This window comes from Methylobacterium sp. J-070, from assembly GCF_022829385.1.
Taxonomy (GTDB): Bacteria; Pseudomonadota; Alphaproteobacteria; order Rhizobiales; family Beijerinckiaceae; genus Methylobacterium.
Window position 1 is genome coordinate 1 of the sequence record NZ_JAKSXX010000066.1, and the last position, 54,055, is coordinate 54,055.

Genomic DNA, 54,055 nt, shown 5'->3' on the forward strand with positions numbered 1-54,055 from the left:
CCTTCATGCGTCTCGACGTCAATGGCTTGCGGGCCTTCTACGCCAGCCCCCTGGGCCGCACGACGCACCGCGTGGTCGGGCGCGCCCTGCACGAGTTCCTGGGCTCGGTGTCGGGCCTGCGCGTCCTCGGGATCGGCTACGGCCCGCGCGGAAGGCCTCGCCCCCGCCCGGGCCCAGACCGGCCGCGTCGCGACCGGGCCCTGCGGTTCCGGCCCCCGTCCCCGGCCCGACCCGGCGCCAGCAGCGCGCCGCCGCCTCCGCGACCCTCGCGTCGGGGGTGCAGACCCTGACGGTCGAGGCCGACGAGGCGGGCATGCGCATCGACCGGTTCCTGACCGCGCGCTTCCCGCTCCTGCCGTTCACCCGGGTGCAGAGCATCGTCCGGAAGGGCGAATTGCGGGTCGACGGGAAGAGGGCCAAGCCCAACGACCGTCTGGAGCCCGGCATGAGCGTGCGAGTGCCGCCGCTGCGCCTCGACCAGCCCACCGAGCGCCCGCGCAACGCCGCGCGCGAACTGGACGACGCGGAATTCCTGCGCTCGCTGATCCTCTACGAGGACGCCGAGATGATGGTTCTCAACAAGCCCTTCGGCCTCGCGGTCCAGGGCGGATCGGGGACGGTTCGCCACGTGGACGGGCTGCTCGCGGCCCTGACCGGCCCGGACGGCCAGAAGCCGCGCCTCGTGCATCGACTCGACAAGGACACGGCCGGGTGCCTGATCGTCGCCAAGACCCGGCTCGCCGCCGCGACGCTGGCGAAGAGTTTCCGCTCCCGAGCGGCGCGAAAGATCTACTGGGCGCTCTCCGCGGGCGTGCCCCGGGTCCGGCAGGGCCGGGTCTCGACCTATCTCGCCAAGGACGAACCCACCGATGCCGACGCGCGGATGCGCGTGGCCAAGCACGGCGACGAGGGCGCGAGCCACGCGCTGACGTATTATGCGATGGTCGATCAGGCCGCGCAGAAGTTGTCTTGGCTGTCGTTCAAGCCGGTGACGGGCCGCACCCACCAACTGCGCGCCCACGCGGCCCATATCGGGCACCCGATCGTCGGAGATCCAAAATACTTCTCCGTCGAGAACTGGGAGCTGCCCGGCGGCATCCAGAACCGCCTGCACCTGCTCGCCCGCCGGATCGTGATCCCGCATCCGCGGACCGGCAAGCCCGTAGATGTAAGCGCGCCGCTCCCGCCGCACATGGCGCAGAGCTGGAACCTCCTGGGCTTCGATGCCGGCCGCTACGACCCGATCGTCGAGGCGCCGGAGGCCTGATCCAGGAGCCACGGCACGACCGCGTCGACCAGACGCTCCGGCGCTTCCAGGGGCAGCATGTGGCCCGATCCCTCGATGACGGTCAGGGTGGCGCCGGCGATACCGTCCCGCAGCTCGCAGGCCTCGTCGAGGCCGCGCAGGGCATCCTGGGCCGCGGCCACCACCAGGGTCGGGCATGCGATGGCGCCGAGCCGGTCGCGGTCGCCCTGGCGCGCCTGCCCGGCCTGATGCAGGAAGACCGGGCCGCCGAGCCGGTCGCCCATCCGCCGGATGCGCGCCAGCAGCGCGTCGTCGCCGGTGCGCGCCGGATGCACGGATTGCAGGATCGCGGCCCGGCTCAGTCCGCTGAAGCCGTGGCGTCCGACATGGGCGGCGGCGGCGGCCTTGCGGGCCGCCTGGTCGGGCGTATCGGCCCGCGCCGAGGTGGCGATCAGCACGAGCGCCCGGACCCGATCCGGCACGAGCCGGGCGACCTCGCGGGCGACGTACCCGCCCATCGAGAATCCGATCAGGGCAAACCGGTCGGGGGCCTCCGCGGCCACCCGGCGGGCCATGTCGGAGATCGCGGCATCGCGGGTGAGATCGCCGTGCGCGACCGGCCCGACCTGCGCGAGGCGCGCGGCCACGTCCGTCCAGAGGTCGGCGTCGGTCATGAAACCGGGCAGGAGCAGGAGGTTCATCGTCGGATCACCCTACCGGCTGCGCGATAACCTTCGCGCGAGCGACGCGCCGGGCCGCCGCGTCCGCAGGCGGCGGCAGCCCGAGGTCCGAGAGTCTCGCGCCGCGCACGCCTTGGCAATCGGCCGCCCCGCCTCATATGCTGCACCGCGCCCTGCCGATCCGCTGCGGGGCCGGTTCCCGACGGTTTTCGAGACCCTGACGCATGAAGCTCGCGATGCTCGCCTGCCTCGCTGCCCTGTGCCTCACCGGGCCGATCGCGCATGCGGCGCCGGGCGATGCCGCGAAGCCCACCGCGCCGCCGAACGGCGCATCGCCGGTCGAGTCGGCGGCGCCGCGCCCGGCGCCCGGTGACGCTGCGGCCCCCGCGCAGGCGGCGCCGCGGCCGGCCGCGAGCGCCCGGGCCGAACGCCGCCGCCGGTCCTACGCGGCCTGCAACCGCGCCTCGCACCAGCGCGGGCTGCGCGGCGGCAAGCGCCGCCGCTTCCTGATCCGCTGCCGTCTCGGCTACGAGCGGACCCGCGGCCAGGCGGTGCAGGCCCCGGCGGCGCCCCCGCCGGCTCAGCCGGGGCGGAAGCCGTGACGGGCCCGCATCTGCGCGGGGCCCGCGGCCGTCCGCCGGCTCGCGGCGGACGATGAGGCTCGTCGTCTTCGACGTCGACGGAACCCTCGTCGACAGCCAGCACCTGATCGTCGCGGCCCAGGAGGTTGCATTCGCCGAGAACGGGCTGCCCGCGCGGAACCGGCGCGAGGCGCTGTCGGTCGTCGGCCTGTCGCTGCCGCAGGCCTTTCGCCGCCTCGTCGGCGAGGACGGCCCGATCGCGGAGCTCTCGGAGAGCTACAAGCTGGCCTACAACCGCCTGCGCCTCGATCCGGCGCACGACGAGCCGCTCTTTCCCGGCATGGCCGACCTCCTGGCGAAGCTGCGGGCCCGCGAGGACCTGCTGATCGGCCTCGCCACGGGCAAGTCGCGGCGCGGGATCGAGAGGCTGATCGCGCAGCACGGCTGGACCGACTGGTTCGCCACCACCCAGAGTGCCGACGACGCGCCCTCCAAGCCCGATCCGACCATGCTGCAGCAGGCCATGGCCGAGGCCGGCTGCGCGCCCGACGCCACCGTGATGGTCGGCGACACCACCTTCGACATCGCCATGGGGGTGGCGGCCGGCGCAACGGCGGTCGGGGTGGCCTGGGGCTACCATCCGCCGGAGGCGCTCTACGGAGCCGGGGCGGTCACTGTGGTCCCGAGCGTGGCCGCGCTGGAGGCGCAGCTTCTCGACGGGACGGAGGCGCACCGCTGAGCCGGAAGGCTCGCCTGCGGGCCCGGGAGCGCCTATCTCGCGGTGATGAGCGATGAGACGAATGACTGGCTCGGGCAACCGGGCGACGGCGAGCGGCCAGACCCGGTGCGGGCGGCCCGCGGCCACGCCAAGCCCGCTCTGCCCCGGCGCTTCTACGCGGAAGCGGGCTTCGCCGAGGACGCGGACGGGTTCCGTCTGACGCTGGACGGGCGGCCGGCCAATACGCCGGCCCGCAACCCGCTGCGCCTGCCCAGCCGGGCCTTGGCCGAGAAGGTCGCGGCCGAATGGGGCGCGCAGGACACCTCGATCGATCCGGCGCGGATGCCCCTGACCCGCCTCGCCAACACCGCCATCGACGGGGTTGCACCCCGGCGGGCGGCGGTCGTGGCCGACCTCAGTGCCTATGCGGGCACGGACCTCGTCGCCTACCGGGCGGGGGATCCGGAACGCCTTGTGGCGGCGCAGGCCGCGGCCTGGGATCCGATCCTCGCCTGGGCGCGGGACGAATTCGGCGCCCGGGTCATCCTGAGCGAAGGCGTGATGCACGTGGAGCAGCCGCCCGACACGGTGCGGGCCCTCTCCGACGCCGTCGCGGCGGTGACGGATCCGTTCGCCCTGGCGGCCCTGCACACGCTGACGACGCTCACCGGATCGCTGCTGATTGCGCTTGCCGTGCTGAGGGGGCGCCTCACCCCGGCGGAGGCCTGGGCGGCGGCGCATGTCGACGAGACCTACCAGGCGGACGTCTGGGGCCGGGACGCCGAAGCCGAGGCGCGCCTGGCGGCCCGCCGGGCCGAATTCGACGCGGCCGCCGAGATCGTGGGATCGCGGCGCTGACGGGCGCGCGCGGTCCGCGGCCGGTCAGGCAGATGCAATCGCGCAACGTTCCCACGCGGCGAACGAAATCCGCGCCGCGGCGGATGACTCCCCGCGAGGACTGACTTAAGAAACCTCTGTCCCGTGTTCGGGTGAACCATGCGTACCGATCAGTTCGTCACATGCAAATTCGAAGACGAGCTGACGGCTCTGATCGCGCGTAAACAGTCTCCGAAAGGAGAAATCGGCGACCAAGCTCTCTTCGAGGCGCTGCTGGGCCTCGAAAACCGGGCGCAGACCGGGAATGCACCGGCGTCGACCGTACGAAAGATTTCGGAGACTCGCTTCCTCGTCGGCATCCTGCGCGGAGCCGTGCGACCCGTCCCGATGGCGCCTCTTCGCGCCCTGTTGCGGATGCGCGAGCCCCTCCGCGGACGGGCCGGCACACGCCCCCTCGCGGATCTGGACCTCGGCGCCTGAGGACGCCACCGCGCGTTCGACGCGCGTCAGCCTGTCGCCGACAGCGCGGCCTCGAGCTTCGCCTCCAGGGCGGCGGGCTTGGTGGCGGGGGCGAACCGCTCGATGACCCGTCCGTCGCGGCCGACCAGGAACTTGGTGAAGTTCCACTTCACCGCGCGGATGCCGAGCAGCCCGGGCCGGGCCCGGGTGAGGTGGTCGTACAGAGGGTCCGCGTCCGGTCCGTTGACCGCGATCTTGCCGAGCACCGGGAAGCTCACCGCATAGCGCAGCGTGCAGAAGCGCGCGATCTCGGCGGCGTCGCCGGGCTCCTGCGCGCCGAACTGATTGCAGGGGAAGCCCAGGATCGTCAGGCCGGCATCCCGGTGACGGCGCCAGAGCGCCTCCAGCCCCTCGTATTGTGGAGTGAAGCCGCAGCGCGAGGCCGTATTGACCACGAGCAGCACGCGACCGCGATGCTGCGCCAGCGGGTGGGGAGTGCCGTCGGCGGCGGCGACCGTGAAATCGTGGACGCTGGTCATGCCGGATCCCTCGGCCAATCCGGCCGGATCCGCAAGATCCCTCGCCCGGACCCGGCCGGTCCCGCGCTCAGACGACGGGACGCAACGCGATCCAGGCGATCGCCCAGCCCGAACCGGCCGCCGATCCGGGCCGGTCTCTCAGGCGGGGACCTTCCGCACATCGAAGCTCATGCCCTGCGGGGTCATGCGTTCGTCCGAGACGATACGCTCGTCGGCCGAGACGATGCCGAGGCTGACGTCCCGGTCCGGCAGGACCACGGTGGTCGCCTTGTTGACGTGCACCAGCACGTGCCGCCGCAACGGCACCGAGGCGGCGGCCCAGCGCTTGAGCTGTCCGTAATAGGGCTCCCGCCGCCAGGCATTCGCCTGTCCGGGATCGACCTGCACGTTCATGTTGCGGGTGAGCGGATCCAGGCTGAGGACCATCTTGGCCCGGTCGGGCTTCCATTCAGGTCCGAGCCAGTTCTCGGTCATCCAGAGGCAATGGAACGCCCGGCAATGATCGGGGCGTGTCGCGTGGATGGCGCAGCCCTGCCCGGCCTTGGTGTGGCGGCACCATTGGCCCGCGACGCTCTCGACTGCCGGCACGTCGTAGACCTTGCAGCAGAGCGTGCAGGCGCCGCAGGCGCGGCCGGGGGCGGGGTGTGCGACGAAGGCTTCGGGATCGAGCATCGGTCGGGCATGGCAAGGGGCGGCATGCGTCCGGCAACGGCCGGCCGCGGCTCCACCGGTCTATCTGGTCGGGCATCGGGTCGGTAGTGTGGCGGCGGATCCCCTCGATGAGAGGACTTTGCGACCGATGCTCTCGAATCTCGCGACCCGCGACGTCGAAACCCTGCTTCACCCCTACACCAACCTCTCGACGCATCGGCACGTCGGTCCGCTGGTGCTGGAGCGCGGCGACGGCGTCCACGTCTACGACACGGAGGGGCGCCCCTACATCGAGGGCATGTCCGGCCTCTGGTGCACGGCGCTCGGCTACTCCAACGCCGAACTCGTGGAGGCGGCCCGGGCGCAGATGGCGCGCCTGCCGTTCACCCATCTGTTTTCCGGCCGCAGCCACGATCCGGGGATCGAGCTCGCCGAGACGCTCAAGGAGCTGATGCCGGTCCCGACCTCGAAGATCTTCTTCACCTCCTCCGGCTCGGAGGCGAACGACACCCAGGTCAAGCTGACGTGGTACTACAACAACGCGCTGGGCCGGCCGCAGAAGAAGAAGATCATCGCGCGGCAGAAGGGCTACCACGGCGTCACCGTGGCGAGCGCGTCGATGACCGGCCTCGCGGCGAACCACGCCGACTGGGACCTGCCGCTTCCGGGTTTCCTGCACGTCTCCTGCGCGCACCATTACCGGGGCGCCGAACCGGGTGAGAGCGAGGAGGCCTACGCGGCCCGCCTGGCGGAGGAACTCGAGGCGACGATCCTGCGCGAAGGGCCCGAGACGGTCGCGGCCTTCATCGCCGAGCCGGTGATGGGCGCCGGCGGGGCGATCGTGCCGCCGCGCGGCTATTTTCCCGCGATCCAGGCGGTGCTGGCGAAGTACGACGTGCGGATGATCGCGGACGAGGTGATCTGCGGCTTCGGCCGGCTCGGCACGTGGTTCGGCAGCGAGGCCCTGGGGATCCGGCCCGATTCGATCTCCTTCGCCAAGGCCCTGACCTCCGCCTACATGCCGCTCGGCGGCGTGAGCATCGACGAGCCGCTCTACCAGGCGCTGATCGGCCAGAGCGAGAAGATCGGCACCTTCGGCCACGGCACCACCTATTCCGGGCACCCGGTGGCCGCCGCGGTGGCGCTGAAGGCGATCGAGATCTACCGGCGCGACCGGGTGATCGAGGGCGTCGCCGACAAGGCACCGCATTTCCAGAGCCGGCTCTCCGCGCTCGCCGGGCACGCCATCGTCGGCGAGGCCGGGGGGATCGGCCTGATCGGCGGCCTGGAGATCGTGGCCGACAAGGCGACCAAGCGGCAATACGACCCGAAGGCCGGAGTCGCCGGCCGCTGCGTGGCCTTCGCGCAGGGCGAAGGCCTGATCGTGCGGGCGCTGGCCGGCGACCGGGTCGCCGTCTGCCCGCCGCTGATCATCACCCCCGACGAGATCGACGCGCTGTTCGGCCGGCTCGGCCGGGCCTTGGACCGAACCCGCGACTGGATCCGCGCCGAGGGGCTGGAGGCGATGCCGGGTTGACCGGTCCGCGCCGGCGCGGCGCGGTCAGACCCCGTCGCGCGAGTCCTCCGCCTGCGCGGTCGCCTGGGTCCCGGTCGGGGTCAGCGGCGTGATCCGCAAGGTGGTGATCCGGTTCTTGGCCTTCCGGATCACCTGGAAGCGGAAGCCGTGGAAGTTGAAGGCGGTGCCCTGGTCGGGGATCGTCCGGGCCTCGTGGATGACCAGGCCGGCGATGGTGGTGGCCTCGTCGTCGGGCAGGTTCCAGTCCATGGCCCGGTTGAGGTCGCGGATCGGCACACCGCCATCGACGTTGACCGAGCCGTCGCCCTGCGGCCGAACCCCCGAGACCGCAACGTCGTGCTCGTCGGCGATCTCGCCGACGATCTCCTCCAGGATGTCCTCCAGGGTGACGAGGCCCATCACCTCGCCGTACTCGTCGACCACCAGGGCGAAGTGGGTCTTCTTGGTCAGGAAGGCCTTGAGCTGCGCGCGCAGCGACGTGGTCCCCGGCACGAACCACGTCTCCAGCGCCAGGGCCTCGACCTTGAGCCCCGACGCGTCGCCGCCGGCGGCATCGAGGGCCCGGAGCAGGTCCTTGGCGTGGAGCACGCCGACGATGTTCTCCGGCGTGCCGCGCCAGAGGGGCATCCGGGTGTAGGGCGAGGACAGCACCGCCCGGACGATGTCCTCGGAGGGCTGGTCGGCGTCGATCGCCCGCATCTTGGTGCGGTGGACCATGACGTCGGAGACCGAGAGGTCGGAGAGGTCGAGCAGGCCGCCCAGCATGTCGCGCTCGGCCTTGGCGACGCCGCCCTCCCGGTGCATCAGCGCCACCTGCCCGCGCAGCTCCTCGGAGGCGGTGAGGATCGACTGGTGCTCGCCGATCGTGACCCCGAACGGTTTCAGCATCAGCCGCACGAGGTGCTCGATGGCGATGGCCGCGGGCCCCATCAGCGCCACCGCGAACGCCACCGGCCGGGCGGTGAGCAGCGCGGCCTTGTCGGGCTTGGAGATCGCCAGCGTCTTCGGCAGCACCTCGGCGAAGACGATCACCAGCACCGACATGCCGACCGTCGCGTAGATCACGCCGCTCTTGCCGAACAGGGCGGTGAGCACGCTCGTGGTGAAGGCCGAGGCGCCGATCGCCACGATGTTGTAGCCGATCAGCATCGCGCCGATGAACCGCTCGCGGATCGCCAGGATGCGGTTGACGATCGCGGCGCGCGGGTCGCCCGCCTGCTCCAGGGCGTGCATCCGGGCCCGGGAGGCCGCCGTGAAGGCGGTCTCCGCTCCGGCGAAGAAGGCGGAGAGCAGCAGCGAGATCACCACGATGCTCGCGGCGAACCACAGGTCGATATGGGTGTCCATCGGTTCCAAGAGGCACGACTCGTGCGGCGGCTGGGACGCCCATATAGCGTCCCGCGCGGCTTATTGCGCGCCGATCCGACGCACCGTCCACGTCGCCCAGTAGACCGGCCGGCCGTAGAGGCTCGACGCGTCCCGTCCGGAGGCGGTGGGGGCCAGGCGGTCGAGCCAGGTCAGGAACCCGGCCTTCCCGGGATAGATCAAGGGCGTGTCGAGGTTGCCCTGCGCATCCGTCATCCAGAAATGCGCGCTGCGGTCGTAGCGTCCGCTGCCGTCGCCGCCCGAGCGCAGGCCGAGATAGGCCGGAGAGCGCCCCGCCTCCACCGGGTCGGCGTAGAGCTTGAGGGCGCCGATGCCGTCGAGGTTCAGGTCGGGCGTGTACTGCAGGCAGATATCGGCCACCGGGCCGCCGGGCGCGTTGGCCGGCCTTTGGCAGGTGTAGGACACCGCCCAGCGGGGCATGCCCTTGGCCTTCGCCGCGCGGACGAGGCTTCCGGGCGGCAGCGGCCCGGCGAGCTTGCGCGCCGCGGACCAGACCTTCGGGCCGGACAGGTCCGTGGCCGTGCGCAGGTAGAGCGCGGTGCGGCGTTTCTCGGGGGCGAGGCCGCAATCCTCGGGCAGCACGTCCGTGTAGACGTAGTGGTAGGTGCGATCGACGATGTTGATCGACCCGGCGAGGCCGTGGGTCTCGAAGGCCGGCGCCGTGCAGGCGGAGGCCACCGGCTTGCCGGTCTCGTCGAGCACCGCGGCCGGCGTCGGCGGCTCGCTCCGCCCGCGGCCTGCGCCGGCCTCGAATGGCGTCCAGGCGAGCCCATACCCGTCGGCGGTCCGGGTGCGGATCTCGAAGGTCTGGAAGTCGAGGGTCCGAGCCTCGATCTGGACTCGTCGCCGGACATCGGCCGGTCCGTCCGCCGGCGCGTCTGGCCCCGGCCCGCGACGGCGGCGCCGGTTGCCGCGCCCGGTATCCGCATCCTCCGCGCCGGCGACGCCCACGCGCTCCTGCCCGAGCAGGAACACGTAGCTGTAGGCTTCGCCGGCCCAGTCCCGGCCCGAGACTGCGATTGGGTCGCGGGGGCCGATCCCTTCGGCGGAGGGCGTCGGCTCCGACCAGCCCCGGGTCCGCGCGGCTTCTTCCGGCAGCTCGACCCAGAACCGGTCGGCCGATGGCGGGAGCGTCGTGGCCAGGGCCTCGAAGGTCCGGCCGGTGCGCAGGGCGCCGCCGTCCCGGCTGTCCGTGGCGCGCCGCTCCGGACAGGCCTCGCCGCCACGGCGGGTCGCCACCGGCGTCTGCCCCTGGAACAGCGCCTGCAGGGGGCCCGGCGCCTCGGCGCGGGCGAGTCGCAGGATCTGCACACCGCGCACGAAGGCGCAGGGCGCCGGCGAGATCAGCACGCCCTCCGCCTCGGAGCCCTCGCGGCAGATCTCCAGGTCGCCGCCGGTGACGTAGCAGCTCGGCGCGCTGCCCTCGAAACCGGCCGGACGGGCTTCGACCGCCGCCGGCGCGGTCAGCGCAGCCGCGATCAGGGCGGCGAGCCCGGCCGCGCGGGTGGGCGCTGGCGCAGCGGCGCGCCGTGGCGACACGTTACGGCCTTTGGGATCGACGGTATCGGCAGGCGATGTCCCGGTAGTCTTCGAACAAACCACGTCTATCGCCAGTTTCGATCCGGTCGTCGGTGAAGTCGCGCAGGCTCTAACCCAGGGTCGACGGGCCGGGAAGGGGCGTCAACCACGCATGCCGCCTTCGCTGGGGATCGGGCGAACCCGGCGGCCGCTCGCCCGTTGTCGCGGCTTGAGGCCCAGCGGGCCCGACCCCATCGGAAACCGGAGATCAGCGCATGGACATCGCCGTCGAAACCGTCACCGACATCGTCATGCGACTGCGCGCGATCGAGGTGAAGGAGGGCAACACCGATCCAGATTCGGGCTCGAACCCGATCGACGACGGCGCGACCGACGTCCTGATCTCCGGGACCGACGACGCCACGGAGTCCGAGGTCCGCGGCGTGATCGCCGGGCTCGATGACGATGCCCGCGCGGAGCTGCTCGCCCTGTTCTACGTCGGCCGCGGCGACATGGAGCCGGAGGAATGGGGTGAGGCGGTCCGCTTCGCCCGGGAGCGCGAGGCCGCGGGAGAGGGCGTCGTGCCGACCCTGTTGGGCTCGCCGATCGCCGGCGATCTCCTGGAGGAAGGCCTCGATGCCCTGGGGCTCAGCCCCGACTTGCCGCCGGCCTGAGCGCCGGAACGGCCCGCTCTCATGTCCAGGCGCTTGCGCAAGGGCGCCCTCAAGGCGCTGCGGGTCCTCACCCGGCCGGTCCGTCGCGCGCAGGGGCACGGCGGCAAGGGCCGCGGCGGATTGGTGGTCGAGCCCTATCGCGGCTACGGGTCCCGAGACGAGGTCTTCCTGATCGGCCGGGTGTTCCGCCAATCGCCCGGGATCCCCGGCGAGGACCCCGAATCGCTGCGGGCGCAGTGGCGCGACCTGCGGCGGCGCATCGCCCGGCGGAAGGTGGCGGGGGCGGCCGTGACGGCCCGGTTCGGCGGCGACGCCATCCGGGTCGAGACCGATCGCGACGGCTACTTCCGCGTGCACCTGCATCCGCACACGTCCCCGACGGAGGGCGGCGACTGGCACCCCATCGAGTTGCGCCTCGAGGCGGACCCGCCGATCCCCGCCGAGGGCGCGGTGTTCATCCCGCCCGAACGCTCCCGATGCGTGGTGGTCAGCGACATCGACGACACGGTCATGCGCACCGGCGTCGCTAACAAGTTGAAGATGCTCTGGCGGCTGTTCGTGGAGGATGCCGAGAGCCGGGTCGCCTTCCCGGGCGTCGCCGCCCTGTACCGGGCGCTCCATGCCGGCGCCGGCGGTGCCGAGGGCAACCCGATGCTCTACGTCTCGCGCGCGCCCTGGGGACTCTATGAGATGCTCTCGGAGTTCTTCCAGCGGCACGGGATCCCGGCCGGGCCGGTGCTGTTCCTGCGGGAATGGGGGCTGTCCTGGACCCATCCCCTGCCGCGCCGGGCGACGCATCACAAGCAGGCCCTGATCCGGCACATGCTGTCCCTCTATCGCGACCGGCCCTTCGTGCTGATCGGCGACAGCGGCCAGCACGATCCCGAGGTCTACGCGCAGATCGTCGAGGAGAACCCGGGGCGGATCCTGGCGGTGTACATCCGCAACGTGTCGCGCAACGCCGCCCGGGTCGAGGAGATCGTGCGCCTCGCCGACGCCGTGGCCCGGGCCGGGTCCAGCCTCGTGCTCGCCGCCGACAGCGTCGCCATGGCCGAGCACGCAGCGGCGATCGGGCTGATACCCGCCGAGGCCGTGACAGGCGTCGCCGACGAGCACGCCGCTGCGGCGGAGACCGGGCCGCGGCGGGAGACCGCCCGGATCACCCCGGAACCCGCGGGGACCGACGGCACCGCGGCGGAGGCTCCGATCACCCCGGAGGCGATCGCGGAAGCGCTCGCCGGCGACGGCGCCGTGCCGGCGACCCTGGTGGTCGAGCCGGACAAGCCGGCGGCGCTGCCGAGACTGGAACCCTGAACGCTCGGCCCCGATCGTCGCCGGGGCCGCTTCAGCGGGCTGGTTTGTCACAAGGTTCGTGCGGCTATGCATTCGACGACCTTGCGACAAGCGGATCAGGGAAGGGATCCGGGTGGGCCCTCGCGCAGGCTACGCCCGCCGTCGAACGGTCGAGTTCCGGCTTCGCGCGGTTGGGGGCTAGATCGGGGGAGCAGCGCGGTGACGGGGCCTCCTTTTCGCCGACCCTGCGCGACCGGCGCGGCATAACCGGAGAGCCGGCGGTGATCGACGGCGTGAAGGCCGTTGTGATTCAGCCTCGGCAGATGCTCGACGCCCACAGCAACCGCGCGCTCCTGCACCGCCAGGGTGGCGACTACGTCTGCAATCCGTGCGCGGCCGGCTCCTCGGAAGCGATCCTGATGGTCGGCGGCGACGGCTGCACGGTCATCTCGGCGGATCATCGCATGCCGCCCGAGGCGCGCTGCCCGGCCGCCGAAGCTGAAAGCGAGGGCAACCCGCCGGGATGCCCCCTTGGTGTGATGCAATGCAGCATCCCGTGCGGCGCACTTCACATCACCGACGCGATGCATAGGTCTCGGCGTCCCCAAGCCGATCCAGGCACTTCCCGCTTTCCGGGAGCCAACACGTTGCAAACCTACACCCTTGCGATCTCCGACGGCGTACTGTTCGCCTGCCTGCCGGACGAGGCCGACATCTCGGCCGCGATCACCGATGCGACCGCCGTGAGCTACGGCTTCGGCCTCAACCTCGACATCGTCCGCGGGGCGACGTTGACCGACGCCGCCAGGCCGGAGGACGAGGTCCTCTGGCAGGAAGGGTCCGACAGCGAGCTGCTGGACGCTACGGGGCGCCGCTTCCGCTACGCCGTCCGCCGCCCGTCCTGACGGATCCGAGGGTTGGCTGACGCGGGACCGCCCGGGGATGCTAAGCTCCTCGGATGCGGAACCCGGCGATCAGGACTGAACGGCGGGGAGGCCTCGCCCGGTTCGTGGTCGTGTACGCCGCGCTCTACGGCGCCTACGGCAGCCTCTCGCCGATCCTGCCGGGCTTCCTGGCCGAACGGGGCCTGACGCCGGGCCAGATCGGTGCGCTCCTGGCCGCAGCCGGAGCCCTCCGGCTCCTCGTCGGACCCCTGGCGGGATCCTACGCCGACCGGCGCAGGGCAGGCCGCGGCGTCCTCGCCGCGAGCCTCGTGCTCGCCGGTTCGGCCACCCTGGCGCATCTCCCGGCCGCGGGGTTCCTGCAGCTCCTCGGCGCGGGACTCGCCTATGGCGTCGGGACCGCGGCGCCCGCGCCGCTCGCGGACGCGCTGACGCTGGCGGCCGCACGCGGCGGCGCCGTCTTCCAGTACGGATGGGTCCGCGCTGCCGGATCGGCGGCCTTCATCGCCGCGACCGTCGCGGCGGGCCGGGTCATCGAGGCGAACGGCCTCGCCATTCCGGTGGTCGCGAGCGGGGTCCTGTTCCTCGCGGCCGCCGCGGCGGTCCTGACCCTCCCGATCGCCCCGAAGGTCGCCGCCGAGACAGGATCGTCGCCCTGGCGCGGCCTCGCCAGCCTGATCAAACGGCCGCGCTTTCGCCGGACCGTGGCAGCCGCCGCGCTCGTGATCGGCGCGCACGCGATGCATGACGGGTTCGCGATGATCCTGTGGCGCGAATCCGGGATCGGGGCCGGCACCGCCGGTCTGCTCTGGTCGGAATCGGTGGCGGCCGAGGTGCTAATCTTCCTGCTCGTCGGCCCGCTGCTCCTGGGACGGATCGGCCTTCCCGCCGGTGTCGCTGTGGCGGCCTGTGCCGGCGCCCTGCGCTGGATCGTGCTGGGCTCGACCACCGCGATCCCCTGGATCGCCGCTGTCGAGGCGCTCCACGGCTTCAGCTTCGCGCTGCTGCACCTCGCCTGCCTGGGTCTGATCGAGGAGGCGACGCCTGCGGACCTGCGCGCCACCGCGCTCGCGCTCTACGGGACCCTGGGCCTCGGCCTGTCCGGGGTGCTCGCCACGCTGGCCTCCGGATCGCTCTACGGGGCGTTCGGGGCGAAGGCCTTCTGGGCCATGGCGGCGATCAGCCTGGCAGCCCTGCCGCTGGTGCCTGGACTGAGGCGACGCTGAGGCGGCGGGTTCTTTTCCTCCGGTGTATGGTACGGAGCCGGAACGGAGCCGCCCAAATGTCTGCATGCCCCTCGTCGCCGAGATCCTGATCCCGCTCGCCCTCGATACGCCCTACAGCTACGTGGTGCCGGCCGGTCTCGATCTCACCGCGGGCGACGTGGTGCAGGTCCCGCTGGGTCCCCGCGAGATCGTCGGGGTCGTCTGGGGGCTGACGCAGACCGGCGGCGGCTCCAACCTGCGGCCGGTGACCGGCCGCTTGCCCTATCCGCCGCTCTCGGAGCCGCTGCGCAGCCTCGTCGACTGGATCGCCCGGTACACCCTGGCGCCGAAGGGTTCGGCGCTGGCGATGGTGCTGCGCCTGCCCGACGAGGCCGCCGCCGTTGAGACCGTCCGGGTCGCCGTGCGCATCACCGACAAGCCGCCCGCCCGGCCCACGCCGGCCCGTACCAAGGTGCTGGCGGTCGCCGCCGACGGCGCGTTGCGCGGCAAGAGCGCGCTCGCCCGGGAAGCCGGCGTCTCGCTCTCGGTGATCGACGGGCTCGTCGACGACGGCGCCCTGGAGGCCATCGCGGTCGAGCCGGAACCGGTCGCCCCACGCCCCGATCCGGACTTCCCGCGCACGCCGCTCTCGCGCGCCCAGGCCGAGGCCGTCACGGCGCTGGTCGATGGGTTCCCGTGGCACCAATCCCCCGGTGCGAACCCGGAGGCCCGGCCGGCGGAGAACAGGCCGGTCCTGCTGGAGGGGGTCACCGGATCCGGCAAGACCGAGGTCTACTTCGAGGCGGTGGCGGCCTGCATCCGGGCGGGGAAGCAGGCGCTGATCCTGATGCCCGAGATCGCCCTGACGGCGCAGTTCCTCGATCGCTTCGCCGCCCGGTTCGGCGTCCGTCCGGCGGCATGGCATTCCGGGATCGGCGGCAAGCGGCGCGAACGCCTGCGCGCGGCCGTGGCGGAGGGCGAGGCACTGGTGGTGGTCGGCGCGCGCTCGGCCCTGTTCCTGCCCTTCGACCGCCTCGGCCTGATCGTGGTCGATGAGGAGCACGAGACCGCCTACAAGCAGGAGGACGGCGTCCACTACCATGCCCGCGACATGGCCGTGGTGCGCGGACGCCTCGAGGGCTGCCCGGTGGTGCTGACCTCGGCGACGCCCGCCATCGAGACGCGGGTGAACGCATCCCGTGGGCGCTACCGGCACGTGCTGCTCCCGGAGCGCTTCGGCGGACGGCGTCTGCCCGACATCGCGGCGATCGACATGCGCCTCGACCAGCCCGAGCGCGGCCGCTTCCTCAGCCCGCCGCTGGTCAGCGCGGTGAAGCACACCCTGGAGCGGGGCGAGCAAGCGCTCCTGTTCCTTAACCGGCGCGGCTACGCACCCCTCACCCTGTGCCGGGCCTGCGGCCACCGCTACCAGTGCAAGAACTGCTCGACCTGGCTGGTCGAACACCGCTTCCGCCGGGCCCTGGTCTGCCACCAGTGCGGCTACACCGAGCGCCGGCCCGAGGCCTGCAGCGCCTGCGGCACCTTCGACAATCTCACCGCCTGCGGGCCCGGCGTCGAGCGGATCGCCGAGGAGGCCGCCGCCCTGTTTCCGGACCGGCGCATCGTCGTCCTGTCGAGCGATTTTCCCGGCGGCGCCGAGCGCCTGCGGCAGGAGCTCGACGCGGTGGCGGCGGGGGAGTGCGACCTCGTCATCGGCACGCAGCTGGTGGCCAAGGGCCACAACTTCCCCGGGCTGACCCTGGTGGGGGTCCTCGACGCCGATATCGGGCTCACTTCCGGTGACCCCCGGGCCGCGGAGCGCACCTTCCAGCTGCTCCAGCAGGTGACCGGCCGAGCCGGGCGGGGCGAGAAGCCCGGGCGCGCGCTGGTCCAGACCTATCAGCCCGACCACCCGGTGATCGCGGCCCTCCTCTCGGGCGACGCCGAGCGCTTCTACGCCGAGGAGATCCAGGCCCGCGAGGCGGCCGGGCTGCCGCCGTTCGGTCGCCTCGCCGCGCTGATCGTCTCGGCGAGCGACCGCGCGGTGGCGGAGGCGCACGGGCAGGCTCTCGCCCGCGCCGCCGATCCGCCGGAGGGCGTGATGGTGCTGGGGCCGGCCGAGGCGCCGCTGGCGCTGGTGCGCGGCCGCTATCGCTTCCGCCTCCTCGTGAAGACCGAGCGCAACGTCGACCTGCAGGCGTACCTGCGCGGCTGGATCGCCCGCGGGCCGAAGGTGCGGGGCAACGTCCGCGTCGCGATCGATGTCGACCCGCAGAGCTTTTTATAGGACACTTCGCGCGCTTCCCGGCGAGGCGGGCGCCGTGTCGCTGTCAGGAAGCCCGATAGAGCGACGGTTTTGGGCCGTGTCGGATCGCGACGCGATCGGGTATGGCTCTGGCCGCGGGCGGCGGACCCGGAGCCGGAGACCGGCGACGGGACGCGGGCGGTTCCCGGAGGATCGATCAGTGCTGACCTACACCAAGACGCCGGATTCGAACGTCGCCGAGATCGTGGTCGACGGAAAGATCACCGACGACGAGATGAACGCGGCGATGACCGCCATGAAGGCCGATCTCGACAAGGGCGGCAAGATCAAGCTGCTCGAGGACATCCGCGCCTTCGAGGGCATGGAGCCGGCGGCGTTCTTCAAGGACCCGCGCTTCGGCATCTCGATGATGAAGAGCATCAGCCACGTCGCCCTGGTGACCGATGCGCCCTGGTTGAAGGCGCTCGCGGAGACCTTCAATTTCGTCTCGCCGACCCAGATCAAGGTGTTCGACCGGGCCCGGCTGAACGAGGCGCGCACCTGGCTCGCCGCAGCCGCCTGAGCCGGCCGAAGCCGAACGCACCCGGCCCGGGCAGCCCCGCTTAAGGGAGCGTCGTCTTGTCCCGGGAAGCGTTGCCCGCCGCTCGGGACGATGCCATCGGTCGTCTCACTCGGCCTGCGCGGTGTGGTTATCGCTCCGCCGCGCGGTCCAGCGGCCCGAGCACAGCGAGGTCACCTTCCAGGTGCCCGCGCCGTTGCCGGCTCTGAGCCGCCCCGTCCCGGTGCCGCTCGCCGTGCCGTTGCTGACGGTGAGCCCGACGCTGCCGTCCTCACCCACATGGCCACTCACGCGCGCCCCGGCGCTGCCCGAGATGAGCCGCACCTGGCCCTCGCGGATCGCCAACGCATAGGTGTACCGGGCGCTGCACAGGCCGCTCTCCGTCACCAGTTCCACCGACCAGGTCCCGTTATGCGGGCCCATTTCCGCGCGGGCCGGCAGGCTTGCGGGGATGAGCAAGCCTGCGGCGACGGTCACAGCGGTGGTGAAATTGGCCATAGCGTAGCAAACTTTCGGCAATGCGGTCGCCGCGCAAAGCGGCGTCAACCAGCGGAATAATCGATTGGGGATGAACCGACGCTAAACGACTGAAACTGCGACAATATGACCGTCTCCCGGCCCGGTCGATCCGGGCTTACGCCGCGTTCGTATCGCGGAACAGTCAAGTTCGATCATGCCGAAACAGGAGACGGCGCCGCGGAGACAGATCCAGATCTGTGCCTCATCCCAAACGGCCGCATGACGGCGCGCCGGTCCCGGGCCGGAGGCTGGCGCGGAGACGATCCGGACGCCGAGGCGAACTCAATCCATCAGCGGCCTGGCTTCTTCCGGCAGCATGATCGGGATTCCGTCCCGGATCGGATAGGCGAGCTTCGCCGAACGGCTGATCAGCTCCTGGCGGGCGGAATCGTACTCCAGGGTGCCCTTCGTCAGCGGGCAGACCAGGATCTCCAGGAGCTTCGGGTCGACACGGGTCGCCTCAACGGGGGCGGACTGGTCGTTGGTCATCGCGTACAAACCTATTGCATCGTCGATTCGGGGCCCGAGCCGCGAACCAGTTCCATCTGCGTGACCGCGATCAGGATCTCGGCCCGCGTCTTCAGGTCGGGCGCCTCGAGCATAGCCTGCTTCTCGCGCACGCCGAACGGGCTCATCATGCACAGGGCGTTGACCAGCGCCTCGTCGGGCGCCTCGTCGATCCCCGCCCAATCCACCTTGAGGTCGTTCGATTCCACGAAATCGCGCAGCGCCTTCAGCACGCCGTCGCGGTCGACGTGCTCCTCGCCCGCGCGCGGCTCGAAGTCCACCGCGAAGGTGTCGTACGAGACGTGGCAGCGCCGGTAGGTGCTCGCCGAGGCGAGCTCACTCTCGACCCGGAATCGGCTTATCCCGGTGAGCGAGATCAGATAGCGCCCGTCACCGGTCTCGGCGTACTGCGTCACGCGGCCGGCGCATCCGACGCGGTAGAGCTTCGGCGCCGCCGCCCCGGCCCCCTCCGGATCGGGCTGGATCATCCCGATGATCCGGTCCGTGCGCATGGCATCGTCGACCATCGCGAGGTAGCGCGGCTCGAAGATGTTGAGCGGCATCTGCCCGCGGGGCAGGAGCAGCGCGCCGGCCAACGGGAAGACGGGGATCACGGCGGGGCAATCCGCAGGACCCTTGTAGCTCGCATGCGTGCTCATGGCGCCTCCCTGCTGGGTCGGAGCGCGAGTCGGCACCTCACGAGAAGAGAAGCGCCGAGAGCTTGCGCCGCCCGCGGATCGTGTCCGGGTCCATCACGCCCCAGGCTTCGAAGAACTGAAGGAGCTGACGGCGGGCACCGTCGTCGTTCCAATCCCTGTCGCGCTTGCGCAATTCGATCAGGTGGTCGACCGCCTGCCCGCGCTCGTTGCGGGCGGCGAGCGCCAGGGCGAGGTCGAACCGCGCCTGATGGGCATCCGGATTGGCCTCGACCTCGCGCTGTAGGCCCGCGAGATCGCCCAGCGAGGCGGCCTGCTCGGCCAGGTCGAGGGCCGCACGGATGCCCGCCAGCGCCGGGTCGGAGAGCTTGGCCTCGGGGACCATGGCGAGGACGCGCTTGGCATTCTCGACTTCGCCGGCGTCGAGCTGCAGCTTCGCCAATCCGGCGAGCGCCGGGATATTGTCGGGCTGCTGCTCCAGCACCGCCGCGTAGATCTCCGAGGCCCCCGCGAGGTCGCCCTCCTCGATCAGGCTGGCGGCCTCGGCGATGGCCGCCTCGACGGGGTCCGCGACCGGGCCGGCGACCCGGGCGATCAGCTCCTTGATCTGGCTCTCGGGAACGGCGCCCATGAAGCCGTCGACCGGCTGGCCCTTCTGGAAGACGATGACCGCCGGGATCGACTGGATCCCGAGCTGCCCGGCAATCGAGGGGTGCTCGTCGATGTTCATCTTCACCAGGACGACGGCACCGGCCGCCTCCTTGACGACCTTCTCGAGCACCGGCGTCAGCTGCTTGCACGGGCCGCACCAGGGCGCCCAAAAATCGACCAGCACCGGCCGCTGCATGGACTCGGCCACGACGTCCTGCCGGAAGCCGGCGGTGGTGGTGTCCTTGACGAGGGAGCCGGCGTCGCCGCCCGGGGCGCTGCCTCCGGCGAGGGTGTCGTTCAGCATCGGTCTGGCTTCGGAACCTTCTCTCGGGGAGTGCCTTAGATGGGGCTTCGCGCGCCGTCTGACCAGCCCGGCCCGGTGTCTCAGCTCAGCGGGGTGCCGGCGCCGGGGCGCCGGTCGGGGCCTTGGCCGCGGTCACGAATGTTCCGGCGAACGATCGCCCATCCGCCGCGCTCGCCTCGCAGGTGATCGCTGTGCGGCCGGGCTCGGGCGTGGAGAATCGGCAGGCGCCGATGGCGAGGGTGGGCGTACCGTCCTGGCCGACGACGACGGCGTTGATCGGCTGCAACGGATCGGTCTCCTCCGTGGCCTCCTGCTGAGCCCCGTTGCCGCTGAAGCTGAGCGCCCGACCGTCGGAGGTTGTGAAGTCGAAGCTCGTGCGGTTCCGGCTCACCGCATTCGTCAGCACGTTGGCGCAGGCCGTGCTCAGGTCCTGGGCGCCGATGACGAGCCTCTCGCAGGTCCCTTCGAGCCGCAACGCGGCCTGCGCGTGCGCCGCCGACGGCAGGCTGAGGAGGGCGCAGAACAGCGCGAGGCACGGGCGGTTCGTCATGATGGGTCGGGGTTCCTCCTGTTGAGACCGGAACTAGGCGCTCGGCGGCGGCCGTCGAGGGCGCGCGGGCTCTACCCGAAGCGCAAGGCGCGGTCGTTCGGGGCTGCGAAGTCGATCTCCGGGCCGAGGGGCACGATCCGCGTCGGATTGATGGTCGGATGGCTCTCGTAATAGTGCCGCTTGATGTGCAGCAGGTTCACGGTCGGCGCGACGCCCGGTAGCGCGTAGAGGTCGCGCAGATAGTTGGACAGGTTCGGATAGTCGGCGATCCGGCGCTGGTTGCACTTGAAGTGGCCGACATAGACCGCATCGAACCGGACCAGGGTGGTGAACAAGCGGATATCGGCTTCGGTCAAACGGTCGCCGCACAGGTAGCGGCCGCCATCGAGCCTGCTCTCCAGCGCGTCGAGTTCGTCGAACAGCGCCGTGAAGGCAGCCGCGTAGGCATCCTGCGCCGTGGCGAAGCCGGCCTTGTACACGCCGTTGTTCACCCGGTCGTAGACGCGGGCGTTCACGGCATCGATCTCTTCGCGCAGATCTTCGGGGTATAGGTCGGGGCCGGTGCCGCCGAAGGCGCCATTCAGCATCCGCAGGATCTCGGCGGATTCGTTCGACACGATGGTGGCACGCTGCCGGTCCCACAGGACCGGGACCGTGACGCGACCGGTGTAGGACGCGTCGGCCGCCAGGTAGACCTCGTAGAGACGCCGGGCGTCGTGGATCGGGTCGGGTGTCGCGCCGGGGGTCTGGCCGAAGACCCAACCCTCGGCGCCCATGTGCGGATCGACCACCGAGACGGAGACCGCGTCCTCCAGGCCCTTCAGCGCGCGGGCGATCAGGGTGCGATGGGCCCAGGGGCAGGCGAGGGAGACGTAGAGGTGATAGCGGCCCGCCTCGGCGCGGAAACCGCCCTCCCCCGTCGGTCCCGGCGCACCGTCGACGGTGACCCAGTTGCGGAAGGTCGAGGCCTTGCGCTCGAAGCGGCCGCCGGTCGCGGCGGTGTCGTACCATTGGTCGCGCCAGACGCCGTCTACCAAGAGGCCCATGGTCGTGTCCCGAAGCCGGTGGAGGTGAACCCGAGATGGGCCCGGCGACGCGGACGGAAAGAGGCGCCGCGCAGGATCCGGTTGGGGGTTCCCATAGGCCTAAGAATTCCGCGCAAGGCAGGCCTGCGCCACCCCTTCTGTTGCACTGCAGCAAAATCCGCCATGTCTGGTCCACGTGCCGTCGGCCGCACCGCCTCCGGCACGGCGTCCGACCGAGATCTGATGGAGGTGGAGTGATGTCGTTTGCTCTGGTGCCCGTCGCCGAGGCAGCCCTGTTCACGTTCGGCTGCCTGGTGATCCACGCCCTGCGGCGCCACGCGGATGTGGTCACGGCGACGCTCGCCTGCCTCGTGACCCTGCTGGTCCTGATGATCGGGATCGCCTGCGCGCCGGAATCCTACGCCAAATACCAGGCGGCGAGCCTCGGCGATTTCGCGCGCCTCGAGCCGGCGATCTACTGAGCTTCGGCCGGGGCAAGCCCCACGCCCTGCGACCGGAGCCGCGCGAGGCGGCCGCCGGTCCCGCGCTGGCCGGCGACGGCCACGTCGAAGTCGTCCTTCGGCACGCGAGCCAGGAAGCGTTCGGCCAATTCGAACAGCAGGATGTCCGGCCTGATTTGCTCGATGTAGGCCCAGTCGAGGCTCGCCGACCAGACGAAGTGGACCTCGCTGAAGCTCTCGGCGAGCATCCCGGTCAGCAGGAACGGGTCGAAATGCGCGCAGGAATCGCCGAACAGGACGAGGCGGCGGGGGTCGGCGCCGGCCGATCCGTTCCGGTAGACGACATGCGCACCGACATGGATCTCCCGGTCGCGCCCCACGGCCTCGTAGGCCGCGAGCAAGGGCCCGACCGAGACGCGCTCCGCGTCGCGCTGGAGCATGAAGCGCTCGATCCGTTCGCGCGGGCGGTCACGGACCTTCTCGCCGATGTCCATGATTTCGTCCGATGAGATCGACGGCCGCGCGCCGATATCGGCCGGCGGGATCGCGCCGAGCGCCCGCATGATCTCGCGGTAGGCCAGCAGGCAGCCCTGGACCGTCCAGTGGGTATCGGTGCGCAGGTACAGCGGCACCGGACCGTTCCGGGCCGCCCGGAGCGGCGCCAGGAGGTCGAGATAGGCCGGGTGCCGGGCGAGATTCCGGGCGAGACGTCGCGTCGAGGCCTTGGCCGGGGCGTAGCGCAGGCGGTCGGTCCTGTCGTCGTAGACGGACAACTTCTCCGGGACGATCACGTGAAGGCAGCGGATGCCGAGCCGTTCCGCCCGGGCGGCGCGGACCTTGATCAGCCGCGTCCAGGCGCGCAGCAGCAGCCAGTGCCGCAAGCCGCCGCGGTAGCGGTCCATGACGCGGTTGGTCCCCCCGGTAAGAAACAACCAGCCGTCGCGGCCGACATGCACGTTCTCCCGGTCTTCGGACATGGCGGTGCTTTAGCCGCACCAAGCCCGGGCGCCTAGACCGGACCCTGAACGGCGAACGCGCGTTCGACAGGGATGCCGTCCGCATCCGCCTTGGCGCTCGAAGCCCCCGGTGCCGCGAGCCGTCCGAGCCGGACCCGCCTGTGGCGACCGCGTCGGGTGCTGGTGACGCCGGCCGCCCTGGAGCACGGCCATGGCCGCGCCATGGCGGAGAAGGCCGAGGCGCTCGGCCTGCCGGTGGAGCGGCTCGGCGCCAACCGGATCCCGAGCCCCCGCGAGCCCGACCCCCGGCGTGCCTACGTGGCCGCCAAGGCGACGCTCGCCCTCGTTGTCGCGCCGCCCACGAAGCTGCGGCTCCAGCCGATCCCGCCCTCTGCCGATTGGCGCTTCGACCTCGCGGAGGGCTGCCCGGCCCATTGCCAGTACTGCTACCTCGCGGGTTCGCTTCAGGGACCGCCCGTAACCCGCGCCTACGCCAACCTCGACGCGATCCTGGGAAACCTCGCGGCCTATGCCGGACGCGGCGCCGTCACCTCGGCCTCGGCCGAGCGCGCCCACGAGGGAACCACGTTCGAGGCGTCCTGCTACACCGATCCCCTCGGCATCGAGCACCTCACCGGATCGCTCTCGGCGGCGATCCGGCATTTCGGCGCCTGGGAGGCGCCGGTGCAGCTGCGCTTCACCACGAAGTTCGCCGCGGTCGCGCCGCTGCTCGACCTGCCCCACAACCGACGCACCCGCATCCGCTTCTCGGTCAATGCCCGCGCCGCCGCCCATTACGAGGGCGGCACCGATTCGCTCGATGCGCGGCTCGCCGCGATGGCGCTGGCGGCCCGGGCCGGCTACCCCGTCGGCCTGACCGTCGCGCCGATCATCCCGGTGGACGGCTGGGAGTCGGCGTATGCCGGCCTGATCCGCGATGCCGCCGACGCCCTTTCGGGCATCCCGGATCTCGACCTGACCGCGGAACTCATCACCCACCGGTTCACCCCGACCTCGAAATCGGTCCTGCGCGGCTGGTATCCGGGCTCGGACCTGCCCCTCGACGAAGCCGACCGGGTGGAGAAGCGGACCAAGTTCGGTACGGTCAAACACGTCTTCCCCAAACCGCTGATGCAGGCGATGCGGATGCATCTCGTCGCCTGCCTCGCCCGCGACCTGCCGGCCGCGCGGGTGCTGTACTGGACCTGAGCGACTTCGGACGCCATCTCGCCGCCCATGACAGACGTGGCTCCCCTGATCCTGACGCTCGCCTTCGACGAGCCGACCCTCGCGCGCTTCGACGGCGAACGGCGACGCTACTTCCCCGAGGCGCTCAACCGCATCCCGGCCCACGCCACCCTGTTCCACCACCTGCCGGGCGACCGGGAGCGGGGCGTGATCGAGGCGATCACCGCCCTTGCCCGCACCGTGCCGGCCCCGGACGTCGTTGTGACCGGCCTGCGCTTCACCGGGCGGGGCGTGGCCTACGTCCTCGAATCGGAGTCCCTGGCGACGTTCCGAGCCCGTCTCGCCAGGGAATTCGGGGCCTCCCTCACCGCGCAGGACCGGCAGGGCTGGCGCCCGCACGTGACGGTGCAGAACAAGGTGTCGCCGGATGCGGCTCGGGCGCTCCACGCCGACCTGTCGGCCTGCTTCGCGCCGTTTCATTTCACCGCACCCGCGACCCTGTTGTGGCGCTATCTCGGCGGCCCGTGGGCGCCGGTGGCGCGCCTGCCGTTCGGGGAGAACGCCTGATGCCGTCGGCTTTCCGTCCGGACGGTGCGTCATGAGGGCGCCGGAGAACCTGCGGTACGCCCGCCTGACCGAGCCGGCGATGACGGTCTGGCTGCGGCTGCGCCTCAACGAGGTTGGGCCCCTCGTCGCCCTGCTCTGCGTCAGCATCCTCGGCTACGGCTTCTTCTATCTGGCCCATGAGGTCGGCGAGGGCTCCACGGCGGAGCTCGACCGCAGGATCCTGCTGGCCCTGCGCAACCCGGCCGATCTCGCCGATCCGATCGGGCCGCCCTGGCTCGAGGAGACGATCCGCGACATCACCGGTCTCGGCAGCGTCTTCACGGTGCTGTTCCTGACCTGCGCGGTGGCGGCCTACCTCGCCGTTTCGGGGCGGCGGCGGATCGGCGCCTTCGTCCTCGCCGCGGTCGGCAGCGGCGAGCTGGTCTCGACGATCCTCAAGATGTTCTACCAGCGGCCGCGCCCGGATCTGGTGCCGCACGGCATGGAGGTGTTCACCGCGAGCTTCCCGAGCGGCCACGCCACGATGTCGGCCATCGCCTACCTGACCCTGGCGACCCTGATCGCCCGGGTCGAGCGGAACCGAAGCGCCAAGGCGCTCCTGCTCGGTCTCGGCGTGACGGTGACGCTGCTCGTCGGACTCAGCCGGATCTATCTCGGCGTCCACTGGCCGAGCGATGTCCTCGCCGGCTGGTGCATCGGCGCCGCCTGGGCCTCCCTGTGCTGGTTCGTCGCCCTGCAATTGCAGCGGCGGGGCGAGGTCGAGGCGCCGGATCCGCCCCCGCCGGCCTGAGGCCAGCGGCCGTCCCGGCTGCCTCCCTGGGGACGGCCCGACGCCGGCAGCCGCGTATTCGCAGGGTCGCGATGTTCGGTCTCGACCCGGCGTTAACGTAAATCGGAGGTTAAGCCGGGCCGGTCGGTGCGCGCGTGGCCGCAACGCGGTTGTCGGAACAGTCATCCCCGACGAGGACATCCGATCGTGATCGAGCGTCGTCAGACTGCCCGCCGCCGCGTCTGCCTCGGCGGCCTCGTCAAGGTCGCCGCCTTCCTCCCCGGGATCGACTGCAGGCTGCGGGATGTCTCCCTGGGCGGCGCGAAAATCCGCGTGTCCGACGCCGACACCGTGCCGGCATGCTTCGACCTGTTCGTTCCGTGCCGGGGCGAGATCCGGCGCGCCGTCGTGGCGTGGCGTGCGGGCGCCATGGTCGGGGTCGTCTTCGACGGGACGCCGGCGGTCTCGGAACCGGAGTCTCTCGCCCGACGGCTCGCCGCCAGCGAAACCCAGGCGGCGCGTCTGCGCGCCGCGCTGCTGGCCGGAAACAGCCTGGAGCCCGGCTGCGTTCACTGAAGCGCGGACGGTGCGACCGACGGCGACCGGCGACGGTTCGCGAGGGTGCCATCGTGCCGCCGCTCCAGCGAAATGGCGAGGCCCATGACGGACGAAAACCGGCTCTCACGACGCAGCCTCCTCGCCGCCGGGAGTGCCATAGCCGGCGCCGCAATGGGCGGCGGCGCCCAGGCGGCGCCGGCCCCGTCGGTCCCTGCCGATACCGGCGCGGTGCAGGGTGGCCGGGTGATGTTTCCGAACTGGCGCGGCTCGGGCGACCGCCCGCCCGCACCGACGCCCGCGCCGCAGCCGCCGGGCCAGCGAGTCGGCTACTGCGTCGTCGGCCTCGGGCGCCTGAGCCTCGACGAGATCCTCCCGGCCTTCGGGGCGACCAAGCGCTCGCGGCTGGCCGCCGTGATGTCGGGAACCCCCGACAAGGCCAAGCTCGTGGCGCGCCAGTATGGTCTGCCCGACGAGGCCGTCTACGGCTACGACGCGTGGGACCGGCTGAAGGCCGATCCGAACGTCCAGGCCGTCTACGTCGTCACGCCGAACGGCGTGCATCGGGACAATGTCCTGGCGGCGGCCGCGGCCGGCAAGCAGGTGCTCTGCGAGAAGCCGATGGCCGCCGCGTCGCAGGAATGCCGCGACATGATCGCGGCCTGCGCCCAGGCGAACGTCAAGCTGATGATCGCCTATCGCTGCCAGTACGAGCCCCACAACCGCGCCGTGATCCGGATCGCCCGCTCGGGGGAGTTCGGCCGGCCGCGGATGATCCAGGCGTTCAACGGCCAGACCACCGGGCTGCCCGAGCAGTGGCGGCTCAAGAAGGCGCTGGCGGGCGGCGGATCGCTGCCGGATATCGGGCTTTACTGCCTGAACACGATCCGCGCCGTGCTCGGCGAGGAGCCGGAGCTCGTTCAGGCTCAGATCCATTCCCCCGCGGACGATCCGAAGTACCGCGAGGTCGAGGAGACGGTGAGCTTCACCCTGCGCTTCCCGTCCGGCGTGATCGCGCAATGCCTGTCGAGCTACGGCGTCTACGAGGCGCGGTCCTTGACCCTGCACACCGGCAATGCCGCGATCGACCTCCAGAACGCCTTCGCGTACGAGGGCCAGCGGCTGTATGTCAGCCACCGCGACGGCAAGGCTGGCGCGCGGGACGAGAAGGTCCTCAGCCCCAAGAACCAGTTCGCCCTGGAGATGGACCACTTCTCGCGGTGCATCCAGGAGAACCTGCGGCCGCGCACGCCCGGCGAGGAGGGCCTGCAGGATCAAGTCCTGATGGAGGCGATCTACGAGGCCGCCCGCACCGGCGCGCCGGTGAAGGTCGGGCCGCCTCCGGGCGCCGGCTCCGGCCTCGACGTGACCCGCGGACCGGAGCCGGAGGAAGCGGGCTGAGCGGTTTCAGGCGACCCGTCCGGTTGGATCGGCGGATCGGGCTGATCCGCCCGCCAGACCATCTCCGATCGCTTGAGTCGGATCTGCCGTCCTTGTCCCCGGATCGACGCGACCCGGGGCTTGAATCGGAATCCACCTCAGAACGGCAGGAGGATATCGACGATCTGCTGGCCGTAGCGCGGCTGCTGGACGTCGGTGATCTGCCCGCGTCCGCCATAGGCGATCCGGGCCTGGGCGATCTTGGTCGAATCGATGGTGTTGTCCGCCTCGATGTCCTCCGGCCGGACGACGCCCGCGACGACCATCTCGCGGACCTCGAAGTTGACCCGGATCTCCTGCTTGCCCTCGACCACGAGGTTCCCGTTGGGCAGCACCTGCGTGACGACCGCGGCGACATTCGTGGTCAGGGTTTCGGCGCGCTGGACCGAGCCGGCACCGTCGTTGGCGGTCGCCGAGGTGGCCGAGAGCAGCGCCGTGGCGCCGACCCCGAAGGATTTGCCGACCGCGTTGTTCTCAAGCCCGAGGGCGTTCGGCAGGCCGAAGCTCTCGGTGTTGGCGCGGGACCGCTTGGTCTCGTTGCTGATGTTCGCCTGATCGGTGACGTTCACCTTCACGGTCAGGAGGTCGCCCAGCCGGGCGGCGCGCTGGTCCTTGAAGAAGGCCCGGGAGCCGGTGCGCCAGAGCGAATTCGGCGCGTAGGAGACCGGCTGCACGTCGGGCATCGGCATCCGCACCGGCTTGTAGCCGGGCTGGGTCGTGGGATCCTCGATCGCCGACAGGGCCGGGGTCGCGCCGACCTGCGAGAGCCGGTCCGCGGTGTTGCAGGCGCCGAGCGCGCCGGCGATCAGCACGGCGGCGAGCGGGTTGAGGACGGTGCGGCTGGCCATCGGTCAGGAACTCTTCGACGCGTACGGAACGGGCGCTCAGTGCAGGGAGGCGGTCGTCTGGACCTGCCCGTTAGAGGCACCCTTCTGGGCCGCGGAGCCGGGGCCGACCGAGACACGGCCGGGACCCACGACGGTCGCCTGCAGGACCTTCTTTGAGGTGACGTTGACGACGTTGACGACGGCCCCCAGCCGGCCCGCCTCGTTGGCGATGCCGCGCATCGACAGGCTGATGCTCGGCGTCTCGTACACGATGGTCACGTTCTCGCCCCGGGCTACCAGTTCGGGCGGCGCGGTGTCGGCGGCCCGCAGCACCGTGCCGGCCGTGAGCCCGTGCTGCGCGACCTCACCCAGGATCGCGGTGGCGCTCGCCTGGGCGTCGGCCGCCACGGCGTCGCGCGGGCGGCGCTCCATGACGACGTCGCCCTCCTTCACGGGCTCGCCGCGGTTCAGCGCGCGGGTCAGCACAGCCACTTCGCGGAGCTCGACGATCACGCCGGAGACCCGCAGCGACGCCTGCCGCTCGCCCAGGCTGACCAGCCCGGCGACCCGGCGCGACCGCACATCGTAGGTCAGGTCGAGGGCCGCGATCTGGCCTTCGAGATCGATCGGCGCCAGCAGGGTCGGGCCGTCGCCGTCGAACCGGATCGCGATGCTGCGCGGGTCCAGCCCGTAGCCGGTCTGCAGGCTCTGCTTGAGCGCCGTCTCGATCTCCGGAGGCCCGAGGCGGCGGGCGGCGCGCTGAACCGCGATCTGCAGCCGGCCTCCGGTCTCCAGTCCGGCGAGGCCGATGGCGGTGGCCGCGTCGACGATGCGCCGGGTCTGGATCGTTCCCGTGGCCCCCAGCGCCGGCGAGCGGAACAGCGGCCGCGCCGCAAGGGCGGCCGGCGCGCCCTCGACGAGGTCGGCGAGCGTCAGCACGTCGCCCCGGGCGGTCACATCGCCGCGCAGGCGCAGGCCCTCCGCGCGGGCGATCGCGGGGATCGCCAGCGCGCCGAGCACCGCGAAGGTCAGGAAGGCCAGCATCGCGCGCAGCAGCACGGCCGTCCCCACGGGCGCCACCCGCGACCGGGACGGACGGACGATCGGGCTGAGGTCGCTCTCGTCCGCCGCCGTGCTGACGAGAGCGACGGCCTCGAAGGCGGGGTCTTGGTGCATTCCGGCATACATCGTCAGGAACCTGAGCGGGCGGGTTAGCTGCGGAACATCTGCGTGGTGGTGGAGAGCATCTGGTCGGCGGCGGTGACGACCTTCGAGTTCATCTCGTAGGCGCGCTGCGCGGCGATCAGGGAGGAGATCTCCGTGACCGCGTTGACGTTCGCTTCCTCGAGGTAGCTCTGCTGCAGGTTGCCAAAGCCCTCGGCGCCCGGCAGGCCGCTGATCGCCGGCCCGGAGGCCGCGGTCTCGATGAACAGGTTGTCGCCGATCGATTCGAGGCCGACCTTGTTGACGAAGCGCGAGAGCTGGAACTGGCCCAGCGCCTGCGGCGCCGTCTGGCCGGGCAGCGTCGCCTGCACGGCGCCGGTGGCGCTGATCGTCACCGCGGTCGCGGTCTGCGGCACGGTGATCGCCGGGTCGAGCAGGTAGCCGTCGCGGGTGACGAGCTGCCCGGAGGCCGACAGGTCGAAGGAGCCGTCCCGGGTGTAGGCGGTCCGGCCATCCGGCATCGTCACCCGGAACAGGCCCTCGCCGCGGATCGCGACGTCGTAGTCCTTCTCGGTGGACGACAAGGTCCCCTGCGACATCACCCGGGCGGTGGAGGTCGTCTTCACGCCCGAACCGAGGGCGAGCCCGGCGGGGAGCTGGGTGTTCTGCTCGGAGGTCGAGGAGCCGGCCCGGCGCAGGTTCTGATAGAGCAGATCCTGGAAATGCACCTGCTGGCGCTTGTATCCGGTGGTGCGCAGGTTAGCGATGTTGTTCGAGATGACCTGGACGTTGAGTTCCTGGGCCGCCATGCCGGTGGCGGCCGAGTAGAGGGCGCGCATCGGTCCGCCCCCTTACGCGACGTCGGCGAGGCGGCGGATCGCCGTGCCCCGCAGGTCGTCGAGGCGGGAGATCATGCTCGACACCATGGCGTAGGAGCGGTTCACGTCCATCAGCCGGGTCATCTCGATCACCGGCCTGACGTTCGAGCGCTCCAGCGTGCCGGGTTCGAGGCGGCCGTCGACGCCGGCGGGGCGCGCGGGGTCCGGCGAGGCGTAGAGGTTGCCGCCCTCGTTCGTCAGGCGCTGCGGGTTGGCGAAGCTGACGAGCTTGATCTTCCCGCGGATGCCGAGATTGGTGGAGACCGTGCCGTCGGGACCGATCGCGAGGCCGGTCTCCTGCGGATTGATGGTGATCGCGCCGCCGTCGCCGACCACCTTGTAGCCGTCGCTCGTCACGAGCGCGCCCTGCGGGTCGATCTCGAAGGCGCCGTTGCGGGTGTAGCGCTCGCCCTGCGGCGACTGCACGGCGATGAAGGCCGAGCCCTTGATGGCGACGTTCAGCGGGTTTCCGGTCTGCTCGATCGGCCCCTGCCCGAGGTCGAGGGTGGTGCCCTGGTCGATGACGTAGGAGAGCCGTCGGTCGGGCCGGGCGAAGGAATCCGCGCTCGCCACCGGCATCAGGTATTCCTGGAAGCGGCTGTTGCGGGCCTTGAACCCGTTGGTCGACACGTTCGCCATGTTGTTGGCGATGACGTCCAGTTCGCGCTGGAGCGCCATCTGGCTCGACACGCCGACGAAGAGGGCATTCTGCATCGTGGACTCTGAGACTCGGCCGCCGCGGTGGCGGCAACGATCCATTCAGCATGCGCCGTGCCACCGGGCGCCACCCGGGTTCCTCCAGATCGCGCAATGGCTTACCGGAGATACCGGAGCTTGCGACCGAGCAGCCTTACCGCCCCGCGGCAAACATGACTCGGCAGGAATTGCCCGCTTAACGGCGCGTTAACCCTGATGCTTCGATATCCGGGTGTACCGGGCGCCGGATCGGCCCGAGAGAGCATTATTCCATGGCCAAGAAGCCCAAGAAGGCCAGCGCCGAGGACGGCGAGGCCGGAGCCGAAGCCGCCCCGAAGGGCAAGAAGAAGCTCATGATCATCGTCGCCGCCGCACTGCTGGTCGCGGGCGGCGCGGGCGCCTTCCTGATGATGGGGCACGGCGGCGGTCACGGCGAGGGCCAGGAGGCCGCCGGGGGCGGCCACGGGGGCGGTCACGGCCAGGACAGCCACGCCGCCGTCGGCCCGGACGGCAAGAAGCCGGTGGTCTTCGTGGAGGTGCGGGAGATGGTCCTGAACCTCAGCCCCGACCTGCCGCAGGACAAGGCCCGCTACGCGAAGGTGCGGCTCTCCCTCGAACTCAAGGATGCCAAGGTCGAGGAGGAAGTGAAGCCGCTGATGCCGCGCGTCGAGGACGCGCTCCAGGTCTACATGCGCGAGCTGCGCGCCAGCGATCTGACCGGATCGGTGGGCCTGTTCCGGCTGCGCGAGGAGCTGCTCCGGCGCGTCAACATCGCCCTCTTCCCCGCCAAGGTCGAGGCCGTGCTGTTCAAGGACGTGATCGTCCAGTGACGCACCGGAGGACCCGTCCCGTCACCCGCGCGGCGCGGCGCCGAGGCTTGATCGGATACGCCTGATGGAACCCGAGGACGAACTCCCCGAGGACGACTGGTCGGCGGCCCTCCTGGAGCAGGGTGCCGAGGGCGGCGACACGTCGCTCGCCGAGGAATGGGGCGCCGCGCTTGCCGAGCAGGGCACGACGCGCAGCGCCGGGGACGTCGCCGCCGAATGGGCGACGATGATCGAGGACGGGGAGAGCGACAACCTCCCCGAACTCGCCGGCAACGACCGGGTCCTGAATCAGGACGAGATCGACGGCGTCCTCGGCTTCTCGATGCGCGAACTCTCGGCCTCCGGGGCCGGGGGCGTGCAGGCCATCGTCGATTCCGGCGTCGTCCAGTACGAACGCCTGCCGATGCTGGAGATCGTCTTCGACCGGATGATCCGGTTGCTGTCGACCTCCCTGCGCAACCTGTTCCAGGACAACGTCGAGGTGACCCTCGACAACATCACCTCGGTGCGCTTCGGCGACTACCTCAACGCGATCCCGCTGCCGACGCTGCTCGGCGTGTTCCGGGCCGAGCAATGGGAGAATTCGGGCCTCGTCACGGTCGATTCGAACCTCGCCTACGCGACCTTCGACCTCCTGCTCGGCGGCAAGCGCGGCGGCTCGTCGAGCCGCCTCGACGGCCGGCCGTTCACCGCCATCGAGATGACGCTGGTGCGCCGCCTCGTGGAGATCGTGCTCGGCGACCTGGAGATGTCGTTCCAGCCGATCTCGCCGGTGACCTTCGGCATCGACCGGATCGAGACCAACCCGCGGTTCGCCACCATCACGCGGCCCGGCAACGCCGCGATCCTGATCAGCCTACGCCTGGACGTCGACGGGCGCGGCGGCATGCTGCAGATCCTGTTCCCGTACGCGACCATCGAGCCGATCCGGGAACTGCTTACCCAGAGCTTCATGGGCGAGAAGCTCGGCCGCGACCACGTCTGGGAGGGCCACCTCGCCACCGAGATCTGGCAGGCCGACGTCGCCATGGAGGCGGTGCTGCACGAGATGATGCTGCCGTTGAAGCAGGTGATGAGCCTGAAGGTGGGCGAGACGCTGATGTTCGACGTCAAGCCGTCCGATCTCATCACCGTGCGGTGCGGCGACTGGGCCCTCACCCAGGGGCGGATCGGCCGGGTCGACGGCCACATCGCCGTGCAGGTGACCCGCCCCCTGCGCCGCTCGCGCACGACGATCCAGGCCTACGAGGCCTCCCTGAACAACCGCTCGGACAGCTGAGCGCGATGAGGACCCGCGCATGAGTCTCTTCGTCACGCTCGCCGCCGACCTGCTGGTCGCGGTGCTCCTGGCGGCGACGATCGTCACGTCGCTGCGGCTGTCGCGCCGGATCAGCCAGCTCAAGGGCGACGAGACGGCCCTGCGGCAGACCATCGGCGACCTGATGGTGGCGACCGGCACCGCCGAGCGCGCCATCGCGGGCCTGCGCGCCGCCATCGACGAGGCCGACCGCACCCTCAACACGCGGCTCGAGGCCGCCGCCGCCCGTTCCGCCGAGCTGCGGCTGCAGGTCGAGGCCGGGGAGACGGTGGTGACGCGCATCGGTGCCATCGTGGCGCAGATGCGCGCGGTGCCGGCCCGCCTGGAGCCGGTGGCGGCTCCGGCGGCGCCCGAGCCGGAAATCGCCGCGGCACGTCGCGCCGAGCCCGTGAGCCCGAACGGGGAGCGCCTCGGGGCCGCCGCCGCGGCGGCCCTCGCCATGAGCGAGCGCGCCCTCGCCCGGGTCCGGGCGCGCGCCGCGTGACCGGGGTCAAGGCCCCGAAGATCCCGCCGCGGAAGATCGAGCCGGCGCGCAAGCCGCGCCCCACCGGCACGCCGCTGCGCCGGTCCCGCATGAGGCCGGTGCGCCCGATGCGGCTGCGCCTCGTCGACGCCGTCGCCCTCGCGGCGGCCGGGCTCCTCGTCCTGAAGCTCCTCAGCCTGCTGCAGGCCGGCCTGCCGGAAAGCGGCGCGCTGCCGGAATTCGGACGGGCGGTGGCCCGGGCACGCACCGGCTTCGATGTGCCCGACCCGGTCACCACCGGATCGGTGGGCGCCAAGGAGGAGGCCGCCGCCGCGCCCGAGAGCGCCCCGGAGCCGCCACCGGTGCCGATCGGGTCGCCGCCCGGGGCTTCGCCCACGGAACGCGTGATCCTTGAGAAGCTCGGCGCCCGGCGCGACGCCCTGCGCCAGAAGAATGAGGAGCTGGACCTCCGGGAGAAGATGCTGAACGAGGCCGAGCGCAAGCTCGAGACCGGGCTCGGCGACCTGAAGAAGGCCGAGGACAAGGTCGATACCGTCGCCAAGGCGAAGGAGGATGCCGAGAAGCAGGGGCTCAAGAACATCGTCACGATGTACGAGTCGATGAAACCCAAGGACGCCGCCCGGGTATTCGATCGCCTCGGGCACGAGGTTTTGGTGCCGATCGTCCTCGCCATGAATCCGCGCAAGATGGCCGAGGTCCTGGCGGTGATGCAGCCCGAGACCGCCGAGCGCCTCACCGTGGCGCTCGCCAACCGCGCCCGCGGCGGCACCGCGCAGGCGCAGGCCGGTCCGGGTCTGCCGGCGAGCGAGCTGCCGGCGATCGATCCCGGGCCGCCGGCGCGGTAGCGCCTGAGGTGTCGCCGGAGCGGCACCTTTGACCCATGGCGCGCCATCGGCGGCTCGCGGTAGGGTCCGGCAAGACCGATGGCCGCCGCGATCCGCGGGCGGCGCTCTGGGAGAACCCGCATGCCCGATCCCACGACCCTGCGCGGCCTGTCAGGCCTCAGCCCGGCCCCGGCCGGCCTCAAGGGCTCGGCGCTGGTGATGATCGATCTCCAGCAGACCTACCGCGAGGGCGTGATGCGGCTCGACGGCGTCGAGCCGGCGATCCGCGAGGCGGCGGACCTCCTGGCCCGGGCGCGCGCAGCCGGTATCCCGATCCTGCATGTCCGCCACGATGCCGGACCGGGCTCGCCCTACGACGTCACCGCGCCGGTCGGCCAGATCAGCCCGGAGGTGGCCCCGCAGGGCGACGAGCCGGTGATCACCAAGGCCTATCCCAGCTCCTTCGTCGGCACCGACCTCCAGGCGCGGCTGGAGGCGATGGGCGTGAAGGACCTCGTCCTGGCGGGCTTCATGACGCATATGTGCGTCAACTCCACCGCCCGCAGCGCCTTCAACCTCGGCTTCCGCCCGACCGTCGTGGCCTCCGCCACGGCGACCCGCGACCTGCCGGGTCCCGACGGCGGCGTGGTGCCCGCGGCCCAGCTTCAGGCCGCCAGCCTCGCGGCGCTGGGCGACCTGTTCGCCGTGGTGGCGCGCCGGCAGGGCGACATCGCCGATTGAGGCGCCGGCCGCGGCACGGTCACGGGCGCATCGCGGCCACGACGTCGTTCAGGCTCGGCCGCCGGTCGGGATCCGGATCCGTGCAGGCGCGCTCCAGGATCCGCAGGTGCTCCAGGGGCGCCGTGCAGCGCTCGAGCAGCTCGCCGAGCAGGATCCCCACCGCCCGCACCTCGATCCGCGCCAGGGCCATGCCGGCCGGCCCGGGCGGCAGCGCCGAGGCGGCGCCGAAATCGCTGAGCACGGCGTCGCCGGTGGCGGCGTCCCACAGCGTGTTGTGGGCGTAGACGTCGCCGTGCAGCAAACCGCGTCCGTGCAGGTGGGACACCGCACCGGCGACGGAGCGCGCGATCCGCACGAGCCGGTCGGGATCGAGCCGCAGCTCCGGCGCGTAGACGTCGCGGCTGCAGCTCGCGAGGCTCGGCGGCCCGGCGAGCACCCGCCAGTCCGCCGGCAACAGCCGGAGCAGCAGGCCCTGCGCGGCATCGGGATGGCCGTCGAGCCGGCCCAGGGCCCCGGTGAGCGCCGGATGCGCGCCCGCGGCGAGGCACGCCTCCATCTCCCGTTCGGGGAGGCCGTCGCTGGTCATGGCGCCCTTGAACAGCTTCAGCGCCACGGCAAGGGGGCCGTCGGGAGCGCGCCAGAGGGCGCGGTGCACCCGGCCCGACGCGCCCTCCCCGAGCAGGTCGCCGACCTCCAGCTCCGCCCACGGCACGCGCGGCGCGTCCGCCGGCTCCGTCACCGGTTCGGCGGGATTGCCCGCGTAGGCGATCCAGGCGAGGCGCGGGAGCCGGCCGAGCCACGGCGGCAGTGCCGCGAGCCGGTTGCAGGAGAGCCGGATCAGCTCCAGGTTCGCCGCCCCGGCGAGGCCGTCGGGCAACGCGGCGATCCGGTTGCCGGACAGCATCAACTTCTGCAGGAGCGGCCGCTCGCCGAGGGCGGATGGCAGCTCGGCGATGTGGTTGTCGGTCAGCGTGAGCCAGCGCAGGTCGCGCGGGAGCGCCTCCGCCGGCACCTCGCGGATGCCGCAGCCGCGGAAGCCGAGCTGGCCGAGGGAAGGGCAGTCGCCCAGGACCGGTGGCAGGCGCGGAAAAGGATTGCCGGAGCAGAACAGCACCCGGAGGCGGTGCAGGCGCCCGAAATCGGCCGGCAGCTCGGTGAGGCTGCCCCGGCCGAGGTCCAGCACCTCCAGGGTGTCGGCGAGGCCGGAGACCTCGTGCGGCACCGCCGAGAGCCCGTCGGGCAGGCGCAGCTCGCGCGCGCCGGCCAGATCGCCGCGCCGGAGGGCCGCGAGCGTGTCGGTCCGGTCCACCGCTCAGCCCCGCTTGAAGAAGGCGTCAGCGGCCCCCTGCGCTGCCTGCTTGGCGGCCCGGGCCGCCTCGATCCGGGCGATCTCGGCCCGCAGGAGCGCGACGCGCTCGTCGAGGTCGGAGAGCGAGAGCGTATCCAGGGGCTGCCCGATCTCGTGGGTGACGGCCTTGCGCGGCCTATCGTCGTCGTCCCGCACGCTCTCCTCCCTACAGGAATGCCCGCCCGGCGCCGTCCCAGGGCAGGCCCAGATGAGCCGCCACCGTGGCGCCGATATCGGCGAAGGTGTCGCGACGGCCGATCGCGCGGCCGGCAATGCCCGGGCCGAAGGCCAGGACCGGGACCTGCTCCCGGGTGTGATCGGTCCCGGTCCAGGTCGGGTCGTTGCCGTGATCGGCGGTGATCACCGCGAGGTCGCCCGGGGCCAGCGCGGCCAGGATATCCGGGATCCGGGCGTCGAAGGCCTCCAGCTCCGCCGCGTAACCCGGCACGTCCCGGCGGTGCCCGTGCTCCGTGTCGAAATCGACGAGGTTGACGAAGATCAGGCCGCCATCCGGCAGGTCCGCAAGGGCGTCGAGTCCTGCCCGGAGGCAGGCCGCGTTCGGTCCGGGCTTGATCTCGCGGCCGGTGGCGCGATGGGCGAAGATGTCGCCGATCTTTCCGACGCTCACCACTGTGCGACCGGCCGCCTCCGCCCGGTCGAGCAGCGTCCGGCCCGGGGGCTCGACGGCGAAATCCCTGCGGTTGCCGGTGCGGCGGAAGCCCGCCTCCGGCGTGCCCACGAACGGCCGGGCTATCACCCGGCCGACCCGGTAGGGATCGCAGAGGCGGCGCGCCACCCGGCACAGATCGTAGAGGCGCTCCAGCCCGAAAGCTCCCTCGTGGGCGGCGATCTGGAACACGCTGTCGGCGGAAGTGTAGCAGATCGGCCGACCGGTCCGGATGTGCGCGGCCCCGAGTTCGTCGATGATGGCGACGCCCGGCGCGTGCCGGTCGCCGAGGATGCCGGGCAAATCCCCCTCGGCGATCAGCGCGTCGGTGAGCGCGGGCGGAAAGGCGGGCCGCGTCTCGGGGAAATGGCCCCAGGGCTCGGTCAGCGGCAGGCCGGCGATCTCCCAATGGCCGGACGGCGTATCCTTGCCGGCGGCCGTCTCGACGGCATGGCCGTAGGCCCCGCCGGGCGGCTCCGCCGGAGCCAGGTGCGGCGGGATCCGGCCCGACGCTCCGGCGGCGGCGAGGCCGAGGCCGAGCGCCGCGAGATGGGGAAGGCGAAGCGGGCCGGCGCGCAGGCCGGCCCGGTCGCCGCGACCCGCCGCGCAGGCCTCGGCGATGTGCCCGAGCGTGTCGGAGCCGGCATCGCCGTAGGCGGCGGCGTCCGGTGCCCCGCCGATGCCGACCGAATCGAGGACGATGAGCAGGGCGCGCGGCACGGTCAGACGGGCTCCAGCTCTGTCGGGGCGTCGCTGTCGAGGGCGAAGGCGGCCTTGAACAGGGCGCGAGTATAGGCCGTCCGCGGATCGGAGAAGATCGTCTCCGCCGGGCCCTCCTCGACGACGCGGCCGTTCTGCATCACCACCACGTAGTTGGCGAGCGCCCGGACCACCTTCAGGTCGTGGCTGATGAACAGGTAGGCGAGGCCCCGCTCCCGCTGGAGATCGCGCAGCAGCGTCACGATCTGGGCCTGGACCGAGCGGTCGAGGGCCGAGGTCGGCTCGTCGAGCACCACGAAGCGGGGCTCCAGCACCATGGCCCGGGCGATGGCGATGCGCTGGCGCTGCCCGCCGGAGAATTCGTGCGGGTAGCGGTCCATGGCGGAGGGGTCGAGCCCCACATCGGTCAGGGCCTTCGCCACCACGGCCCGGCGCTCGGCCCGGGTCCGCACGGTGCCCTGGACCACGAGACCCTCGGCGACGATGTCGCCCACCGACATGCGCGGCGAGAGCGAGCCGTAGGGGTCCTGAAAGACCACCTGCATATCCTTCCGCAGCGGGCGCATCTGCGCCACGCCGAAGCCGTCGATAGCCTTGCCGAGGAACACGATCGGGCCGTCCGAGCCGGTCAGCCGCAGCAGGGCGAGGCCGAGCGTCGTCTTGCCCGAGCCCGATTCGCCGACGACGCCCACGGTCTCTCCGGCCCGGACCCGCAGGGCGACGCCGTCGACCGCCTTGACGTGCCCGGTGACGCGCCGGAGCAGGCCGGACTTCAGCGGAAACCAGACCTTGAGGGGCCCCGCCTCGACCAGCGACGCAGCATCGGCTGGCACCGGGTTGGCGCGGCCCTTCGGTTCGGAGGCGATGAGGCGCCGCGTGTACTCGTGCTGGGGATCGGCGAAGACGGCCCTGGTGGGCCCGGCCTCCACGATCTTGCCCTTCAGCATCACGCAGACCCGGTCGGCGATCCGCTCCACGATGCCGAGGTCGTGGGTGATGAACAGCATCGCCATCCCGAGTCGCTTCTGCAGGTCGGCGAGCAGCGCCAGGATCTGCGCCTGCACGGTGACGTCGAGCGCCGTGGTCGGCTCGTCGGCCACCAGCAGATCCGGCTCGCAGGCGAGCGCCATGGCGATCATCACCCGCTGGCGCTGGCCGCCGGACAGCTCGTGCGGGTAGGCGCCCAGGCGGCGCTCCGCGTCGCGCAGGCCGACGAGGTCGAGCAGTTCCAGGACGCGCTGCCTGGCGGCTTTCCCGGTCAGGCCGCGATGGAGGCCGAGCACTTCGCGGATCTGCCGCTCGATCGTGTGGAGCGGGTTCAGCGAGGTCATGGGCTCCTGGAAGACCATGGTGATGTCGGCGCCGCGCACGTCGCGCATCGCGCGTTCCGGCAGGCTCGCGAGGTCGCGACCCTTGAACAGGATCGCGCCGCCCTGGCGCGCCGCGCCATCGAGGAGCCGGAGGATCGCCAGCGCCGTCACCGACTTGCCGGATCCGGATTCCCCCACCAGCGCCAGGGTCTCGCCGCGGCGGATGCTGAAATCGATGCCGTCGACCGCCATGGTCTCGCCCGCGCGGGACCGGAAGGCGACGGACAGACCCTCGACGGAGAGGAGCGGCTGGGTTTCGGCCTCGGACATGGTCCCCTTATAGCGCGCCGTCGCCGGGACCCTAGTGTACCCTGCGGTGACGGCGGGTCGGTCCCGGCGCGGCGTGCCGACCCACCCGGGCGCGCAAGGGGGAGATCGTCATGGACGCAAGCGCCGAGGCCTTCGCCGCGGGGATCTGGGCCGCCCTCGACGGGCCGCCCGGCGCTGCCGCCTCCCTGGGGTTCACCGGACGGGGAGCGCTGCCTTCGGCCTTCGGGGTCACCGATCTGGCGGCCGGCTCCGTGGCGGCGGCGGCGCTCGGCCTTCGGGAGGTCGCCGGCACGGCGGGTCCCGTCACCGTCGACCGGCGGCTCGCGTCCTTCTGGTTCGCGACGTCGTTGCGTCCGGACGGCTGGCGCGTACCGGCCCCATGGGATCCCGTGGCGGGCGACTACCTCACCCGCGACGGATGGATCCGTCTGCACACGAACGCGCCGCACCACCGGGCGGCGGCCGAGCGGGTGCTCGGCCCCCAGACGGATCGCGCCGGCATGGCGCGGGCGGTGGCCGACCGGACCAAGGCGGAACTGGAAGCCGCAATCCTCGCCGAGGGCGGATGCGCGGCCGAGATGCGCGGCCTCGCCGATTGGGCGGCCCACCCGGCCGGAGGCGCCGTGGCGGGGGAACCTCTGGTGGCGTTCGAGCCGGGCTCCAACCGCTCGGCATCCCGCTGGGCTCCGCGGCCCGGGCGGGTGCTCGACGGCCTCCGGGTCCTCGACCTGACGCGGGTGCTCGCCGGACCGGTGGCGACACGGTTCCTCGCGGGCTTCGGCGCCGACGTGGTTCGGATCGACCCGCCCGGCTGGGACGAGCCCGCCCTCGAGCCGGAGGTCACGCTGGGCAAGAGCTGCGGACGCCTCGACCTGCGCCGGGATGCCGACCGGGCGACCTTCGAGCGCCTCCTGTCGGGCGCGGACGTGCTGGTTCACGGCTATCGGCCGGGTGCCCTCGACGGGCTCGGTTACGGCGCTGCCGCACGGCAGTCCCTGGCCCCCGGCCTCGTCGAGGTCTGCCTCGACGCTTACGGCTGGACCGGCCCCTGGGCCGGCCGGCGCGGCTTCGACAGCCTCGTTCAGATGAGCTGCGGCATCGCCGAGGCCGGACAGGACTGGAAGCAGGCCGATCGGCCGGTGCCCCTCCCCGTCCAGGCCCTCGACCATGCCACCGGCTACATGATGGCGGCGGCCGTGCTGCGTCTGCTGGCCTGCCGGCTGCGCGACGGCACCGGTGGCCGGGCCCGGCTGTCGCTCGCCCGCACGGCGGCGTTGCTGACCGCGGCCGGTCCGGCGATCCCGGACGAGCCGCTCGCGCCCGAGGACGCGGACGATTTCGACGCGGAGATCGAGGCGACGGCGTGGGGCCCCGCCCGGCGTCTGCGGCCGCCGGTCGTCGTGGCGGGCCACCCGATGCGCTGGGCGCGGGCGGCGCACCGCCTCGGGGACGACGCTCCGGCTTGGGCGGACGATCCGGCGGATTGATCCGCAACCGAAGGTCGCTACAAGCGCCTGCGTGACCATCTCAAGCCTGCGCTTCGGCGCGCTCTTCGCTCTCCCGGTCCTCGTCGCGGCGCGCATGGCTGCGGCTGCCCCGTCGGAGGGCGCGACCGAAACCGTCGAGCAGGCGCTGTGCCGCCTCATCGACGAGTCCGCGAAGGCCCGCAGCCTGCCGGTGCCGTTTTTGACCCGCTTGATCTGGCGCGAGAGCAGTTTCCGCGTGGGCGTCGTCAGCCCGGCCGGGGCGCAGGGAATCGCGCAGTTCATGCCCGGGACCGCCCGGGAGCGCGGGCTCCTCGACCCGTTCGATCCGGAACAGGCGATCCCCCACGCCGCGCACCTGCTGGCGGATCTCAAGGTCCAGTTCGGCAATCTCGGCCTCGCCGCCGCCGCCTATAACGGCGGCGCCGCACGCGTGTCCAAGTGGCTCGCCGGGGACGGGGGCCTCCCGGCCGAGACCCGCGCCTACGTGGCGGCCATCACGGGCGTTCCGGCCGACGACTGGCGGACCGGACCCGCCAAGGGGATCGAGTATCCCGAGGGGGGCGCCCCCGAGAAGCCCGCCGGGAAAGACACGAAGCCGGACGCGCCGCAGACCTGCCTGCAGGTCACGGCGAGCCTGCGCATCCCGGCCCGCGGCGACCGGTTCGCCCTCGGGCTGAACGAGGGTCCGGCCGCGCCCTGGGGCATCCAGCTCGCCGGCAACTTCTCGAAGGCGCTCGCGCTCCAGAGCTTCAATCGCGCCCGCAGCGCCTACGCGGGGGTGATCGGGGAGGTCCGGCCGATGATCATCGGAACCCGGCTGCGCAACCGCGGGACCCGGGCCTTCTACCGGATCCGTATCCCGGCACAGAACCGGCAGGCCGCGGACGACCTGTGCGGCCGGATCCGCAGGGTCGGGGGCGCCTGCTTCGTGCTGCGGACCTGATTTTTCACAGCGCGCCGCGCCAGCGTCATCAATCCGCCCCGAGACCGGCGCCGTATCGGACGATCGGGACAACCGGATGGGATATGACACGACTCCTCACCGCGCTCGCCAGCCTGCTCTGCCTGGGTCTCGCGGCGTTCGGCCTGAACGCCGCCTCGCCGCTGGCCCTGTTCGACGCGATCGGTCCGCGCGATCCCGGAGGCCGGCTCGCCGCCAAGGACCAGAGCTTCGGCGCGGGCCCGCGCCGGCGCCTCGACGTCTATGTCCCCGTCGCGGCCGCCGAGAACGCCCCGGTGCTGGTCTTCTTCTACGGCGGCTCCTGGCAGAGCGGCTCCAAGGATGATTACGCCTTCGTCGGGCACGCGCTTGCCGCCCAGGGCTTCATCACGGTCCTGCCGGACTACCGGCTCTTCCCGGAGGCGCCGTTCCCGGGCTTCCTGGAGGACGGGGCCGCGGCCGTGGCCTGGGTGCGCGAGAACATCGCGGCCTATGGCGGCGATCCGCGCCGGATCGTGCTGGCCGGGCATTCGGCCGGCGCCTACAACGCAATGATGCTCGGGCTCGACCCCCGCTATCTCGCGGCGGCCGGCGTCGATCCCAAGGTGATCAAGGCCGTCGCCGGACTGTCCGGCCCCTACGACTTCCTGCCGCTCGACCAGGACACCACCGTCAAGGTGTTCGGGAAGGCGCCCGATCAAGCCGCGACGCAGCCGGTCACCTTCGTCGGACCGCTCTCGCCCCCGGCCTTCCTGGCGACCGGCGAGGCCGACACGGTCGTCAAGCCGCGGCACACGGTCAGCCTCGCCGCCAAGCTGCGCGCCGAGCATGTCCCGGTCCAGGAGCGGATCTATCCCGGGCTCGACCACAAGGATACGCTGCTGGCCCTCTCCGTCACCTTCCGCTCGAAGGCCCCCGAACTCGCCGAGATGGCGGCGTTCCTGATGCGCCAATCCGCCGGGCGTTCCCAATATACGATGAAGCGCTGAACGACGCGGCCGGGCGTCAAGGTTATCGCGCGATCGTTGGGTGCAACTTTCGATTAGGGCGTCGCCCTCCGTCGCCCTGCCGCTAGTATGAGCCAGGGCGCAAGGTGCGACCCGCGCGGTGGACGGTATGGCTTCGGCGGACGTGGCGATCGGGATCCCGGCCGACGGACGGCAACGCGACGTCGCGGGACGCGACGTGCCGGATGTCCTGCGCGTGCTCCTCAACGGGGCTGTCTTCGTCCTGCTGTGGAATCACGTGTGGTTCCAGGATCTCGCGGACCGGTCGGCCCTGGCGGCGGCCGAGGACGGCAGCCTCCTGACCCAGGTGCTGTTCGGCGGGGCGGGCCTCGCCATGGCCTGGGCGATCCACCGGATCGGCCTGCGCCACCTACGTCCCCTCGCGAGCCGCCCCCTGATCCTGTGCGCAATCTGGCTCGGGCTGACCGCGATGCTGTCGGTCGAGCCGAGCCTGTCGCTGCGGCGTCTCACGCTCTTCGCCATCGCGGCGATGCTCTCGGCCGGCGTCCTGATCGTGGCCCGCTCGCCCCGTCAGCTGGCGCTGACCCTGGCGGGCGCGGCTTTGGTGATCCTGGTCTCGTCCTACCTCGCGGTCGCGCTGGTGCCGGATCTGGCGATCCACTCCGCCTTCGACGTCAATTCCGACCCGAGCCACCCCGGCCTCTGGCGCGGGATCTTCCCGCACAAGAACGAGGCTGGCGCCGCCATGGTGATCCTGGTCCTCGTCGGATTGTACATCGCCACCGCGGCGAGTCGCGTGCTGGGCTGGAGCATCGTATTCCTCGCCGCCGGCCTGCTGGTCGCGAGCGGGTCCAAGACCGCGATCCTTCTTCTCCCGGTGATCCTCGCCGTCACGGGCCTCTGCCAGGTCCTGACCGGCGGCTTGGCGCGGACCCTCCTGCTGCTCGGTCCGGTCGCGGGCTTCTCGGTGATCTCGATCGGCTCGGTCCTGATCCCGCCGATCCGCGACGCGGTCGGGGCGCTTCTGACCGACGCGACCTTCACCGGGCGCAGCGAGATCTGGCAGTTCGCCCTCGACAACATCTTCGTCCGCCCCTGGCGCGGCTGGGGGATCGGCGCGTTCTGGATGACCGAGCGCACCATGTTCGCCGGCTCCGAGGAACTGACCTGGGTCAACACCGCCAACCACTCGCACAACGCCTATCTCGATACGGCGCTGATCGGCGGCTTCCCGTTCCTCGTGCTCACCGTGGTGGCCTTCGTGCTGGCGCCGGTGCGCGACCTTCAGCGCGCCGCGGGCGGAACCCGGCTCGATGCCGAGACGCTGCTGTTCCTGCGCCTGTGGTTCCTCGGGCTGGTCTCGGCCTCGTTCGAGACGGTGCTGTACAACGGCAACAACGCCACCTGCTGCATGTTCATGATGGCGGTGTTCGGCCTGCGCCTGCGCACGCGGTACGCCGTCGCGGCGGGGTGAGGCCGGCGGGGGCGGCAAGGGCCGCGACACGCAGCGCCTTCGGCGGGGCGATCGACAAGCACGCGAACCTGCGCGGGAAGAACGTCGCGCATCCCATCCGGCCGCGGCCTGGGCGTTGTCGCTGATCTGAGGCGCCGGCGACTTGGTCTCGTCGCGGCGAACGGCCCGTCTACGAGCCGCCCTTCTCCGTCGGCACCGTCCGCGGGCGCCTGTCGTCGCCGATCGCCACGAAGGTGAAGGTCGCCTCGGTCACCTTCATGGTGGCTTCGCTCGCCCGCTCGCGCCGCCAGACCTCGACCTGGATGCGCAGGGATGTGCGCCCCACCGTCACCAGCCAGGCGTAGAGGCTGACCTCGTCGCCGACGAAGACCGGGTGATGGAAGGTGATCGCGTCCACCGCGATGGTGGCGCAGCGCCCCCGCGCCCGCCTTGCCGCGACGTTGCCGGCTGCCAGATCCATCTGGGCCATCAGCCAGCCGCCGAAGATGTCGCCGGCCGGGTTGGTATCGGCCGGCATCGCGATGGTGCGGATCACCGGGGACCCGCGATCGGTCGGCTGACCCTCGGCCCGCGCGAGGACGCCGTCCGCGCTTTGCGTTCCCGTCATTGTCCGGAAGAGCCCCCGCCACCGGCTGGAACCTTTCCCGTCAAGCTCGGCCGCGGTCAATCGGGCAGCGCGAAGACCAGCAGTGCGTCGCCGGTGCCGAAGCCGGACGCCTTGGTGTAGGACGCGCCGCCGGCCGCCACCGCCACGTATTGCTTGCCGTCCAACGCGTAGGTCATGGCCGGCCCGCTGATCCCCGCGCCGCACTGGAAGCGCCAGAGCACCCGGCCGTCGCCCGCGTCGTGGGCGTCGAGGTGGCCGTCCTCCTCGCCGGAGAACACGAGGCCGCCCGCGGTCGCCAGCGTCCCGCCCGACAGACGGCTCGCCGAACGCACCGACCACGCGATCCTGCCGCCTCCGTTGAGGTCGACGGCGGTGAGGGTGCTGAAGGACGGCTCGCCCTTCGCCTCGCCGGTCTCGGTGTAGCGAATCTCCGGCCGGCCCGCGGCGGCCGGCACGGTCTTCACCGTGTAGGTCGTCGCCCCATGGCGGACCTGCACGTAGGCGAGGCGCCCGTCATACGCGGTGGGCGGCCAGGAGACCGCGCCGAGCGGACCGGGCGCCACCACCGTTCCTTCAGCGGTCGGCGGCGCGAACAGGTTCTTCTGGTCGAGGAGCGGCGCCGAGCGCTCAAGCAGCTTGCCCGATGCGCGGTCGTGGACATAGATCCAGCCGGTCTTGCTCGCCGAGGCCACCGCCTTGGCGCCGCCGGGCAGGTCGAGCAGGAAGGGCGGTGCGGCGACGTCGTAGCCCCACTCGTCGTGCGGCACCTGCTGATAGTACCAGCGCAGCGTGCCGGTCTTCACGTCGAGGGCGACGAGGCACATCGTGTAGAGGTTGTCCCCCGGCCGCGAGAGGCCGAAATTCTGCGGCGCCGGGTTGCCGGTCCCGAGGAAGATCAGGCCCAGATCGGGATCGTAGGCCGGCGTCATCCAGAGGGAGCCGCCGCCGACGCGCCAGGCGTCCCGGTTGGCCGGCGCGGCGGCCTTCTCGGCGGCGATGTCCCGGTGGAGCGGCGTGCCGTCGGCGGCCGTCTCGACGAACCCGCCCTCCCAGCCCTCCGAGGGGGTGACGTACCAGCGCCAGCGCTCGTCGCCGGTCTTGGCGTCGTAGGCCGCGAGCCAGCCGCGCCGGCCGTAGCCGCCCTCGATCCCCACCACCGCGCCGCCGTCGAGGCCGCCCGCCTCGTCCGCGATGTGGAGTCCGTAGCCCGCGCCGGTGACGCCGACGATCACCAGCCCGTCGGCGACGAGCGGCGGCATCTTGAAGCCCAGGCGGCTCGACCCCTGCACCGGCTTCCCGCCGAGGGTGGCCGCCAGCCCCGAGGCGGTCTCGGTCTCGCCCTCCTCCGGGCGGACCGCCTCCTTGTCCCAGACCACCTTGCCCGTCTTGGCGTCCAGGGCGATCAGCCGCCCGTCCATGGTCGCCTCGAACACGAGGCCGCCGGAGACTGCGAGCCCGCGGTTCGAGGGCGGCCCGAAGATCTTCTCCGTGCGCGGCTTGTGCGTGTAGGTCCAGAGCGGCTTGCCGGTGCGCGCATCGAGGGCCGCGACGTTGTTCTGCGTCGTGGACAGGTAGAGCGTCCCGTCCACCATCACCGGCTGTGCCTGGAAGTAGCCGGTCACGCCGGTCTGGAACATCCAGGCGGGCCGCAGCCGGGCGACGCTCGCGCGGTCGATCTGGGTGAGCTCGGAAAAATTGCGGTTGCTGGGATCGTGGCCGAAGGCCGGCCAGGGGGTCTCGGCGGCGAAGGCTGCGCGTGGCGTCGCGATCAGCCCCAAGCAAGCAAGCCAGAATCCCTTGTCGATCCGAGTGATGGGCGGCACGGCGTTTCGTCTCCCTATTCTTCTGGGCGATCGCTTCCGCGGAGGTTGCGTCGCAGCTCTGTTATCGGGCGCGTTTGCACAGGTCCGTATCTTATCGGATACAGAGCTTGCCCGAAGTTTCGACCCCGGAGGTGCTCGATCGATGGATCGACCGACTTCGCGATACGGTCGGGCGGGCCCGCTTCCGGCGCCGGATCGTGCGCCTCCCGGCGGATCATCGCGGCCACGTGGCCCCGGTCGGCGGCGGGGTGAGCGAGATGAAGATCGATACAGGTCCCGGTTACCGTGTCTACTTCGTCGTACGCGCCGATGGCGGGATCGTCATCCTGCTGTGCGGCGGTGACAAGGACTCGCAGGCCCGCGACATCGCCCGGGCACACGATCTCGGGCGTATGGTTTGAGCAGGCAGCGCATGGCCGACATCAAGACACCCACGCAGCCCTTCGATGTGGCGACCCAGATCCTCGCCCCCGAAGAGGCCGCTGCCTATCGCTCGGCGGCCCTGGAGGAGAGCGATCCCGCGGCGTTCAGTCGGGCGCTCGGCGACGTCGCGCGGGCGCGCAGCATGGCGTCCATCGCGGATGCCAGCGGCCTGGGCCGCGGGAGCCTCTACACGGCCCTGTCGCAGACCGGGAACCCGAGCCTCGACACCGTTCAGCGCGTGATTGCGGCCCTGGGGCTGACGCTGGCCGTTGTCCCGTCCCGGCAGGCGACGGGGTCGGATCGCGGCTGACGCTCAGCGCTTCGCCCCATCAAGCTGCGCCGGCGTCGCCTGCGCGCCCATGGCCCGGGCCATGTCGGCGGCGCTCTGGCCGGAGGCGTCGCGCCTGTCCGGGTCGGCGCCGTGCTGGAGGAGCAGATCGACCATCTCGGTCCGGTCGAACATCGCGGCCGTCATCAGGGCGGTGCGGGTGCCGTCGCCGGTGCCGTCCACCGCGGCCCCGTGTTGGAGCAGCAGCCGCGCCATCGCCAGGTCGTTCTTGAACGCCGCGCCGGCGAGCGGCGTCTGGCCGCGATCGTTGGCGAGTTCCGGGTCGCCGCCGGCCTCCAGGATCACCCGGGCGGCGTCCGCCTGGCCGTTGTAGGCGGCGAGCATCAGCAGGCTGTCGCCCTTGTCGTTGCGCAGGTTCGCCGGCAACCCCTGCCCGAACAGCTCCGCCAGTTCATCCGCATGGCCCATCCGGGCGTACTGGAAGACCCGGGCCGCGAAGGCGAGGGTGTCGTCGTCGAGGGTGGGGCGTGCGTTCAGTTCTGAGGCCATCAGGTGCTCATCTCACCACCGGATCCGATCTGCGCCGACGCGGCGCTGCAGCTTCGGGAACGGTTTCGTCGCGACGCTCGTTCCAGCCCCCCGACCCCGGCCAGAAGACCCCGCGTCTCCGGAGCGCAACGATGCCCCGACCGTTTGAGCCCTACGCCGACGCGCTGCGCACCGCCCGCGAGATCGTGCGCGAACAGGCGGGGGCCGTGGCGGAGGCGGCCGTTCAGGCGAACGCGCACGCCTACGACGAGGCCTGCAATGGGCTCGTCGTGCGGATCGCGCAAGCCATCGTCGATGCCGGCGAGGTCGCCGTCGGGTATCGCCGGGATCACGAGGCCGCCTGAACCGATCACCCGCGCTTGCGGCCGCCGCCCCCCTTGTACTTGGGCTTCTGCCCGCCGAGCCCCTGCGTCGAGCGCGGCTTCGGCCGCTCCTGCCAGGGTACGGCGCCGGCCGGCAGCTCCCGGTCCGTGCCCGGGCCCATATCGTCGAGGTCGGGCTTGGCGATGCGGCTGCCCCCGCCCCCGCGCGGGGGCTTCCGGCCGAACTTGCCGGCCTCGCGCTCCACGTCGTCCTGGCGGGCCATGGGATCGTCCGAGACCAGCAGCTCGGTCGCCTGAAGGCGCTTCAGCTCGTCGCGCAGGCGCGCCGCCTCCTCGAAGTCGAGATCGGCGGCGGCTGCGCGCATCCGCTTCTCGAGATCCGCCATCACGGCCTTGAGGTTGTGGCCCACCGTGATCGCGTCCTTGGCCAAGCCGGTATCGACCTGGACGTGGTCGCGCTCGAACACGCTGCTGAGGATGTCGGCGATGCCGCGCTTCACGCTCTGCGGCGTGATGCCGTGCTCCGCGTTGTAGGCGAGCTGCTTGGCGCGGCGTCGCTCGGTCTCGGCCATCGCCCGCTCCATCGAGCCGGTGATGGTGTCGGCGTACAGGATGCAGCGGGCGTCGGCGTTGCGGGCGGCGCGGCCGATGGTCTGGATCAGCGAGGTCTCCGAGCGGAGGAACCCCTCCTTGTCGGCGTCGAGGAGGGCCACCAGGGCGCATTCCGGGATGTCGAGGCCCTCGCGCAGCAGGTTGATGCCGATCAGCACGTCGAAGGCGCCGAGGCGCAGGTCACGGATGATCTCGATCCGCTCCAGGGTGTCGATGTCGGAATGCATGTAGCGCACCCGCACGCCGTTCTCGTGCAGGTACTCGGTGAGGTCCTCGGCCATGCGCTTGGTGAGCGTGGTCACGAGGGTCCGGTAGCCGGCCTGGGCGACCTCCCGGACCTCGCCCAGAAGATCGTCGACCTGGCTCCGGGCCGGGCGGATCTCGATCACCGGATCGACGAGGCCGGTGGGGCGGATCACCTGCTCGGCGAAGATGCCGCCGGTCTGCTCCATCTCCCATTTGCCGGGCGTCGCCGAGACGTGGACCGTCATCGGCCGCATCGCGTCCCATTCCTCGAAGCGCAGGGGGCGGTTGTCGAGGCAGGACGGCAGCCGGAAGCCGTACTCGGCGAGCGTCGCCTTGCGGCGGAAGTCGCCCCGGTACATGCCGCCGATCTGCGGCACGGTGACGTGGCTCTCGTCGGTGAAGACCAGGGCGTTGTCGGGCAGGTACTCGAACAGGGTCGGCGGCGGCTCGCCCGGCTTCCGGCCGGTGAGATAGCGGGAATAGTTCTCGATGCCGTTGCAGGCGCCAGTGGCCTCGATCATCTCGATGTCAAAGGTGCAGCGCTGGTCGATCCGCTGCGCCTCGATCAGGCGCCCCATCTTGGTCAGCTCCTCGATCCGGGCGTTGAGCTCCGTCTTGATCCCCTTGATCGCCTGCTGCAGCGTCGGACGCGGCGTGACGTAGTGGGAGTTCGCGTAGACCTTCACGAACTTTAGCTCGGCGATGGTCTTGCCGGTGAGCGGGTCGAACTCGACGATGCTCTCGACCTCGTCGCCGAACAGGCCGATCCGCCAGCCGCGATCCTCGAGGTGGGCGGGCCACAGCTCGATGGAATCGCCCCGGACCCGGAAGGTGCCGCGGGCGAAGTCCGACTGGATCCGCTTGTACTGCAGGGCCACCAGATCGGCGATGAGCTGGCGCTGCTCGATCCGCTCAGCCAACGAGACCGTGAACGACATCGCCGTGTAGGTCTCGACCGAGCCGATGCCGTAGATGCACGAGACCGAGGCGACGATGATCACGTCGTCGCGCTCCAGCAGGGCGCGGGTGGCGGAGTGGCGCATCCGGTCGATCTGCTCGTTGATCGAGGATTCCTTCTCGATGAACGTGTCGGAGCGGGGGACGTAGGCCTCGGGCTGATAGTAGTCGTAGTAGGAGACGAAATACTCGACGGCGTTGTCGGGAAAGAACGTCTTGAACTCCCCGTAGAGCTGCGCGGCCAGGGTCTTGTTGGGCGCCAGGATCAGGGCCGGGCGCTGCGTCTCCTCGATGATCTTGGCCATCGTGAAGGTCTTGCCCGAGCCGGTGACGCCGAGCAGCACCTGATCGCGCTCCAGCGCCTGCACGCCGCCGACCAGTTCGGCAATGGCCCTCGGCTGGTCGCCGGCCGGCTCGAACTCGGATTTCAGCGTGAACCGGAGCCCGCCCTCGGATTTCTGCGGGCGCTCCGGCCGGTGCGGCGTCCAGGTCTTGCCGTCCTTGAACAGCGGGTTGCCCTCGGTGAGCAGCCGCTCCAGGGCCGTCACCGTCGCCGAGGCGCCGCCGTCGCCGCCGGGATCCGGCAGGTCGGCGCCCTCCGGGACGGGGCCGTCCTCGGGCGGTATCAGGCCCAGGGCCTGGGCGAGACGCGGGTCGACATCCGCGGCGTCGCCCAGCGCGAAGCCGGCCTGGGGCGCCTCCGCGAAACCGTCACGGGCGATCTCGGCCCGCCGCCCGGCGGCCGTGGGGGTCCCGCCCTTGCCGGCGCGCCCCTTGGGCTTGCCCGGTCGCGCGGGCGTCTCCGCGGGCGCTTCGACCGCCGTCGGCCGGTTGCGATTGAGCGCCGGGTTCAGCAATTCCGCCAGATAGGTGTCGAGCGGCTTCAGCTCGGGTTTCGACGCCTTGGCGGACGAAGCCGTGACGGAGGCGGCGCGCGATTTCTTCGGAGCGGGCATGGCGCCAATATGGGCCCGCCGACGCCCGTGAGAAACCCTGTCCGGCCGGGAGTTTTGACGCTCCCCTCCCCCGAGCACCGGCCCGGCGTCCGGACCGCTACGGCCGCTGTCCGGTCTGGATTGACTGGGCAATACAACCGTTAGGTAGAATTCATCCCCTTTCGGACTCGATTCGCGCCGCCACCGCCGAGAAAATCCGCCGCCGTAACAGGCGCGAATTCACTTGCGACGGTTCCGCGACGCCGTTACTTTGCGGCGCAAAGCGCGATGAAGCCCGGGGCATGAGGGGCATGCAGGACCTGGACAAGGCATTGGCCGACATCGTGGCGATCCGCTCGCAGATCGCGCGCGATACGGCGTTCCGTGGAGTGGGGGCGGCGACCGTGGCCGGCACCGGCGGCCTCGCGCTGGCCTGTGCGGCCGGGCAGGCCCTGTGGCTCGGAGATCCGACGGCCCGGACCGGCCTGTTCTTCGGCCTGTGGATCGCGGCCGCCCTGGCGGCTTTCGCGATGATCGGGGTCGAGGCGATGCGGCGGACGCGCCGCCTGCATTCCGGCCTTGCCGACGCCATGGTGTGGAACGCCATCGAGGTGTTCCTGCCGGCCGCCGGCGCGGGGGCGTGCCTTGCCATGGTGATCGCCCGGTTCGCCCCCGGCGAGGTCTGGATGCTGCCGGGGCTGTGGCAGGTCCTGGTCGGCCTCGGCCTGTTCGCTTCGGCGCGGATCCTGCCCCGGGCGGTGCAGGGCGTGGGCGCGTGGTACCTGCTCGCGGGGCTTGCGGGGCTGGCCTTTTCGGCGGAGACGCACCTCCTCTCCCCGTGGACCATGGGCCTGCCCTTCCTCGTCGGCCAGACCTGGCTGGCGGTGATCATTCATCGCGGCGCGCGGTCCTTCGATGACGACCTCTGATCGGGACGACGGGCGCTTCTCCTACGAGGGGCTCGACAGGATCATCCACGAACGGGCGCGCCTCTCCGTGCTCACGTCCCTAGTGGCACATCCCAAGGGCCTGCCCTTCCCGGACCTCAAGCGGCTCTGCGGACTGACCGACGGCAACCTGAGCCGGCACCTCGCGGTGCTGAGCGAGGCCGATCTGGTCAGCCTGGAGAAGGGTTCCGCCCACAACCGCCCGCAGACCGTGTGCCGGCTGACCGCGAGCGGACGCCAGCGGTTCATCGGCTATCTGGGCGTGCTGGAGCAGGTGGTGCGGGACGCCGCGGAAGCGGCGGAGCGCGGACCGGATGCGGGCCGGCGCGGCCTCGATCCGGTCACGAAACCGGCGTGAGACGGCCGGATACGCCTCTGATTGTTAACATCGACCCGATAAACTTCAGCGATACGCCCAGGCCGGGAGACTTTACGATGCAAAGCGAAGCGGCGCCGAAGGCTCTGCACGCCGCGATCATCATGGACGGCAACGGGCGTTGGGCGACGCAGCGCGGACTGCCGCGGCTCGCCGGGCATCATCGCGGCGTGGAAGCGATCCGGCGCACCGCCGAGGCCTGCCCGGATCACGGGATCGGCACGCTGACGCTCTACGCCTTCTCGGCAGACAATTGGCAGCGCCCGGTCGAGGAGGTCGGCGGGCTGATGCGGCTCCTGCGCTCCTACCTGCGGAACGAGACGCAGCGGCTCGCCCGCACCGGCACCCGGCTCAGCGTCGTGGGGCGGCGCGACCGGTTGCCGGACGGCATCCCCGCGGCGATCGCGGCCGCGGAAGCCGCGACCGCAGCGGGCACACGCCTCCATCTGCGCATCTGCGTCGACTATTCGGCCCGCGACGCGATCATCGCGGCAGCGCAGGGCCCTCAGGGCACCGACCCGATCACCCGGGAGAGCTTCGGCGCCCTGGTGGCGGGCCCGATGCACGGGTCGCCCGTCGAGGTCGACCTGCTGATCCGCACCGGCGGCGAGCGGCGGCTCTCGGACTTCATGCTGTGGGAAGCGGCCTACGCCGAGTTGCATTTCACCGAACGGATGTGGCCCGATTTCGGGCCCGAGGACCTCGCCGAGGCGGTCGCCGAATTCACCCGCCGCGAGCGCCGATTCGGAGGGCTGAAGGCGCCGGCCGTCTCCGCCGCCGCTTGAGGGTGCTTGACGGGCGCGTCCCGGCGCGCAGAGGGTTTCCGGCATGACCGAGACCCTCGCCAACCGACGCGTCCTCCTCGTGATCGGCGGGGGCATCGCGGCCTACAAGGCCCTCGACCTGATCCGGCGCCTGCGTGAGCGCGGAGCCGAGGTCTGCCCGCTGCTTACCGCCGGGGGGCAGCAATTCGTCACCCCGCTCGCCGTGGCGGCGCTCGCCGGCGAGCGGGCGCATACCGACCTGTTCGACCGGGCCGAGGAAGCCGATATCGGCCATATCAAGCTGGCCCGGCAGGCGGATGCCGTGGTGGTGGCGCCGGCCACCGCCAATCTGATGGCCCGCATGGCCGGCGGGCACGCCGCCGACCTCGCGACCACGGTCCTCCTGGCGACCACCCTGCCGATCCTGATCGCCCCGGCCATGAACGTGCAGATGTGGGCGCACCCGGCGACCCGCCGCAACCGCGCGATTTTGGAGGGCGACGGCGTCCGGTTCGTCGGCCCGAATTCCGGACGGATGGCTGAGCCGGAGAGCGGCCCGGGCCGGATGGCCGAACCCTCCGAGATCGCCGACGCCCTCGAGGGGATGCTGGCCGAGGTCGGCACGCCGGGCCCGGGCCGCGGGTTTTTGGCCGGACGTCCGGGCGCGGGAACGCGCGCCCTCGCGGGTCGGCGGGTCGTCGTGACCTCCGGGCCGACCCATGAGCCGATCGACCCGGTGCGCTATCTCGCCAACCGCTCCTCCGGCCGCCAGGGCCACGCCATCGCGGCGGCGGCCGCCGAGGCCGGGGCCGACGTCACCCTGATCTCCGGGCCGGTGGCGATCCCGGATCCCGCCGGCGTGGCCATGGTCCGGGTCGAGACCGCCCGGGAGATGCTGGCCGCCGTCCAAACGGCGCTGCCCGCCGACATCGCGATCTTCGCGGCCGCAGTGGCCGACTGGCGTCCGGAGACCGAGGCCGGCTCCAAGAAGCTCAAGAA

Annotated in this window: 58 protein-coding genes (1 of these 58 cut by a window edge); 34 read left to right on the top strand and 24 right to left on the bottom strand. The window is 71.6% G+C overall.

What is annotated here, in order from left to right; translation table 11 throughout:
• On the top strand, positions 1 to 1,267 hold a 1,267-nt coding region (locus MKL01_RS04625; RefSeq protein WP_409566200.1), incomplete at its 5' end, for an RluA family pseudouridine synthase.
• Here MKL01_RS04625 and MKL01_RS04630 read toward each other — a convergent pair.
• Positions 1,234 to 1,947, bottom strand: coding sequence for an alpha/beta fold hydrolase (locus MKL01_RS04630; RefSeq protein WP_243904051.1), 714 nt, complete (start codon positions 1,945 to 1,947; stop codon positions 1,234 to 1,236). The two genes, MKL01_RS04625 and MKL01_RS04630, sit on opposite strands and share 34 nt — an antisense overlap.
• 203 nt (positions 1,948 to 2,150) lie before the next feature.
• Here MKL01_RS04630 and MKL01_RS04635 point away from each other — a divergent pair, with 203 nt between their 5' ends.
• The 4 genes from MKL01_RS04635 to MKL01_RS04650 all read left to right on the top strand — a co-directional run bounded on the left by MKL01_RS04635 (position 2,151) and on the right by MKL01_RS04650 (position 4,542).
• Complete coding sequence (locus MKL01_RS04635; protein WP_243904052.1) at positions 2,151 to 2,528, top strand: hypothetical protein; 378 nt, start codon at positions 2,151 to 2,153, stop codon at positions 2,526 to 2,528.
• A 52-nt stretch (positions 2,529 to 2,580) separates the two neighbouring features.
• A complete protein-coding gene (locus MKL01_RS04640) occupies positions 2,581 to 3,246 on the top strand; it encodes an HAD-IA family hydrolase (RefSeq protein ID WP_243904053.1) in 666 nt (221 codons plus the stop codon).
• Between the two features lie 45 nt (positions 3,247 to 3,291).
• The gene (locus MKL01_RS04645) at positions 3,292 to 4,083 is read left to right on the top strand and encodes an ATP12 family chaperone protein (RefSeq protein ID WP_243904054.1); all 792 of its coding nucleotides are present in this window, start codon (positions 3,292 to 3,294) and stop codon (positions 4,081 to 4,083) included.
• A gap of 138 nt (positions 4,084 to 4,221) precedes the next feature.
• A complete protein-coding gene (locus tag MKL01_RS04650; protein WP_243904055.1) occupies positions 4,222 to 4,542 on the top strand; it encodes a hypothetical protein in 321 nt (106 codons plus the stop codon).
• Positions 4,543 to 4,568: 26 nt separating this feature from the next.
• Here MKL01_RS04650 and MKL01_RS04655 read toward each other — a convergent pair whose 3' ends face one another.
• Entirely contained in the window at positions 4,569 to 5,060 is a 492-nt protein-coding gene (locus MKL01_RS04655) for a glutathione peroxidase (protein WP_243904056.1), read from the bottom strand.
• 138 nt (positions 5,061 to 5,198) lie between these two features.
• The gene (locus tag MKL01_RS04660) at positions 5,199 to 5,732 is read right to left on the bottom strand and encodes a hypothetical protein (RefSeq protein WP_243904057.1); all 534 of its coding nucleotides are present in this window, start codon (positions 5,730 to 5,732) and stop codon (positions 5,199 to 5,201) included.
• Between the two features lie 127 nt (positions 5,733 to 5,859).
• Between MKL01_RS04660 and MKL01_RS04665 the strand changes: the two genes are divergently transcribed.
• Entirely contained in the window at positions 5,860 to 7,248 is a 1,389-nt protein-coding gene (locus tag MKL01_RS04665) for an aminotransferase (RefSeq protein WP_243904058.1), read from the top strand.
• Positions 7,249 to 7,272: 24 nt separating this feature from the next.
• Here MKL01_RS04665 and MKL01_RS04670 read toward each other — a convergent pair whose 3' ends face one another.
• Both MKL01_RS04670 and MKL01_RS04675 read right to left on the bottom strand, forming a co-directional pair.
• Positions 7,273 to 8,595 carry an HlyC/CorC family transporter gene (locus MKL01_RS04670; RefSeq protein WP_243904059.1) on the bottom strand — a complete coding sequence of 441 codons (1,323 nt, stop codon included), beginning with the start codon at positions 8,593 to 8,595 and terminating at the stop codon, positions 7,273 to 7,275.
• A gap of 60 nt (positions 8,596 to 8,655) precedes the next feature.
• Complete coding sequence (locus MKL01_RS04675; RefSeq protein WP_243904060.1) at positions 8,656 to 10,173, bottom strand: hypothetical protein; 1,518 nt, start codon at positions 10,171 to 10,173, stop codon at positions 8,656 to 8,658.
• Between the two features lie 254 nt (positions 10,174 to 10,427).
• On the opposite strand from MKL01_RS04675, the gene MKL01_RS04680 reads away from it, so the two are divergent.
• From MKL01_RS04680 to MKL01_RS04705, 6 genes are all read left to right on the top strand, one after another.
• The gene (locus MKL01_RS04680; protein ID WP_243904061.1) at positions 10,428 to 10,826 is read left to right on the top strand and encodes a DUF3775 domain-containing protein; all 399 of its coding nucleotides are present in this window, start codon (positions 10,428 to 10,430) and stop codon (positions 10,824 to 10,826) included.
• 21 nt (positions 10,827 to 10,847) lie between these two features.
• On the top strand, positions 10,848 to 12,140 hold the full coding sequence (locus tag MKL01_RS04685; RefSeq protein ID WP_243904062.1) for an App1 family protein: 1,293 nt from the start codon (positions 10,848 to 10,850) through the stop codon (positions 12,138 to 12,140).
• 260 nt (positions 12,141 to 12,400) lie between these two features.
• Entirely contained in the window at positions 12,401 to 13,024 is a 624-nt protein-coding gene (locus MKL01_RS04690; RefSeq protein WP_243904063.1) for a hypothetical protein, read from the top strand.
• A 53-nt stretch (positions 13,025 to 13,077) separates the two neighbouring features.
• The gene (locus tag MKL01_RS04695; RefSeq protein ID WP_243904064.1) at positions 13,078 to 14,247 is read left to right on the top strand and encodes an MFS transporter; all 1,170 of its coding nucleotides are present in this window, start codon (positions 13,078 to 13,080) and stop codon (positions 14,245 to 14,247) included.
• Positions 14,248 to 14,311: 64 nt separating this feature from the next.
• Positions 14,312 to 16,513: a primosomal protein N' gene (locus MKL01_RS04700; RefSeq protein ID WP_243904065.1), complete on the top strand. Its 2,202-nt coding sequence runs from the start codon at positions 14,312 to 14,314 to the stop codon at positions 16,511 to 16,513.
• 178 nt (positions 16,514 to 16,691) lie between these two features.
• Positions 16,692 to 17,054 (top strand): STAS/SEC14 domain-containing protein, encoded by a 363-nt coding sequence (locus MKL01_RS04705; protein WP_243904066.1) that lies wholly within the window; start codon positions 16,692 to 16,694, stop codon positions 17,052 to 17,054.
• 105 nt (positions 17,055 to 17,159) lie between these two features.
• Here the strand turns inward: MKL01_RS04705 and MKL01_RS04710 are convergent, their stop codons facing one another.
• The 6 genes from MKL01_RS04710 to MKL01_RS04735 form a co-directional block, all read right to left on the bottom strand.
• Positions 17,160 to 17,549, bottom strand: coding sequence for a hypothetical protein (locus tag MKL01_RS04710; RefSeq protein WP_243904067.1), 390 nt, complete (start codon positions 17,547 to 17,549; stop codon positions 17,160 to 17,162).
• 303 nt (positions 17,550 to 17,852) lie between these two features.
• Positions 17,853 to 18,059 (bottom strand): Trm112 family protein, encoded by a 207-nt coding sequence (locus MKL01_RS04715; protein ID WP_243904068.1) that lies wholly within the window; start codon positions 18,057 to 18,059, stop codon positions 17,853 to 17,855.
• Positions 18,060 to 18,070: 11 nt separating this feature from the next.
• Positions 18,071 to 18,736 (bottom strand): LON peptidase substrate-binding domain-containing protein, encoded by a 666-nt coding sequence (locus tag MKL01_RS04720; RefSeq protein WP_243904069.1) that lies wholly within the window; start codon positions 18,734 to 18,736, stop codon positions 18,071 to 18,073.
• A gap of 37 nt (positions 18,737 to 18,773) precedes the next feature.
• The gene (gene trxA / locus MKL01_RS04725; RefSeq protein WP_243904070.1) at positions 18,774 to 19,688 is read right to left on the bottom strand and encodes a thioredoxin; all 915 of its coding nucleotides are present in this window, start codon (positions 19,686 to 19,688) and stop codon (positions 18,774 to 18,776) included.
• An 85-nt stretch (positions 19,689 to 19,773) separates the two neighbouring features.
• Positions 19,774 to 20,238 (bottom strand): hypothetical protein, encoded by a 465-nt coding sequence (locus MKL01_RS04730; RefSeq protein WP_243904071.1) that lies wholly within the window; start codon positions 20,236 to 20,238, stop codon positions 19,774 to 19,776.
• Between the two features lie 71 nt (positions 20,239 to 20,309).
• The gene (locus MKL01_RS04735) at positions 20,310 to 21,284 is read right to left on the bottom strand and encodes a glutathione S-transferase family protein (protein ID WP_243904072.1); all 975 of its coding nucleotides are present in this window, start codon (positions 21,282 to 21,284) and stop codon (positions 20,310 to 20,312) included.
• Between the two features lie 236 nt (positions 21,285 to 21,520).
• On the opposite strand from MKL01_RS04735, the gene MKL01_RS04740 reads away from it, so the two are divergent.
• Positions 21,521 to 21,745: a hypothetical protein gene (locus MKL01_RS04740; RefSeq protein ID WP_243904073.1), complete on the top strand. Its 225-nt coding sequence runs from the start codon at positions 21,521 to 21,523 to the stop codon at positions 21,743 to 21,745.
• On the opposite strand, the gene MKL01_RS04745 is transcribed toward MKL01_RS04740, so the two are convergent.
• Positions 21,739 to 22,701: an alginate O-acetyltransferase AlgX-related protein gene (locus MKL01_RS04745; protein ID WP_243904074.1), complete on the bottom strand. Its 963-nt coding sequence runs from the start codon at positions 22,699 to 22,701 to the stop codon at positions 21,739 to 21,741. The genes MKL01_RS04740 and MKL01_RS04745 overlap by 7 nt on opposite strands.
• A gap of 72 nt (positions 22,702 to 22,773) precedes the next feature.
• Between MKL01_RS04745 and MKL01_RS04750 the strand changes: the two genes are divergently transcribed.
• From MKL01_RS04750 to MKL01_RS04770, 5 genes are all read left to right on the top strand, one after another.
• Positions 22,774 to 23,889 (top strand): SPL family radical SAM protein, encoded by a 1,116-nt coding sequence (locus MKL01_RS04750; RefSeq protein WP_243904075.1) that lies wholly within the window; start codon positions 22,774 to 22,776, stop codon positions 23,887 to 23,889.
• A 27-nt stretch (positions 23,890 to 23,916) separates the two neighbouring features.
• Positions 23,917 to 24,435 (top strand): 2'-5' RNA ligase family protein, encoded by a 519-nt coding sequence (locus MKL01_RS04755; protein WP_243904076.1) that lies wholly within the window; start codon positions 23,917 to 23,919, stop codon positions 24,433 to 24,435.
• 31 nt (positions 24,436 to 24,466) lie between these two features.
• On the top strand, positions 24,467 to 25,225 hold the full coding sequence (locus MKL01_RS04760) for a phosphatase PAP2 family protein (RefSeq protein ID WP_243904077.1): 759 nt from the start codon (positions 24,467 to 24,469) through the stop codon (positions 25,223 to 25,225).
• A 186-nt stretch (positions 25,226 to 25,411) separates the two neighbouring features.
• The gene (locus tag MKL01_RS04765) at positions 25,412 to 25,780 is read left to right on the top strand and encodes a PilZ domain-containing protein (RefSeq protein WP_243904078.1); all 369 of its coding nucleotides are present in this window, start codon (positions 25,412 to 25,414) and stop codon (positions 25,778 to 25,780) included.
• An 84-nt stretch (positions 25,781 to 25,864) separates the two neighbouring features.
• Positions 25,865 to 27,160 carry a Gfo/Idh/MocA family protein gene (locus MKL01_RS04770; RefSeq protein ID WP_243904079.1) on the top strand — a complete coding sequence of 432 codons (1,296 nt, stop codon included), beginning with the start codon at positions 25,865 to 25,867 and terminating at the stop codon, positions 27,158 to 27,160.
• A gap of 137 nt (positions 27,161 to 27,297) precedes the next feature.
• On the opposite strand, the gene flgH is transcribed toward MKL01_RS04770, so the two are convergent.
• From flgH to flgF, 4 genes are read right to left on the bottom strand one after another with little or no spacing between them, the layout of a single operon-like run.
• On the bottom strand, positions 27,298 to 28,047 hold the full coding sequence (flgH, locus tag MKL01_RS04775) for a flagellar basal body L-ring protein FlgH (RefSeq protein ID WP_243904080.1): 750 nt from the start codon (positions 28,045 to 28,047) through the stop codon (positions 27,298 to 27,300).
• A gap of 36 nt (positions 28,048 to 28,083) precedes the next feature.
• Positions 28,084 to 29,214, bottom strand: a complete 1,131-nt coding sequence (gene flgA, locus MKL01_RS04780; protein WP_409566201.1) for a flagellar basal body P-ring formation chaperone FlgA — start codon at positions 29,212 to 29,214, stop codon at positions 28,084 to 28,086.
• Positions 29,215 to 29,237: 23 nt separating this feature from the next.
• The gene (gene flgG / locus MKL01_RS04785) at positions 29,238 to 30,029 is read right to left on the bottom strand and encodes a flagellar basal-body rod protein FlgG (RefSeq protein ID WP_010687235.1); all 792 of its coding nucleotides are present in this window, start codon (positions 30,027 to 30,029) and stop codon (positions 29,238 to 29,240) included.
• A gap of 12 nt (positions 30,030 to 30,041) precedes the next feature.
• The gene (flgF, locus tag MKL01_RS04790; protein ID WP_243904082.1) at positions 30,042 to 30,782 is read right to left on the bottom strand and encodes a flagellar basal-body rod protein FlgF; all 741 of its coding nucleotides are present in this window, start codon (positions 30,780 to 30,782) and stop codon (positions 30,042 to 30,044) included.
• A gap of 254 nt (positions 30,783 to 31,036) precedes the next feature.
• Here flgF and fliL point away from each other — a divergent pair, with 254 nt between their 5' ends.
• The 5 genes from fliL to MKL01_RS04815 all read left to right on the top strand — a co-directional run bounded on the left by fliL (position 31,037) and on the right by MKL01_RS04815 (position 34,961).
• Positions 31,037 to 31,594, top strand: a complete 558-nt coding sequence (gene fliL, locus MKL01_RS04795; RefSeq protein ID WP_243904083.1) for a flagellar basal body-associated protein FliL — start codon at positions 31,037 to 31,039, stop codon at positions 31,592 to 31,594.
• A 61-nt stretch (positions 31,595 to 31,655) separates the two neighbouring features.
• Positions 31,656 to 32,873 (top strand): flagellar motor switch protein FliM, encoded by a 1,218-nt coding sequence (gene fliM, locus MKL01_RS04800; RefSeq protein ID WP_243904148.1) that lies wholly within the window; start codon positions 31,656 to 31,658, stop codon positions 32,871 to 32,873.
• 19 nt (positions 32,874 to 32,892) lie between these two features.
• Positions 32,893 to 33,396 (top strand): DUF6468 domain-containing protein, encoded by a 504-nt coding sequence (locus MKL01_RS04805; RefSeq protein ID WP_243904084.1) that lies wholly within the window; start codon positions 32,893 to 32,895, stop codon positions 33,394 to 33,396.
• The gene (locus MKL01_RS04810; RefSeq protein ID WP_243904085.1) at positions 33,393 to 34,241 is read left to right on the top strand and encodes a MotE family protein; all 849 of its coding nucleotides are present in this window, start codon (positions 33,393 to 33,395) and stop codon (positions 34,239 to 34,241) included. Before MKL01_RS04805 ends, MKL01_RS04810 begins: the two co-directional genes overlap by 4 nt.
• Positions 34,242 to 34,361: 120 nt before the next feature.
• Positions 34,362 to 34,961, top strand: coding sequence for a cysteine hydrolase family protein (locus MKL01_RS04815; protein WP_243904086.1), 600 nt, complete (start codon positions 34,362 to 34,364; stop codon positions 34,959 to 34,961).
• Between the two features lie 19 nt (positions 34,962 to 34,980).
• Here MKL01_RS04815 and MKL01_RS04820 read toward each other — a convergent pair whose 3' ends face one another.
• Genes MKL01_RS04820 through MKL01_RS04835 form a run of 4 tightly spaced genes read right to left on the bottom strand, consistent with a single transcriptional unit; the run spans position 34,981 to position 39,336 of the window.
• Positions 34,981 to 36,270: a leucine-rich repeat-containing protein kinase family protein gene (locus MKL01_RS04820; protein WP_243904087.1), complete on the bottom strand. Its 1,290-nt coding sequence runs from the start codon at positions 36,268 to 36,270 to the stop codon at positions 34,981 to 34,983.
• Positions 36,271 to 36,273: 3 nt separating this feature from the next.
• The gene (locus tag MKL01_RS04825; protein ID WP_243904088.1) at positions 36,274 to 36,465 is read right to left on the bottom strand and encodes a DUF1192 domain-containing protein; all 192 of its coding nucleotides are present in this window, start codon (positions 36,463 to 36,465) and stop codon (positions 36,274 to 36,276) included.
• Between the two features lie 10 nt (positions 36,466 to 36,475).
• Positions 36,476 to 37,696 (bottom strand): phosphopentomutase, encoded by a 1,221-nt coding sequence (locus MKL01_RS04830; RefSeq protein ID WP_243904089.1) that lies wholly within the window; start codon positions 37,694 to 37,696, stop codon positions 36,476 to 36,478.
• 2 nt (positions 37,697 to 37,698) lie between these two features.
• Entirely contained in the window at positions 37,699 to 39,336 is a 1,638-nt protein-coding gene (locus MKL01_RS04835) for an ABC transporter ATP-binding protein (RefSeq protein ID WP_243904090.1), read from the bottom strand.
• 110 nt (positions 39,337 to 39,446) lie between these two features.
• Here MKL01_RS04835 and MKL01_RS04840 point away from each other — a divergent pair, with 110 nt between their 5' ends.
• The 4 genes from MKL01_RS04840 (at position 39,447) to MKL01_RS04855 (ending at position 44,205) form a co-directional block, all read left to right on the top strand.
• Positions 39,447 to 40,823: a CoA transferase gene (locus MKL01_RS04840; protein ID WP_243904091.1), complete on the top strand. Its 1,377-nt coding sequence runs from the start codon at positions 39,447 to 39,449 to the stop codon at positions 40,821 to 40,823.
• A gap of 94 nt (positions 40,824 to 40,917) precedes the next feature.
• The gene (locus tag MKL01_RS04845; RefSeq protein ID WP_243904149.1) at positions 40,918 to 41,766 is read left to right on the top strand and encodes a lytic transglycosylase domain-containing protein; all 849 of its coding nucleotides are present in this window, start codon (positions 40,918 to 40,920) and stop codon (positions 41,764 to 41,766) included.
• 83 nt (positions 41,767 to 41,849) lie between these two features.
• A complete protein-coding gene (locus tag MKL01_RS04850; RefSeq protein WP_243904092.1) occupies positions 41,850 to 42,752 on the top strand; it encodes an alpha/beta hydrolase in 903 nt (300 codons plus the stop codon).
• A gap of 127 nt (positions 42,753 to 42,879) precedes the next feature.
• A complete protein-coding gene (locus MKL01_RS04855; protein ID WP_243904093.1) occupies positions 42,880 to 44,205 on the top strand; it encodes an O-antigen ligase family protein in 1,326 nt (441 codons plus the stop codon).
• A 169-nt stretch (positions 44,206 to 44,374) separates the two neighbouring features.
• Here MKL01_RS04855 and MKL01_RS04860 read toward each other — a convergent pair whose 3' ends face one another.
• Both MKL01_RS04860 and MKL01_RS04865 read right to left on the bottom strand, forming a co-directional pair.
• Positions 44,375 to 44,812, bottom strand: coding sequence for an acyl-CoA thioesterase (locus MKL01_RS04860; protein ID WP_243904094.1), 438 nt, complete (start codon positions 44,810 to 44,812; stop codon positions 44,375 to 44,377).
• Positions 44,813 to 44,868: 56 nt separating this feature from the next.
• On the bottom strand, positions 44,869 to 46,590 hold the full coding sequence (locus MKL01_RS04865; protein ID WP_243904150.1) for a pyrroloquinoline quinone-dependent dehydrogenase: 1,722 nt from the start codon (positions 46,588 to 46,590) through the stop codon (positions 44,869 to 44,871).
• Positions 46,591 to 46,742: 152 nt separating this feature from the next.
• Here MKL01_RS04865 and MKL01_RS04870 point away from each other — a divergent pair, with 152 nt between their 5' ends.
• Positions 46,743 to 47,036: a type II toxin-antitoxin system RelE/ParE family toxin gene (locus MKL01_RS04870; RefSeq protein ID WP_243904095.1), complete on the top strand. Its 294-nt coding sequence runs from the start codon at positions 46,743 to 46,745 to the stop codon at positions 47,034 to 47,036.
• A gap of 11 nt (positions 47,037 to 47,047) precedes the next feature.
• Complete coding sequence (locus MKL01_RS04875) at positions 47,048 to 47,368, top strand: addiction module antidote protein (RefSeq protein ID WP_243904096.1); 321 nt, start codon at positions 47,048 to 47,050, stop codon at positions 47,366 to 47,368.
• Positions 47,369 to 47,371: 3 nt separating this feature from the next.
• Here MKL01_RS04875 and MKL01_RS04880 read toward each other — a convergent pair whose 3' ends face one another.
• A complete protein-coding gene (locus tag MKL01_RS04880) occupies positions 47,372 to 47,896 on the bottom strand; it encodes an ankyrin repeat domain-containing protein (protein ID WP_243904097.1) in 525 nt (174 codons plus the stop codon).
• 131 nt (positions 47,897 to 48,027) lie between these two features.
• On the opposite strand from MKL01_RS04880, the gene MKL01_RS04885 reads away from it, so the two are divergent.
• Positions 48,028 to 48,240 carry a hypothetical protein gene (locus MKL01_RS04885; RefSeq protein WP_243904098.1) on the top strand — a complete coding sequence of 71 codons (213 nt, stop codon included), beginning with the start codon at positions 48,028 to 48,030 and terminating at the stop codon, positions 48,238 to 48,240.
• A 5-nt stretch (positions 48,241 to 48,245) separates the two neighbouring features.
• Here the strand turns inward: MKL01_RS04885 and uvrB are convergent, their stop codons facing one another.
• Positions 48,246 to 50,990 carry an excinuclease ABC subunit UvrB gene (gene uvrB, locus MKL01_RS04890; RefSeq protein WP_243904099.1) on the bottom strand — a complete coding sequence of 915 codons (2,745 nt, stop codon included), beginning with the start codon at positions 50,988 to 50,990 and terminating at the stop codon, positions 48,246 to 48,248.
• Between the two features lie 290 nt (positions 50,991 to 51,280).
• Here uvrB and MKL01_RS04895 point away from each other — a divergent pair, with 290 nt between their 5' ends.
• The 4 genes from MKL01_RS04895 to coaBC all read left to right on the top strand — a co-directional run.
• Complete coding sequence (locus MKL01_RS04895) at positions 51,281 to 51,898, top strand: hypothetical protein (protein WP_243904100.1); 618 nt, start codon at positions 51,281 to 51,283, stop codon at positions 51,896 to 51,898.
• The gene (locus MKL01_RS04900) at positions 51,885 to 52,274 is read left to right on the top strand and encodes a transcriptional regulator (RefSeq protein ID WP_243904101.1); all 390 of its coding nucleotides are present in this window, start codon (positions 51,885 to 51,887) and stop codon (positions 52,272 to 52,274) included. Before MKL01_RS04895 ends, MKL01_RS04900 begins: the two co-directional genes overlap by 14 nt.
• A gap of 77 nt (positions 52,275 to 52,351) precedes the next feature.
• Complete coding sequence (locus MKL01_RS04905; RefSeq protein ID WP_243904102.1) at positions 52,352 to 53,077, top strand: di-trans,poly-cis-decaprenylcistransferase; 726 nt, start codon at positions 52,352 to 52,354, stop codon at positions 53,075 to 53,077.
• Between the two features lie 43 nt (positions 53,078 to 53,120).
• Positions 53,121 to 54,055, top strand: partial view of a bifunctional phosphopantothenoylcysteine decarboxylase/phosphopantothenate--cysteine ligase CoaBC gene (coaBC, locus tag MKL01_RS04910; RefSeq protein WP_243904103.1) — the 5' portion only. The gene runs 334 nt beyond the window's last position; only the first 935 of its 1,269 coding nucleotides appear in the window; it begins with the start codon at positions 53,121 to 53,123; its stop codon lies beyond the right edge, outside the window.

Bases quoted from the DNA above. Each gene is read 5' to 3' on its own strand.
- MKL01_RS04630 (WP_243904051.1), bottom strand. From the start codon at position 1,947: ATGAACCTCCTGCTCCTGCCCGGTTTCATGACCGACGCCGACCTCTGG.
- MKL01_RS04635 (WP_243904052.1), top strand. From the start codon at position 2,151: ATGAAGCTCGCGATGCTCGCCTGCCTCGCTGCCCTGTGCCTCACCGGG.
- MKL01_RS04640 (WP_243904053.1), top strand. From the start codon at position 2,581: ATGAGGCTCGTCGTCTTCGACGTCGACGGAACCCTCGTCGACAGCCAG.
- MKL01_RS04645 (WP_243904054.1), top strand. From the start codon at position 3,292: ATGAGCGATGAGACGAATGACTGGCTCGGGCAACCGGGCGACGGCGAG.
- MKL01_RS04650 (WP_243904055.1), top strand. From the start codon at position 4,222: ATGCGTACCGATCAGTTCGTCACATGCAAATTCGAAGACGAGCTGACG.
- MKL01_RS04655 (WP_243904056.1), bottom strand. From the start codon at position 5,060: ATGACCAGCGTCCACGATTTCACGGTCGCCGCCGCCGACGGCACTCCC.
- MKL01_RS04660 (WP_243904057.1), bottom strand. From the start codon at position 5,732: ATGCTCGATCCCGAAGCCTTCGTCGCACACCCCGCCCCCGGCCGCGCC.
- MKL01_RS04665 (WP_243904058.1), top strand. From the start codon at position 5,860: ATGCTCTCGAATCTCGCGACCCGCGACGTCGAAACCCTGCTTCACCCC.
- MKL01_RS04670 (WP_243904059.1), bottom strand. From the start codon at position 8,595: ATGGACACCCATATCGACCTGTGGTTCGCCGCGAGCATCGTGGTGATC.
- MKL01_RS04680 (WP_243904061.1), top strand. From the start codon at position 10,428: ATGGACATCGCCGTCGAAACCGTCACCGACATCGTCATGCGACTGCGC.
- MKL01_RS04685 (WP_243904062.1), top strand. From the start codon at position 10,848: ATGTCCAGGCGCTTGCGCAAGGGCGCCCTCAAGGCGCTGCGGGTCCTC.
- MKL01_RS04695 (WP_243904064.1), top strand. From the start codon at position 13,078: ATGCGGAACCCGGCGATCAGGACTGAACGGCGGGGAGGCCTCGCCCGG.
- MKL01_RS04700 (WP_243904065.1), top strand. From the start codon at position 14,312: ATGCCCCTCGTCGCCGAGATCCTGATCCCGCTCGCCCTCGATACGCCC.
- MKL01_RS04710 (WP_243904067.1), bottom strand. From the start codon at position 17,549: ATGGCCAATTTCACCACCGCTGTGACCGTCGCCGCAGGCTTGCTCATC.
- MKL01_RS04715 (WP_243904068.1), bottom strand. From the start codon at position 18,059: ATGACCAACGACCAGTCCGCCCCCGTTGAGGCGACCCGTGTCGACCCG.
- MKL01_RS04720 (WP_243904069.1), bottom strand. From the start codon at position 18,736: ATGAGCACGCATGCGAGCTACAAGGGTCCTGCGGATTGCCCCGCCGTG.
- trxA (WP_243904070.1), bottom strand. From the start codon at position 19,688: ATGCTGAACGACACCCTCGCCGGAGGCAGCGCCCCGGGCGGCGACGCC.
- MKL01_RS04730 (WP_243904071.1), bottom strand. From the start codon at position 20,238: ATGACGAACCGCCCGTGCCTCGCGCTGTTCTGCGCCCTCCTCAGCCTG.
- MKL01_RS04735 (WP_243904072.1), bottom strand. From the start codon at position 21,284: ATGGGCCTCTTGGTAGACGGCGTCTGGCGCGACCAATGGTACGACACC.
- MKL01_RS04740 (WP_243904073.1), top strand. From the start codon at position 21,521: ATGTCGTTTGCTCTGGTGCCCGTCGCCGAGGCAGCCCTGTTCACGTTC.
- MKL01_RS04745 (WP_243904074.1), bottom strand. From the start codon at position 22,701: ATGTCCGAAGACCGGGAGAACGTGCATGTCGGCCGCGACGGCTGGTTG.
- MKL01_RS04750 (WP_243904075.1), top strand. From the start codon at position 22,774: ATGCCGTCCGCATCCGCCTTGGCGCTCGAAGCCCCCGGTGCCGCGAGC.
- MKL01_RS04755 (WP_243904076.1), top strand. From the start codon at position 23,917: ATGACAGACGTGGCTCCCCTGATCCTGACGCTCGCCTTCGACGAGCCG.
- MKL01_RS04760 (WP_243904077.1), top strand. From the start codon at position 24,467: ATGAGGGCGCCGGAGAACCTGCGGTACGCCCGCCTGACCGAGCCGGCG.
- MKL01_RS04770 (WP_243904079.1), top strand. From the start codon at position 25,865: ATGACGGACGAAAACCGGCTCTCACGACGCAGCCTCCTCGCCGCCGGG.
- flgH (WP_243904080.1), bottom strand. From the start codon at position 28,047: ATGGCCAGCCGCACCGTCCTCAACCCGCTCGCCGCCGTGCTGATCGCC.
- flgA (WP_409566201.1), bottom strand. From the start codon at position 29,214: ATGTATGCCGGAATGCACCAAGACCCCGCCTTCGAGGCCGTCGCTCTC.
- flgG (WP_010687235.1), bottom strand. From the start codon at position 30,029: ATGCGCGCCCTCTACTCGGCCGCCACCGGCATGGCGGCCCAGGAACTC.
- flgF (WP_243904082.1), bottom strand. From the start codon at position 30,782: ATGCAGAATGCCCTCTTCGTCGGCGTGTCGAGCCAGATGGCGCTCCAG.
- fliL (WP_243904083.1), top strand. From the start codon at position 31,037: ATGGCCAAGAAGCCCAAGAAGGCCAGCGCCGAGGACGGCGAGGCCGGA.
- MKL01_RS04805 (WP_243904084.1), top strand. From the start codon at position 32,893: ATGAGTCTCTTCGTCACGCTCGCCGCCGACCTGCTGGTCGCGGTGCTC.
- MKL01_RS04815 (WP_243904086.1), top strand. From the start codon at position 34,362: ATGCCCGATCCCACGACCCTGCGCGGCCTGTCAGGCCTCAGCCCGGCC.
- MKL01_RS04835 (WP_243904090.1), bottom strand. From the start codon at position 39,336: ATGTCCGAGGCCGAAACCCAGCCGCTCCTCTCCGTCGAGGGTCTGTCC.
- MKL01_RS04840 (WP_243904091.1), top strand. From the start codon at position 39,447: ATGGACGCAAGCGCCGAGGCCTTCGCCGCGGGGATCTGGGCCGCCCTC.
- MKL01_RS04845 (WP_243904149.1), top strand. From the start codon at position 40,918: ATGGCTGCGGCTGCCCCGTCGGAGGGCGCGACCGAAACCGTCGAGCAG.
- MKL01_RS04850 (WP_243904092.1), top strand. From the start codon at position 41,850: ATGACACGACTCCTCACCGCGCTCGCCAGCCTGCTCTGCCTGGGTCTC.
- MKL01_RS04855 (WP_243904093.1), top strand. From the start codon at position 42,880: ATGGCTTCGGCGGACGTGGCGATCGGGATCCCGGCCGACGGACGGCAA.
- MKL01_RS04860 (WP_243904094.1), bottom strand. From the start codon at position 44,812: ATGACGGGAACGCAAAGCGCGGACGGCGTCCTCGCGCGGGCCGAGGGT.
- MKL01_RS04875 (WP_243904096.1), top strand. From the start codon at position 47,048: ATGGCCGACATCAAGACACCCACGCAGCCCTTCGATGTGGCGACCCAG.
- MKL01_RS04880 (WP_243904097.1), bottom strand. From the start codon at position 47,896: ATGGCCTCAGAACTGAACGCACGCCCCACCCTCGACGACGACACCCTC.
- MKL01_RS04885 (WP_243904098.1), top strand. From the start codon at position 48,028: ATGCCCCGACCGTTTGAGCCCTACGCCGACGCGCTGCGCACCGCCCGC.
- uvrB (WP_243904099.1), bottom strand. From the start codon at position 50,990: ATGCCCGCTCCGAAGAAATCGCGCGCCGCCTCCGTCACGGCTTCGTCC.
- MKL01_RS04895 (WP_243904100.1), top strand. From the start codon at position 51,281: ATGCAGGACCTGGACAAGGCATTGGCCGACATCGTGGCGATCCGCTCG.
- MKL01_RS04900 (WP_243904101.1), top strand. From the start codon at position 51,885: ATGACGACCTCTGATCGGGACGACGGGCGCTTCTCCTACGAGGGGCTC.
- MKL01_RS04905 (WP_243904102.1), top strand. From the start codon at position 52,352: ATGCAAAGCGAAGCGGCGCCGAAGGCTCTGCACGCCGCGATCATCATG.